Source organism: Streptomyces sp. ID05-26A (assembly GCF_033794685.1).
GTDB lineage: Bacteria > Actinomycetota > Actinomycetes > Mycobacteriales > Pseudonocardiaceae > Lentzea.
The window spans coordinates 1,379,823-1,437,493 of record NZ_JARAYZ010000002.1 but is presented as its reverse complement, the minus strand read 5'-3'; the positions used below and the strand labels follow the sequence as shown (position 1 = coordinate 1,437,493).

Here is a 57,671-nt window from a genome sequence, read left to right as displayed (position 1 = left end):
CGAAGCGCAGACCGAACAGGTCTACGCCAACTTCGAGAAGGTGCTGGCCCACTACGGTGTGACCCGCAACCAGGTCGTTTCGGAGACCCAGTTCGTGGTGAACCTGCCCGCGCACAACAACGCGATGGCAGCCGCCAACCTCGCCTACTTCGGCGACCACCGGCCCACCAGTTCCACCGTCGGCGTCGAGTCGCTGTTCTTCCCCGGTCAGCTGATCGAGATCAGCTTCGTCATCGACACCCGGCTGCCCGCCTGAACCCCGGCGACGCGCCGGATCACCCTTCTCGACCAGAAAGCAGCTCTGTGCTCGTGAGTGTTTTGTTCACTCCTCTCACCCTCCGATCGCTCGAAATCCCCAACCGTGCCTGGATGTCCCCGATGTGCATGTACTCCGCCGCTTCCGAGGGCCCGGAGATCGGTGCGCCGACGGACTTCCACCTCACGCACCTGGCCGCCAGGGCAGCGGGCGGTGCGGGCCTGGTGATGGCCGAAGCCACCGCGGTCAGCCCGGAAGGCCGCATCAGCCCCTGGGATCTGGGGTTGTGGAACGACCGGCAGCAGGAGGCCTTCACCCGCATCTCCACCGCGATCCGCTCGCAAGGCGGGGTACCGGCCATCCAGCTCGCCCACGCAGGTCGCAAGGCCTCGCTCGACAAGCCCTGGCTCGGTGACCGGAACGTGCTCGAGGCGCAGGGCGGATGGCATCCCGTAGGCCCCAGCCCGGTCGCCTACGAGGGTCTGGTCGTCCCGCACGAGCTGACCACGGAGGAGATCCACCGACTCGTGGGCGACTTCGCCGAGTCGGCCCGTCGCGCCCTTGCCGCGGGATTCCAGGTGGCGGAGGTGCACGGTGCGCACGGCTACCTGATCAACTCCTTCCTCTCGCCCGCCGCGAACCACCGCACCGACGCCTACGGCGGCACCTTCGAGAACCGGCTGCGCTTCCCGTTGGAGGTGGTCGACGCCGTCCGGGCGGTGTGGCCAGAAGACCTCCCGGTGTTCTTCCGCACCTCCGCCACCGACTGGCTGAGCGAGAACACGTCGGACGGGCGCGCGGGCTGGACCGGAGAGGACACCGTCCGGCTCGCCAAGGAGCTCCAGGCCCACGGCGTGGACCTGCTCGACGTCTCGACCGGTGGCATGGTCCGCGATGCCAGGATCCCCGCCGGCCCCGGCTACCAGGTGCCCTTCGCGGCGCAGGTTCGCAACGCCACCGGCATGGCCACCGGCGCGGTCGGACTGATCACCAGGCCGCAACAGGCCGAGGAGATCGTCGCCACCGGTCAGGCCGACGCGGTACTCCTCGGTCGCGAACTGCTCCGCGACCCGTATTGGTCCCGGCACGCCGCGCTCACACTCGGCGCTGAGCCTCGCTGGCCGGACCAGTACGGCTACGTCCTGCGCGAGCGCGCCAGGGCATGAGGTGCCCGCTCACCCGGCGCCGCGCCTCATCCGCGCATCGGACTGCTGGTCGCGCCGCACGAGCGGCGATCACGAATGATCAGACTGTCTCGGCGACACCGGCTGACACCGGCCGCGACCCGTTCTCGGAACTGCCGAGGCCGAGTGTCAGCTCGCTCTGCAGAACGAGGATCGCCCCGCCGATCGCCGCAGCGTCCGACCCGTTGACCGACGGCACCACTCGCACCGGGTGCGCGCGCCGGGCGAACAACCGGCGGTCCACCTCCTCCTGGATCACCGTCTGGTAGATCGAACCCGCCACCGCGAAGCTCGGCCCGGCCAGGACGATCGCGTCCACGTCGAACAGGGTCGCCACGGTGACCGCGGCATGGCCGAGGTAGCGCGCCGACCGCTCGACGAGTGCACGGGCCTCGGGATCGCCGGTGTTGGCCGCTGCCGCGATCCGCGCGAACTCGGTGAGGAAGTCGTCCCCGGCTGGATCGAGCGCCAGCCGCTGGGCGAGTTCCGGTGTGGCCAGCGCCTGCCGGACCAGGGCCGACGGCCCGGCGTAGTTCTCCAGGCAGCCGACGTTGCCGCACGGGCATTCGTCGCCGTGAACGTCGATCGAGATGTGGCCGATCTCCGCGCTGTTGGACGAGCTGCCCCGGTACACCTCACCGGCGACGACCACCCCGCCGCCGATCCCGGTGGCCATGTAGATGCAGGCATAGGTGCTGGACGGGTCCACCGCACCCATCCAGTACTCGCCGATGGCGGCCGCCGCGGCGTCGTTGTCGAGCAGCACGGGCAGGCCGAGGCTCTCCGAGAGACGCTGCGTGACGGGGTAGTCCCGCCACTCCTCGGTGGGCTGGGGCGTCAGCAGCACACCCGCCCGCCGGTCCTGCGGGCCGTAACTGACCAGGCCGACCCCGAGCACCTTGGCGCGGTCGACAGCCGCCGTCGTCAGCAGGGCGTCCACCTGCGACGCCACCAGCGGCAACGCTTGGTCGGGCGGCATCGACGCCACGCCCTGGAAGACAGTCCTGGCCACCGGCCGCCCGGCCAGGTCGACGACCACGATGACGCACGTGTTGCGTTCCAGCAGGACTCCGACGCTGTAGCGAGCCAGTGGGTTGAGCTGGACCAGCGTGCGCGGCTTGCCTCCCGTCGGCGCACCACGGCCGACCTCGATGACCAGGCTGTCGTCCAGGAGCTCTCTCACGACCTCGGAGATCGTCGCCCCGGTGAGACCGGTCGCCGCCGCGAGCTCCACCCGGCTGATCGTGCGCGCAGCCCGGATCACGTCCAGGACCAGGCCTCGCGTCTTCGGCCGGCTTGCCCAGATCGGGCTTCTCGCCACGAAATCCTCCTCGATCTCACTCTTTGCCAGGCTACTTTATTTACTGGACTCGCCGACCGCAGATCTCGGGGTCGGCGATTGTCGTCACCCGTTGCGGAGGAGTACTGCGGAGACCGAAGCGAGCGGGGCGTCCGGTATGCGAACCGGCGTGGCTGTCGGCCAGGGGACGTAAACCCGCGCCGGTGCACTGTCCAGAGCAAGAATGACGCCACGTGCCGCATGCTCCGTGCTGACCTGGAACGGTTTGGGCAGGCCGTCGCCACGCTGACCTCGTCCATCGGCACTGCCGGCGATTCGTACTTCCTTTGCCGGCGCAGCCAACTCGGGGCACATCGTGCCGTGTGGACCAAACGGTTGCCACCGGAGCCCAGTCGGCGCGACCTCCGCGCCGATCCCTGATGAGGCGCCGACGATCAGGACCGTCCTGTCCGTGACGTTCGACTGAACCCGACGACAGCGTGTGAGCGTTAACATGTGCGGATTCCAGAGTGTCGATTCGACGGTTGTCGATTTCGCTAGTCGTTGCTGCCTAGTGATTTCCGTCGATGGGCTGTTGGTGTTAGCGATAACAGGATCTCTTGTCAGGTGAGGTCAGGTGTCGCTATCGTGCTGACAACGCCGGTGGTGCCGGTCCGGAACGTCACCGCTGACGCGCCAAGGTCGTCCCTGCTCGCAAGTGGGCGGATCATGGGGTCCGTGCACGCGACCGCCTGGTGTCCAGGCGCCGTGTAGATCGGTACATCGATCCCGTACATCCGCGTGTTCGCCAACGCCTTCCTGCACCCCGGTTTTCGCTGGCCGATGCGGCCACCGTGTCTGCCGCGCCAAGTCCGCGCCGCCACAACCACTCGCCAGAAATCGAGGACATCGTGGTCCCATCGATGAAACGCGTCCTGACAGCACTGCTTGTCCTGTCCATCGCAGTCGTGACGGCACCGTCCGCATCGGCCTATCCCGCTCCCGGCCGGGTGACCGGCGACATCGGCGTGCACGACCCGAGCACCGTCAAGCGCACCGACGGCAGCTACCTGGTCGCCCACACCGGCAACGGCATCTCGCTGAAGACCTCGGCCGACCGTGTCGCGTTCCGCAACGCCGGTGCGGCCTTCCCCAACGGCACGCCGTGGGCGAACACCTACACCAACAACTCCCGTCACCTGTGGGCGCCGGACCTGTCCTACGCCAACGGCCAGTACTACATGTACTACTCGGCCTCCACCTTCGGCGTGAACCGATCAGCGATCTTCCTGGCCACCAGTCCCAGCGGCGCCTCCGGGACGTGGACCCACCGCGGCCTGGTGATCGAGTCGCGCACCTCGGACAACTTCAACGCCATCGATCCCGACCTGGCCGTGGACGACCAGGGCCGCTGGTGGCTCAGCTTCGGCTCGTTCTGGTCCGGTATCAAGATGATCGCGCTCAACTCGTCCACCGGCTTGCGCTCCGACAGCGCCGTGCGCTCCATCGCCGGCCGCAACGGCGGGGCGATCGAGGCGCCGAACATCGTCAAGCGCGGCGGCTACTACTACCTGTTCGTCTCGTTCGACCGGTGCTGTCAGGGTGCCGCGAGCACCTACCGCGTGATGGTCGGCCGTTCCACCAGCGTCACCGGGCCCTACGTGGACCGCAGAGGTGTAGCGCTGACCTCGGGCGGCGGTACCGAGATTCTGGCCAGTCAGGGCTCGATCCACGGTCCTGGGCACCAGGACGTGCTGGCCGACAACGACTGCGACGTCCTGATCTACCACTACTACGCCGACAACGGCGCGTCGCTGCTCGGCCTCAACCTGCTCAGGCTCGACTCGGCGGGCTGGCCCTACCTCTTCTGACCACACGAACCCCACCCGTGCAGCGTCGCAGGGAGAACACCTTGACAACCACCACCAGCGGTCCGCGTCGACGATGGCGGACCTCTCTCGTCCTGGTCAGCACCACCGCGTTGCTCGGCGGCGCCACCGCCGTCCTGCCGCCCGCCGTGTCCGCGGCCACTGTGGACACCACCGCGACCTACGTCCTGGTCAACCGCAACAGCGGCAAAGCACTCGACGTCTACGAACGGGCCACCGGCGACGGCGCCCGGATCTCCCAGTTCACCCGCAACGACGGCGCGTGGCAGCAGTGGCAGTTCGTCGACTCCGGCGGCGGCTACTACCGGCTGAAATCCCGCCACAGCGGGAAAGTCCTCGACTTCTCCTCCACCACCGACCGCACCGGACTGGTGCAGAACACCGACGCCGGCCGCACCGGCCAGCAGTTCCGCCTCGCCGACTCCGAAGGCGGCCACGTACGCCTGCTCAACCGTGCCAGCGGCAAGGCCGTCGACGTACTCGACTTCTCCAACTCCGACGGCGCACAGCTCATCCAATGGCCCGACACGGGCGCGGCCAACCAGCAGTGGCAGATGGTCAAACTGGGGTCGAGCGCGGGCACGTTCACCAACCCGATCAAACGCAACGGCCCCGACCCGTGGCTGCAGTTCCACAACGGGTACTACTACCTGGCCACGACGACGTGGAACTCAACGATCACCATGCGCCGGTCCCGCACACTGGCCGGCCTGTCGAGTGCCCCGGACACCGTGGTGTTCAACCTCGCTGGCCGCCCCAACGGTTGCTGCAACATGTGGGCGCCGGAGTTCCACCTGCTGAACGGCCGTTGGTACCTGTACTACGTGGCAGGGCAGAACGTGCCGGACTACAACCCCACCCAGCGCCTGCACGTGCTGGAGTCCGCGGGCACCGACCCGATGGGCCCCTACTCGTTCAAGGCAGACCTGGGCAGCACCTGGGAGCTCGACGCGAGCATCCTGCAGCACAACGGCAAGCTGTACCTGATGGGCAGCGCGATCGACGGAACCCAGAGCCTGACGATCACCCCGCTGTCCAATCCGTACACGATCAGCGGCGCACGTCGCACGATCTCCCAGCCCACGCTCGCGTGGGAGCGGCAGACCGGCGCGGTCAACGAAGGCGCGGAACCGTTGTACCGCAACGGCCGCACCATGATCGTGTACTCCGCCAGCGCCTGCTGGGGCCCTGACTACAAGCTCGGCCTGCTCACCCTCACCGGCACCGACCCGCTCAACAAGTCGCACTGGACCAAGTCGCCCAACCCGGTGTTCCAGCGCAACGACGGCAACGGCGTGTTCGCCCCAGGCCACAACGGCTTCTTCAAGTCACCGGACGGCACCGAGGACTGGATCGTCTACCACGCCAACGACTCGGCCTCCGGCGGTTGCGACATGAACCGCTCCACCCGAGCCCAGAAGTTCACCTGGAACGCCGACGGGACACCGAACTTCGGCACCCCGGTGCGCCTTGGCACGCAGCTGGCCGCCCCCTCCGGCGAACCCGCCGCCTGACAGGCCAATCCTTCGGTGGCCGGTGGCGACCTGTCGCCACCGGCCACCACCCTCACCGCTCCGAACAGGAGAAGATCAGTGCTGAAACGACGCGCTTTCCTCGCCGGTGGAGTGGCCGCGGCGGCCTTGGCGGCCACGAACCGGTTCACCGCACTCGCCGCGCCCGGCGACGCAGCCTACGTGATGGGCTACTTCACCGAATCGCCCAACAAGGTCGCCGACCGCTACGCCCTGCACCTGGCCGTCAGCACGGACGGTCTGAACTGGATGCCGCTCAACCAGGGCAATCCCGTGGCCACACCGACCGCCGGCACCCGTGGCCTGCGTGACCCGTTCATCATGCGCAAGCAGTCCGGTGGGTTCGTCGTCCTGGCCACCGACCTGACCGGCACCGACTTCACCCGGCAGAACCAGTACATCCACGCCTGGGACTCGGCCGACCTGCGCTCGTTCACCGGCTACCGTCGCCTGAAAATGCACTCGATGCCCACCCACACCTGGGCGCCCGAAGCGTTCTGGGACGCCGCGCGCGGTCAGTACGGCATCCTCTACTCGGCCAACAGCGGCGGTCGCGACGCCTTCTACGTCAACTACACCAACGACTTCGTCACGGTGTCGTCACCGCAGCTCTTCTTCGACCCCGGCTTCAACGTCCTCGACGCCACCATGCACGTCGGCAACGGCACCAACTACCTGTACTACAAGAGCTTCACCGACGGCCGTCTCTACGGCGCGCGCTCGTCCACGCTGAATCCCCGCAGCTTCGACCGCGGCACCTACACCGCGGGCGTGGTCAGCGGAGGCATCGAGGCCCCGATCGTGGTCAAGGCCCACGACCGCAACGAGTGGTGGCTGTGGGGCGACTCGTTCTCCCCGGTCAACGGCGAGCTCTACGCCTGGCGCTCCGGCAACGTCAACACCGACTCGTGGTCACCACTGACCAAAGCCCAGTACGCGCAGCCGCTCAACGCCAAGCACCCCACCATCTGCGGCATCACCACCACTGAGTACACCAATCTGGTCAGCCGGTGGGGAGCACCGACCTGGAGTCGGATCAAGTCCTACAACTTCCCCGACCGCCTGATCCGCCACGCCGGGAACGCCGGACGTATCGACCCCTACCCGTTCGACCCGTACCAGGACTCGATGTGGCAGCTCGTCCCCGGCCTGGCCTCCTCGGCAGGGGTGTCGTTCCGCTCGGTCAATCAACCCGACCGCTACCTGCGTCACGCGAACTACGTGCTCGCGTTGTCGGCGAACGACGGCAGTTCAACCTTTGCCGCCGACGCCACCTTCCACCGAGTCGCGGGCCTGGCCGACCCGGCGTGGACCTCGTTCCGCTCCCACAACTTCCCCGACCGCCACCTCCGGCACGCCAACGACGTGCTGCGCATCGACCCGATCTCGGCCGCGTCACCGGCGGTGGATCGCCAGGACGCCACCTTCCGGATCGGCTACTGACGCCGACGCGAGCTCGGCGCCGATACACAGAGGGCGCCGTCGAGCAGCTGGGCGAGACGCGGCTCGCCCAGCTCGCGCGCTCGTGGGCGTGGGGACAGGGGAGCGGACGGTGGTCTTCCTCCGCGTCGAGGCTAGGGGCGGCTGATGAGCCTCACGGCGTTCCAGGACACCGGTGACAACACGACGTTCAAGGTGTTGTCGATGATGTCGGTGGTCTGCGTGCGCGGTACGACCCGGTCCGGGTCGGTCTCGGTGTTGGTCGCGGACGTGTCGGGGTCGGACAGGGTCCACGCCTCGGCCACCTCCACGTGCCCGAAGGCCGCGAGGGCGATCCGCAGTTCCACGGGCTCGGACCGGTGGCGGTTCACGGCGAACACGACGGTGTCGCCGGTGTCGGGGTCGTGGGTGGCGACGGCGTCCACCACAGCGACGTCACCGAAGCGCGCGGTCCTGTAGGTCGGCGACGCGATCTCCACCCGCAGCACGTGGCCGCGAGCCAGTCGGGAGGTCAGTGAGAACGGGTGAAAGGTCGTCTGTCGCCACGCGGGCCCGCCGGGTTCGCTGCGGATGGGGGCGATGACGTTGACCAGCTGCGCCTGGCACGCGGCCGACACCCGGTCGCTGTGGCGTAGCAGGGAGATGAGCAGGTTGCCGACCACGATGGCGTCGACGACGTCGTACTGGTCCTCGATGACCCGCGGCGCGATCTCCCACTCCACGGGCGGGTCGGCCGCGAAGCGCTTCTGGTACCACACGTTCCACTCGTCGAACGACAGGCCGATCCGCTTGCCGCTCTTCAGCCGCGCGCCGACGGCGTCCGCTGTGGCCACCACGCTGTCGATGAAGTAGTCCATGTCCACGGCCGAGGCGAGGAAACTGTCGACGTCCCCGTCCAGCACCTCGTAGTAGGCGTGGCAGGAGATGTGGTCGACCTGGTCGTAGGTCAACTCCAGGACGGTTGCCTCCCACTCGCCGAAGGTCGGCATTCCCGAGTTCGAGCTGCCGCACGCGACGAGCTCGAGATCGGGTTCGGCCTGCCGCAGCGCTCTCGCCGTCTCCGCGGCCAGCCTCCCGTACTCGTGCGCGGTCTTGTGTCCGGTCTGCCACGGCCCGTCGAGTTCGTTGCCCAGGCACCATATCCGCACGCCGTGGGGCGCCTTCGACCCGTTGGCGCGGCGTAGCTCTGACAGGTGCGTGCCGCCCTCGTGGTTCAGGTACTCGTGGACGTCGAGCGCCTCGGCGACGCCCCGCGTGCCGAGGTTCACCGCGTACATGACCTCGACGTCGGCCTTGCGGGCCCACCGGACGAACTCGTCGATGCCTACTTCGTTGGTCTCGATGCTGTGCCACGCGAGGTCGCGGCGGACCGGGCGATCTGCGACAGGGCCGATCCCGTCCTCCCACCGGTAGCCGGACACGAAGTTGCCCCCCGGATAGCGAACCAGTTCGACTCCGAGCTCGCGGGTCAGGTCGAGCACGTCTCCACGGAAGCCGTCCTCGTCGGCGGTCGGGTGTCCCGGTTCGTAGATACCGGTGTAGACGCAACGGCCCATGTGCTCGACGAACGACCCGAAAAGCCTGCGTCGAACCGGCGCGATCACGTAGTCGGGATTGAGGATGGCGGAGGCGGTGAGCACGGTTCTCCTGCGGTGGTCGCGGATCGGACGGACGGGACTACTTCAGGGCGCCGGTGCCGACACCGCTCTGCCAGAAGCGCTGGAGCAGTACGAAGGCGATGACCAGCGGGACGATGGCCAGCAGCGAACCCGTGACGACGAGGTTGAACAGCACCCTGGTGCCGGCTTCCTGCTGCGCGGTGTTGAACCACGTGGTCAACCCGACTGTCAGCGGGTAGAGCGTGGAGTCGCTGAGCATCACCAGCGGCAAGAAGTAGTTGTTCCAGGTCGACACGAGCGTGAAGAGGAAGACGGTGACGATCGCCGGGCGCATCATCGGCACCACGATCTGCCAGAAGATCCGCAGCTCGCTCGCCCGGTCCATGCGCGCGGCGTCGATCAGCTCGACGGGCACGCTCTCGGCCACGTAGACCCGGATGAGGTAGGCGCCGAACGGGCTCAGCAGTGACGGCAGGATGATGGCCCAGACGGTGTTGACGATCCCGAGGTTGGACAGGATGAGGTAGGTCGGAAGGACCAGCGCCGTGGCGGGCACCATGATCATGCCCAGCAGCGCGGTCTCGAAGAATCGCTTGCCCCAGAAGGAGAAGCGCGCGAGTCCGTATCCCGCGGCCGCGGCGAGCGCGGTCGCCCCGGCAGCGCTGGCACCGGAGTACAACGCGGTGTTGAACAGCCATTGGCCGTAGACGCCGCCGTCCTCGCGGAACAGCTGGGCCACGTTGTCGAACAGGCTGAACTCGTCGCCGAACCACAGCGCCGGGCTGCTGAGCAGGTCGGGCTGGCTCTTGGTGGCGGCGATGACGACCCAGACCAGCGGGACGAGGAAGTACAGCATGCCCGCCGCCATCACGGCGTGCGGCAGGTGCGGGCTCGGTTCCCCGAACCGGCGGGACTTCCTCGCGGTGCGGCGTGCGGTGAGCGTGGTCATGAGGTCGCCCCTCGACGTCGGTTGACGAACACGAACGCGTACGCCACGACGAACACGACGAAGCCGAGGGTGAAGGAGATCGTGGCGGAGTAGTTGAAGTTCGAGTAGGCGAACGCCTGGTTGTAGGCGTAGAGGTTCGGCGTGTATCCGGCGGAGATCTGCGGTGCGAATCGGGCCATGATCTGTGGCTCGGTGAAGAACTGCATGGTGCCGATGACGGTGAAGATCGCGGCCAGGGAGATGGCCTGCCTGATGGCGGGAACCTTGACGCGCAAGGCGATCTGCACGGGCGAGGCCCCGTCGATCACCGCTGCTTCGTACATCTCGCGGGGCACGCCCTGTAGCGCCGAGTACATGATGATCATGTTGTAGCCGGTCCAGGCCCAGGTCACGATGTTGCCCAGCGACAACAACAGCAGGGAGCCGCTGAAGAAGTCGATGGGCTCCTGGCCGACCAGTGTGGACAGACCGGAGAAGGGTCCGAACGTCTTGCTGTAAAGGAATCCCCACATGAGCGCGCCGATGACGGCGGGCACGGCGTAGGGCATGAAGGCGACGAGCCGGTAGAGCATCGCGAACCGGGTGGTGATCGCGTCGAGCGCCAGTGCTCCGGCGAGCGCGATGCCCAGCATGATCGGGATCTGCACGACGCCGAACAGGACCACTCGCACGAGTCCGTCGAGCAGCAGGGGATCGCTGAAGGCACGCACGTAGCTGTCGAGGCCGCTGAAGCGCTCGCCCAGCACGAGGCTCTTGGTGAAGAAGCTCAGGTAGAGGGCGTAGCTGAGCGGAACCACGAGGAAGGCGACGACGACGAGGAAGAACGGCAGGACGAACAGTGCTCCGGCGAGCGGGTGTGCCGTCACGCGCCGCGACGAACGCCTCGGCGGGCGCTCGATCGACCGGCGCTTCGTCGCCGGTCCGTCCGCCTGGGGTGCCGTGATCGGTAGAGCCCGAGTCACGAGGAACCTCCTGGAATGGTGATCGAGGGGCTACTGGGTGACGGTGAAGCCCTGCTGCTCGGCGTACTTGACGACGTTCTTCTGGGTCTCGTCGAGCACCGTGCTCCACGGCCTGCGGCCGGCCATCGCCTCGGCGCTGCGATCGTTGAGCTCGCTGAAGACGAAGTCCTGGAACGGCGTGTACTGGAACTCGCCGAGCTTCTCCGAGACCGGCACGAAGATCTCGTTCACCTTCTGCCCGTTGAAGAAGTCGTAGCTCTTACCCGTGAACGCCGGGTCACTCGCGACGCCCTTGACGAGCGGGTAGAGGAACGCCTTGTTCAGCCCGATGTCCCACGCGGGCTTCGAGGCGCCGAACAGTTCCCTCGCCACGATGGTCGCGGCCTTCTTGTTCTTGGCCTGCTTCGTCACCGTGAAGGTCGAACCGCCCCAGTCGCCCTGGTCGTCGGCGCCCTTGGTCCACTGCGGCATCGGCGCGACCGCCCACTTGCCCGCGGTGTTCTTCAGCGACCCGGCGACGTAGCCAGGGGTCCAGCCGGCCGCGGCCCACGTCCAGTACTTGCCGGAGTCCAGCGCCGCGGTGGCATCGGCGGTGAAGAACGGGTCCTTGGCCATGAGGCCCTTGTCGACCAGGCCGCCGTAGAGGTCGAACACCTTCCTGCACTCCGGGCTGGTCAGGTTGATCTTCACCTTGTCCTTGGCCACGGCCTGGGAGTAGCCGTAGGGCCTGCACCCCGCCTGCCACATGAGCCCGTTGATCCAACCGCCGTCGCTGCCGAAGCTGGCGATGAAACCGTTGGGGTCGACTGCTTTGATCTTGACCGCCACGTCGGCGTACTCGGCCCAGGTGGTGGGGACCGGGATCTGGTGCTGGTCGAAGAGGTCCTTGCGGTACATCAACGCCATGGGACCGCCGTCCACCGGGATGGCGTAAACCTTGTCGCCATCGGTGGCCTGGCTCCAGGCCCACTCGGCATAGAGCTTCTCGTCGTCGTTGGCCCCGTACTGGCCCATGTCCACCAGCGCGTCCAGGATGACGAACGTCGGGATCTCCTGAAACTCGACCATCGCCACGTCGGGCGCGCCGGTGCCCGCCGTGAACGCGGTCTTGAGCTTGGCGTACTGGTCCGGGCCCGTACCGACGTTGGTCCAGTCGATCTGGACATCCTTGTGCGACGCGTTGAACGCGTCGACGACCCCTTTGAACTCGGGGTACCACGCCCAGACCGACACGCGCGTCGGCTGACCGTTCGCACCCGGTTCCTCTTCGTCTCCGGCCGGGCCACTACAGGCCGCGACAGCCAGCAGACCACCGATGACGAGCGCCGACGCGATCCTCCGCGGAGCTTTTCGCAACGTGCCGTAACCGAGCATGAACAGCGCCTTTCTCGTGCAGCACGCCGCAAGACACGCGGGAGCCGCCATTCACCGAGGCGGTGAGCGGATGAGGACCATTTCGTGTTTCGCGCACCACGTCAGACACGCGAACGACATCGAGAGCTGCTGCGCAACGGACGGCCGAGCGGTCGAGATCCGACTGCCGCCGCCACCGCAGCACCAGGTTTGCTGCGCTGCAAAGGACTATGGACCGCATTTTGCCGCGCTGCAAGACCTCATCTGATCGAAACTCAAACGAGATGTGGAGCTGGATTGGTTCAGTCGAACGGGCCGAGTTGTTTCGACACCGCACACCCGTGCACACTCTTTGCAGCGCTGCAGCACGCATGTGGCCTACGCGCGCTGATCAGGACGAAGGAGGGTCATGCGCGATGCCACCCTGCGCGACGTCGCAGAGCTCGCGGGCGTCTCCGCCCGCACGGTGTCGAACGTGGTCAACGGCTACGCGCGGGTCACCGAACGCACGCGCGTCAAGGTCGAGCGCGCCATCGCCGAACTCGACTACCGCCCCAACGTGCTGGCCCGCAATCTCGCCAACGGCCGGTCCGGGCAGATCGTGGTCGTCGTGCCCTACCTCGACACGCCCTACTTCGCGGAACTGCTCCAGGGCATCATCCCGAGGGCACGAGAACGCGGCTACACCGTCCTGGTCGACCAGACCGACGGCGATCCCGCGCACGAACGCGACCTGATCCGCCGAGGAGCGCGCGGGTTCGCCTTCGACGGCATGATCCTCAGCCCGCTCGGGCTGGCGCAAGCCGACCTCTCCGACCACGACCCGACCCTGCCACTGGTCATCCTGGGCGAACGGACCTCCAACGGCGTCTTCGACCACGTGGGCATCGATGACGTGGTCGCGTCACGGGAAGCCACCCGCCACTTGATCGACCTGGGCAGACGCCGGATCGCCGCCATCGGCGACCAGCCCTATCCCACCGGCGAGGCGGCCCAGTTGCGGACCCTCGGCTTCCGCCAGGCCCATCAGGAAGCGGGTCTGCCGGTCGACGAATCCCTCATCGTCCGAACCCCGCGGTTCAACCGGGCCGACGGTGCCGACGCCATGCACCGGCTCCTGGATCGCGACGACCCACCGGACGCCGTGTTCTGCTACAGCGACCTCGTGGCTCTCGGGGCGCTGCACACCGCACTCGAACGCGGAGTGCGCGTGCCGGAGGACATCGCGATCATCGGATACGACGACATCGAGGAAGGCCGCTACTCCAACCCGACCATCAGCACCATCTCTCCGGACAAGACGACCATCGCCTCGACCGCGGTCTCGAGGCTGCTGCAACGAATCGACAGCGCCGGGGCCCTGCCTGGGATCGAGGTGCGCGCCGGCCACCGCCTCATCGCGAGGCAGAGCACCACTGGTCGACGATCCGGTTCCTGACCGAACGCCGATGCCGGACGCGGGCGAGTCGCGTTCTGCCGGCACCGTTCGCCTGGTTCATGCATCGGGTGCCCGACCATGCCCATCGTGGTTGTGGAGGGGCCGGCGGGGGACTGCGCGGCCAGACATCGGCAGCGAACACGCTTTGCCGCGGCGATTGGCGCACCATCACATACCCGTTGTCGAATGGAACCGCTTACCTATTCGACGACTCTGTCGAATTCGAGCGCGATTGCCGTACATTCCCAGTAGAGATTGCGGGAGATCTTGATTCGATCACTGATGTGCGGTTCCATCTGAACTTGCCGCCGCATTGTTCAGGAGCACGTTCACAGATTCTCGATCTGTGAGGACCTGACAACGTTGTCATCCTGGTGTCGATGGAGGTCTCGTGGCCATAAGAAAAAGCCTCATGATCGTGCTCGCGCTGGTCGCGTCGATGTTGTTCGCCGCGGCTCCGAACGCTTCCGCTGCCGCTGACACCACTGCCGCGGCGCCCACGCGAATCATGACGCTGGGCGACTCGATCACCGGCTCGCCGGGGTGCTGGCGAGCGTTGCTCTGGCGGCACCTGCGCGACACCGGCTACACCAACGTGGACTTCGTCGGCACGTTGCGGGCACCTGGCTGCGGGTTCGCCTACGACGGTGAGAACGAGGGCCACGGCGGCTACCTGGCCACGAACATCGCGCGTGACAACCAGCTTCCCGGGTGGTTGAACGCCACCCGGCCGAACGTCGTGCTGATGCACCTGGGCACCAACGACGTGTGGAGCAACATCCCGGCGCAGACGATCCTCAACGCCTACAGCAAGTTGCTCGGCCAGATGCGGGCCAGCAACCCGGCGATGAAGCTCGTCGTCGCGAAGATCATCCCGATGACCCCGGCCAACTGCTCGGCCTGCGCGCAGAGGGTCGTGGCGCTGAACAACGCGATTCCCGGCTGGGCGCGGGCGAACAGCACCGCGGCCTCTCCGATCACCGTGGTCGACCAGTGGGCCGGGTTCAACACCGCCACGGACACCACCGACGGCGTGCACCCCAACGGCACCAGCGGCATCCAGAAGATGGAGAGGCGCTGGTACCCCGCCGTTGTCTCAGCGCTGCGCAGCGTGCGGTCCGAAGACGTCTCGGCGGCTGCCGTCGGTCTGCGGGTGAACGGCACGCGGGTCGTCGAGGCGAACGGTTCCAACTTCGTCATGCGCGGCGTGAACCACCCATACGCCTGGTACCAGAGCCAGTCGAGTGCCTGGGCGAACATCAAGTCCTTCGGTGCCAACACCATCCGGGTCGTGATGCAGAGCGGACAGCGCGCGGCCGCGACGCCGGCGTCCGAGGTCTCGCGGATCATCGGACTGTGCAAGCAGAACAAGCTGATCTGCGTGCTCGAGGTGCACGACACCACCGGGTACGGCGACGAGGGTGGCGCCGCGACCCTGGACCAGGCGGCGAACTACTGGGTCGGCATCGCGAACGTCCTGAAAGGCCAGGAAAACTACGTCATCATCAACCTCGGCAACGAGCCGTTCGGCAACAACGCCTCGGTGAGCTCCCGGTGGGCCAGCTCGACGACGGGCGCGATCAGGAAGCTGCGCGGCGCCGGGTTGCAGCACCTGCTGATGGCCGACGCGCCGATGTGGGGTCAGGACTGGCAGAACATCATGCGCACCAACGCCCGATCGGTGTTCGACTCCGACCCGCAGCGCAACACGGTGTTCTCCATCCACATGTACGGCGTCTACAACACCGCGGCGAAGATCAACGCGTACTTCGACGCGTTCCGCTCGGCAGGACTGCCATTGGTGGTGGGCGAGTTCGGACACAACCACAGCGATGGTGACCCGGACGAGAACACGATCATGGCGCAGGCCCAGTCCCGCGGTCTCGGGTACATCGGGTGGTCGTGGAGTGGCAACGGTGGCGGCGTCGAGTACCTCGACCTGGTCTACTCGTTCAACCCGTCGCGGCTGACGCCATGGGGACAGCGGTTCCTGAACGGCGCGAACGGAGTCCGGCAGACCTCGAGGCAGGCCACGATCTACGGCTGAGCTCTGGCTCGCCCACAGGACTGCGGTTCGGTTTCCGGGAGCGTTCCTGGAAACCGGACTTCCTGACCGGCGCGGGTCCTGCTACCTCTTCGCCGACGCGCGTTGCGCAGGAGCGCACCTTCGGCGTGTGCACGACGTCGAGCCGTGCGAGTGAATTCGTTCGCTCCTGTTCGACGATTCTGAACACCGAATTCGTCGAAGCGCATCGATTTCCTTTTCGGTGTCTTGACGACCACAAGGCGCCGTGCCAGTTTTCGGAACATGGCGCGGGCACTCACCAAGTCGGGCAACACCATGACAGGAGCGATCGCATGATCCGCACAACGTTGATCGTCCTAGTCGCGGCTCTGCTGGGTGCGCCGGCGGTTCAAGCCGCGCCAGGTGCGCTCGACCAGGCGCACACCGCGGGCCGGGTCACGGCGCAGGGCCAGTTCTCCTGGCCCGGCGTCTACTTCGAGGGCAGGTTCCGGGGAACCGGAGTCGGGATCTCGCTCAACGACGCGAACAGCTACTACGACGTGCAGATCGACGGCAGAACCGTTGCGACGCTCACGAAACCGGGCCGTACCACGTACTGGGTGCGCAATCTGAGCAACGCCGAGCACCGCGTGCGGCTCGTCAAGCGGTCCGAAAGTCCTTGGGCCGCAGCGGAGTTCGGCGGGTTCGTCGCCGTGTCCGGCGGCGCCGTGCTGACCAGGCCCGACCGGCGGGCCCGGCAGATCGAGTTCATCGGCGACTCGCTGACCGCGGGCTACGGCAACCTGTCCACCACACGCGACTGCTCCGCGAACGGTGGCGTCGACCGCAACACCAACTCCGACCTCAGCTTCGGCGCGCTGACCTCCCGCGCGGTGAACGCCGACTACCAGATCAACGCCTTCTCCGGTCGTGGCATGGTGCGCAACTACAACGGCGGTGAGCCCGGCACCAGTTACCGCACCTACTACGACCGGGCGCTGCTGAACGTCAACGGCGACGTGTGGCAGAACCCCGGGACGTGGCGGCCGCAGCTGGTCGTGGTCGGCCTGGGCACCAATGACTTCTCCACCGCGCTCAAGCCCGGTGAGCAGTGGCCGGACCAGCAGAGTCTCGTCTCCGCGTACAAGTCCGCCTACCACGGGTTCCTCGACAAGCTGCGCGCCCGTCACGGTTCCGGCGCGACGATCCTGGTGAGCCTCGGCGAGGCCTCGGGCGCGTTCGCCGATGCCGTCCGGCAGGTCGCGCAGGAGCGGAACAACCGGGGAGACAGCCGAGTGCGCTACTGGAACTACGCCGATTCGGCACTGGACCGGCTCGGGTGCGACTGGCACTTCTCGCAGCGCGACCACAGGCTGATCTCCGGGGCGCTGAACAACTACATCTCCACGCTGGGGCTTGCCTGGTGACCGCCTCCGGCTGTGGCGGTGCCGAGGGAAGGTGAGTCAGCGAGCCGACCGCCGCGTGCTGACGGGCAGGATCACCGCGGAAGGGTGCGCGGGGCCGTGCAGGACCTGCTGCTCCGCCACTCTGAGCGTGACCGCCGTGGCCCGCGGTTCACCGGTGCCGGGATTGCGGTTGTACTGCGGGAAGGCTGTATGTGCCGAGAAGCACGTCCTTGCTGGTCAGTGAGCACCGATCTGTTTCCGGTCCTCATCCGGCATGATCGCAGCTCGTGCTGGTCCGCTTCGCACAACTCGCCGTCTCCCACGCTTGCGCATGACCGACCCTGAAAAGGACGTCGAGATTCTCGCGCTACGTCATCAAGTAGCGGTCTTGCGCAGACAGCTCGGCGATCAGCGCCCCGACTGCGGCCGGAGGACAGGGCGTAGCTCGCGCTCTTCTCGTGCCTCTGGCCCGAGTGAGGTTGCATCGGTTCCGGCTGCTGATCAGCCCGGACACAGTGCTGAGGTCGCATCGCGACCTGAGGCGCCGCCGTGCCCGATCAAGCGTGAACCGAGCGCTCGGACGTCCGCGCACACTTGCTTCGATTCACCGTCTCGTCCTGTGTCTGGCAACTGAGAACCCCGCGTGGGGTATCGACGCATTCACGTTGTGGGAGATCCTCAAGACCGCCGGCGTCGATCCGGCCCGGCGCCGGGCGACCGTTATCGGCTCTTCGCAGATGACGGTGTAGCTGCGGGTCTGGCTTGCGGGTCTTGGAAGACCTCTTGCCGGGCCGTGCTGATGCCAGGCTGATCGAGGTGGATCAACACATCGACACTCCCTCCTTCTCCGGCTCGTGGTCGGTGGTGACGGCGAATAGCTGTTCGCGATCATGATCTTGTGATGTCTGTTGATTCTCTTTGTGGGGACGGTGTTTTCCGGTCTGGCAGCGTTGGTCATCGAGGACGTGTCGGAGGACGGCCGCATCGTGGTGGTCACGGCTCGCACTCGGGATGTGGCCGTGCCGTGTCCTGTCTGAGGAGCCGCGCCAGAGCGGACTGTCTCGACGAACTTGAACGACGCGGTCCTCAGGGATTCAGCCACTGGCTGGACACCAGCGCCTGGGCCGGCGGCGACCCCAGTCGCTGTCTCACGACCACCGGCGGGGGCTCCCCCGGCGGTGAAAGAACTGTCCACAAGGGACCCAGCCTGCCGGGCTGGGTCCCTCCGCCGCTGGCTGCAGGTGCGTCCCGACAACAACCACATGCCGCAAATAGCGAACACCCAGTACTTCGGTGTCCTGTTCAGTGAGTTCTCGGGCGTGGTGCGACCAGCCGACCACGAGCAGGGGATGGACGCGGTGACGCGCTCGCGCCGAACAAGCCTCGACATGAGTTGCACCGCTTCCGTCCCACTGCGGCTGCCTGGACATGGTGGTCGTCGAAGGAATCGCGGTGGCCGTTCAAGGTGCAGGACTCACCTCAGCCAAGCCGACGAAGTGGTGCAGCGCCGACCGGTGGTCGACCACGAAGGCCTCAGGTCACTTGCCCAACCCTCAACCTTCTTGGAATTCTCGGATTTTGAGGTCGCGTTCGAAGCCGTTGTCGGCTTGCCACCGCTGAAGCACCTTGCCGTACATGAGTCCTCCGCCGGGATGGCCGGACCGGACGAACGTGACGAGGTCGTTCGGCGGGCAGTCGAGGTCGACCGCGGCGATTCTGCTCGTCAGTTCCTCCGCCCAGCGGGCCTCCGCCTCAGGCGTGGGTTCGATGCTGGCGATGCGATGCTCGGCGCAACGCTGGATCATCGTGGCGACGTGCTGGGCCTGCTGGTCGAGTTGGTAGGTGAAGACGAACGACAGCGCCGCTTGGGTGATGGTGCCGACCGTGAAGAAGTTCGGGAAGCCCGCGACATGGACACCGTGCAAAGATCGGACGCCGCCGGCCCACTTGTCCGCCAGCACCTGCCCGTCGCGCCCGACGATCGGGAACTTCCCCGCGGGGGCACGACCACCGTCGATGTCGAAGCCCGTGCCGAAGACGATGCAGTCGACCTCGAATTCCTTGCCCCCGCAGATGATTCCCCGACGCGTCACCTGCTCGATCCCGCGGCCCCTGGTGTCGACCACAGTGACATTCGTCCGGTTCAGTGCCTGCAGGTAGGTGTCGCTGACCTGAGGCCTGCTGCACCCGAAGTTGTAGTAGGGCATGACCAGCTCAGCCGTGACGGGGTCGTCGACCAGAGCCGTCATCTCGGCCCGGATCTTCTCCATCAGGGCGTAGTTGGTGATCAGCATCCGTGTGGCGGGATCGGCGCCCTCGACGTGGGCCGCGACCTGGGGAGGTGGGTTCAGTGCCCAGTCCGCCACCAGCCTGCTCAAGCTCAGAACAGCGTCGTCGACGAGGCGCTCGGGCTTGTGCCCCGGCGGGTTCTCCACCGATGCCATGATGTTCTCGATGCGCTCCCGCTGCCATCCAGGAGGCTGGGCCAGGTACCAGCCGGGATCGGTGGGCCGGTTGCCACGTGGGCGCACGATGCTCGGCGTGCGCTGGAAAATCGTCACCTCCCGCGCGTACCGCGCCAGGTAAGGGACGAACTGGATCGCGGAGGCCGAGGTGCCGACCACCGCGACACGTTTGCCCTCGAGTTCGGTCATTTCGCCGTCCGGGCCGTCACCACCGGTGAAGGTGAAGTCCCATCGGCTGGAGTGGAAGGCAGCACCTTCGAAGCTGTCGAGGCCCTCCACGTCGGGGATGGTGGGGCGGTCGAGGTTGCCGGCGCTGACACACAGAAAGCGGGCGCGCATCTCGTCGCCGCGATCGGTCTTGACCACCCACCGGCCGGCGTCGGCCTCCCACCGGGCTTCGGTCACGCGCGTCTGGAGGCACGCGTCGCCCCTGAGACCGAAGTGATCGGCGAGCCGCTCGGCGTAATCACGGATCTCTGCCGCGCCAGGGTGTTTCTCGCTCGGCATGACCCCCACCTCCTCGATGAACGGAAGGTAGACGTATGCCTCGGTGTCGCAGGCGGCCCCGGGGTAGCGGTTCCAGTACCACACGCCGCCGAAGCCGGACCCGGCCTCGATGACGCGCACTCGCGGCACGCCCGCCTTGCGCAGGTGTGCCGCGGTGACGAGCCCGCCGAACCCGCCTCCCACGATGATCGCGTCGACTTCGTCGAGGAGCGGTTCGCGCTCGGTCCGCACAGTGACGAACGGGTCGCCGTCGGCCACCGGCCTGCTCGCACGAGAAAGCTGATCATCCACTGTTCGGGTGACACGACTCTTGTTGTGCCGCAGGTACTTTGCGCGGACAGCCTCCGGGTCGAACCGGGAAAGGCCGTCGGATTGCCCAGCAGTGCTCATGCATCTTCTCCTTGAGTCGGAACACTTGCTTGCAGCCGGTGCGTTCCGGTCCGTCAATCCGCCTGCGCTGCCTGCGACTCCGCCAGGACGTCCCGGAACGTCCGAGGAGGACTGCCGAGCAGCTCTTCGAGGGCCGGATCCACTGCCGAGAACTCACCCGCGCGGGAAGCGGCGAACATGCCGACTCCCATGTCGACCTGGGCTTCCGGTAGTCCGTGCGCGATGCCCCTGCGCCTGAAGTCCTCGTCACTGATCACCGTGCGCGACATCGCCCGCCCGGTGATCTCGGACGCGATCATGGCCAGGTCGTGGAAGGTGAGCGCCTCGGAGGAGGTCAGCGGCGGCGTGATGCCATCGAGCCGGCCTTCCTCGGTGAGGGCGATGACCACCGCACGGGCGAGGTCGGGGTGCGCGGTCCAGGACACCGGCCCGTCCTCGGGGAGTGGGAGTGATCCGCTTCCCAGCCCCCGGCTGAGGAACTGGACCGCGCTCTCGGCGTAGAACCCGTTGCGCAGCGAGGTGAACGGCACCCCTGAGGCTTGAAGCACGGCCTCGGTAGCGGCGTGGTCGACCATGGGAGCGAACGCCGAATGAGGACTGGCCGCCATGTGACTCGTGTAGAGGATGCGGCGTGCGCCGACGGCGACCGCCGCGTCGATCGCGTTGCGGTGCTGTTCTACAGCGCCGGCACCGGCGGAGTTGCTGGAGATGACCAGCACCTGGGAGGCGCCTTCGAAGGCTTCACGAAGACTCGACGGGTCGGCGAAGTCGCCATGGCGCACCCTCACCCCCAAGTCGGCGAACGCCTGGGCCTTCGCTGGATCGCGGACGCTGACGCCGATGTGGCTCGCGGCCACGCTCGTCAGCAAGCCCTCGACAACCAGCTTTCCGAGTCGACCCGTGGCTCCGGTCACGATGATCATCTGGACTGCTCCTTGCTGGCGTTTCCAATGATTCACCAAGACCGTATCATTGATAATATCGCTGGAAACAGACTGTGTTACCATCGATACATGACGCCGCACAGCAGGAACGACCTCAGCGTCGGTGAGCCCGATCCCGCTGCGGGAAGCAAGGACCAGGCCAAGCGGGAGATCATCCGAGCGGCTGTCGACCTCCTCGCGTCCGGCGGCCGCGACGCGGTGACCACTCGCTCGGTAGCGCTCGCCGCCGGGGTGCAGCCACCGACCATCTACCGGTTCTTCGGCGACAAGAACGGACTGCTGAAAGCGGTCGCGGAGGCCGGCTTCGCCGCGTACCTGCACGCTCACCAGCAAGTGGAACTGGACTGCCAGGACCCCGTCGACGCCCTGCGAGCCGGATGGGACCTCGCGGTGAGGTTCGGACTGGACAACCCCGCGCTGTATACGCTGACCTACAGCGGGTCTGTCGAAGTCGACTCGGTCGCGTTCCAGGCGAGCATGGAAGTGCTGCTCCAGCGGATCCGACGCATCGCGGCCCACGGTCTGCTTCGCGTCGATGAGAACCTCGCGGTCCAGGCCATCCACGCCACCGCCCGCGGCGCCGTTCTCACAGCCCTCTCCCTACCCGAGGATCAACGGGACCCAGCACTGCTGGTCACCCTGCGCGAGGCCATGATCACGGCAGTAACCACCCAAGCGTCACCAACGGTTCATGAACCCGGCCCTGTCGGAGCCGCACGTGCCCTGCGCGCTTCGCTCGACGAACAAACCGCACTGACCACCGCCGAACTGCATTTGCTCCGAGAATGGCTCGGCCGCCTCATCGCCGAGGGTTGATGCTCGTCGCCAACGCGACTCGAACGACGAGTTGGTGGCCGCACACAACGCCCGGCGGCCGTTCAATGCGATCTCGAACGCGTTCAGCGCAGGTTTCCACCGCATGGTCCAGGGGTGCGGCCGCCACCGGTCGGATCCAGGCTCATCATGGCCATGTCGGCGCGCTCGAGCGCGGCCTGCGCGTCGGGGAGGAGCCTGCGGGCCTCACGGGCGCGGCGGAAGCGGACGTGGCCCGGCTCTCGCTGTTCGTGCGGCGCCACGTCAACATGCTCTGCCGGTGCTCCGTCCCACTGCCGGAGCTGCACAAGGCCTGAGGTGGTGCATGCGGGTGTACCTCCTGGTGTTGTACCTGCGTTCAGTCCCGTTGCGGGGCGGATGTTGGAGCCGTCTGCGTGCGGTTGCCGGGGGCCGGCTGGTGGCCTCGCGGCCGCGCCCAGGCCAGGTTCACGGGATGCGGATCGTGCATCACATCTACCGATTCGGTAGGACATCTACCGAATCGGTAGATGTGATGATATCGTTCCGGCCATGCCCAAGCCGACCAAGGCACAGATCGATGCCGAGATCCTCGATCGCTCCGCCGCGCTGTTCGCCCGCCACGGGTTCGCGAACACCTCCCTGCAGCAGATCGCTGACGCCGTCGGGTACACGAAGGCTGGTCTCCTGCACCACTTCCCGAACAAGGACGCGCTCTACCGGGCTGTCGTGCAGTCCTGTCGCGACCAGGTGGCCGCACTCACCGGTGCGGTGGAAGAGGTCCCTCTGGGGAGCGAGCGGGATCTGGCGGTCGTGGAGGGCCTCGTTGACCTGGCCTTCGCTTTCCCTGGTGTGTCGGCGTTCGCCAGCACCCTGGTCGACAGCGGTGATGTCGACCAGGAACTCGCCGAAATCGGGCTGTCGCTGGTCATCTCGCTGGGCATCGATCCGGCGAACGTGGACGACGAGCGCATGGTGCGTGTCATCAGCGCGATGGCGGGTCTCACCGCGGCCGCGACGCAAGCGGTGCGAATCGATCACACCCGGCAATGGCGGTCGCACATCGTTGCGGCCGCGCTCGATACTCTGGCTCCGGCAGCGTCGGGTTCGGATGGCCGACTGTGACGAGCGAATTCCCGGCACCCGGAAACACCCGCGCCAACTCTGCCAACTCCGGCCGGAAGCAGACCGGGCTCTCCCGCCTCAACCCGTTCCGCAACCTGCCCAGCCTCCTCAGCGAGTACAAGAAGGCCTACCTGTGGCTGAACGCCGGCTTCTACGGGGCCATGGCCGTGGGCATGCTCGCGGCGGCGATTCATCCGCCCTTGCACGAATCAACGATCGCTGACGCTCGTGAACAGCTGTCTCAACCAGGTCTCGGTGCCTCCATCAGTCAGGCCTACGACACCGAGAACGTCCTGCTCGCCATTGCGATCACCTTCGCGGTCAATCTCGGCGCCAGCGTGCTGCTGACCACTCTGCCGTCCTTCGTCGTGCCCTTCCTCGGCATCGCGCTGGTCGGCTACCGCGCGGTCTACTGGGGATTCCTTTACACGCCGGCCGAGCACGACATGTCCGTCCTGCCGCACTACCTGACGCTGCTGATCGAGGGCCAGGCGAACGTTCTCGTCATCCTCGCTGTCTACGTGCACGGCCGGAGGTGGCTGTGGCCCCATTCGTCCGGTCTCACTTCCCGGTGGGCGGGCTACAAGAGCGGCGTTCGCGCAACGGTGACCTTGACCGTGGCCGCCGCAGCGGTGTTCTTCGTCGGTGCGGTCTATGAAGCGCTGGAAGTCATCTACCTCATCCCGAAGTAACCGCAATCGCCGACGACGGGCACGCCTGTGCGGTGGTCGCCCTTCTGGTTGGCGACAACCAGGCCCGCTTGTTCCCGCCACTGCCGTCGTCCTGCGATGCGCAGGCAGGCGAAGTCACTGCGGTCGGCTCAGCCCTGCGGTGCCGTTGTGAAGGAGAACAAATGCGCAAAACATTGCTCATGTCCCTTGTGGTCTCGGTCATGGGAGCAGGCGTGCTCCCGGTGGCAGCGACTCCGGTGCCACCACGCACCCTGAGTTGGAGCCCGTGCCCGGAAGACGTCGGCGCACCGGGGCTGGAGTGCTCGACACTCCAGGTGCCGTTGAACTACTACGACCCGAACGGCCGGAAGATCGAAATCGCGGTCTCCCGGCTCGCGAGCAAGAACCCCGCCCAACGCCGCGGCGTGCTGCTGACCAACCCTGGCGGCCCGGGAGCCTCACCCGCTCTGGACTTTCCTTTCGGCCTCAAGGAGGCGGGACTGCCTCAGAGCGTGCTGGACGCCTACGATGTGATCGGTTTCGACCCGCGTGGCGTCGGCCGCAGCACGCCGGTGACGTGTGGACTCACGCCCGAACAGACCAAGTACGGTCCTCATCCGTCTTACGCGGACAACGGGGCCGACGTCGCGAAGCAAGCCAGCGTCGCGGAGGCGATCGCCAGGCAGTGCGCCGGATCCGCGCAGGCGTGGATGCTGCCGCACACCACCACCGCCAACACCGCGCGCGACATGGATCGGATCCGCCAGGCGCTGGGCGAGGAAAAGATCTCTTATCTCGGCTATTCCTACGGAACCCACCTCGGTGCTGTGTTCACGACGCTGTTCCCGCACCACAGCGACCGGATCGTCCTTGACAGCAACCTTGTTCCGACCGGCTTCGACGCCACGGCCGTGCGCCTGATGGCCAAGGGCCTCGAGGATCGGTTCCCGGACTTCGCGGACTTCGTGGCGGCTCACCCCGAATACGGCCTGGGCGCCACGTCGGCCGAGGTGCGGGCGAAGTACTTCGCCCTCGCGGCGCGGCTGGACAAGGCACCGTTTCAGGGAGTCGACGGCTCGTTGTTCCGGTGGGTCACCTTGGCCTTCCTCTACAACGATGCTCAACTACCCGCGTTGGCCGAGGTCTGGAAGGCCATTGACACGAACCAACCGCCACCTCCGGTGAACGACCCCACCATGAGCCTGGACAACGCCATCTCCAGTCACCTCGCTGTGGCCTGTGCCGATACTCGCTGGCCGCGATCGATCCACACCTACCAGCGCAACGTCGAGGTTGACCGGATTCGCCACCCGTTGATCGGCGCGGCCTCAGCGAGCATCAGGCCGTGTGCGTACTGGCAGACTGACCCGGTGGAACCGCCGGTGCGCGTCAGGGACCGCGGCCCGTCGAACGTGCTTTTGGTGCAGTACACCCGCGATCCCGGCACGCCGCTGGTCGGCGCGCGGCAGATGCGGCAGGCGCTCGGTGACCGGGCTCGGATGGTGACGGTCGACGGAGGTGGACACGGCGTCTACCTTTTCGGTACCAACAAGTGCGCGAACAGCGCGGCGACGGCATTCCTGGCCACCGGAAAACGCCCGGCGCACGACCTTGCCTGCGCTGCGGAACCGAACTGACCGGTTCGCACACACCTCTGAACGGCCTGGCGGCACGCTTCCAGTGCTCGGCAATGGATGCGCTCCGGTCCGGCAGGAGTTCCGCTGTGCCATGACCAACTGGAAGATCTCGCAATGCCGCAGGTGTCGGCCATGAGAGTCGTAGGCGATCAGGGGCCGGGTGATGGGCTGGCCGGTTCAGAGCGTTTGGTGGTCTCGCGGGAGCGGCCGCATTCGACCGGGGTGGAGTCGACCACCCAGGTCGCGTCGGTCCACAGGACGGTCGCCGGGGTCGACATTCGGGTGGGAGGCGTTGTCCTGCGCTGCCGATTCACGACCGGGTCCAGAACCGGAACCTCAGGTGTGCGCACGAGTTCGGACATCCGTGCAGTCCACTTCGGACAGCGGCCGTCACGACGCCCTCTCGATCGCCCTGCCGAATATCGGCCGGACTCGGCGCCGAGTCCGGCCGGGGTCAGTTTTGGCGAGTGGGCCGAACGGTGATGTCGCCGATCTCGACGTCGTCGGGTTGCTCGATGGCGAAGGCCACGGCACGCGCCACGGCGCCGGGCTCGATGCCGAGCGTCTGCATTCGGCTCTGCGCCTGTTGCCGGACCTCGGGGTCGTCGAGGTAGTCGACGAGCTCGGTGCTCACGAAGCCTGGCGAGATCGAGGTTGTGCGCAGGACTCCATCGGTGGACTCCTGCCGCAGTGCCTCCAGCAGGGTGCGGACCGCGTTCTTGGAGGCGGCGTAGACCGCCTGGGTCGGGACGATTTTCAGGCCGGAGGTCGACACGATGGTCACGAAATGTCCGCGCCCCTGGTCGCGAAACACCGGCAGCGCGGCCGCGATCCCATGCAGCACGCCGCGCACATTGACGTCGATCATCGCGTCCCAGTCGTCGACGTCGAGCTCGGCCACCGAAGCGATCCTGGCGATCCCGGCGTTGCCCACGAGGACGTCGAGGCGATCGAACCGATCGACCGCCGCGGCGACCAACCGCTCGAGGTCCGCGCGCCGGGTGACATCCGTGGGCACCACCTCCGCACGGCCGCCCGAGGCGCGGATCCGTTCGGCCAGCGCGGTGAGCCGGTCGGTGCGCCGGGCGCCGAGCACCACCGCCGCACCCCGTGCGGCGAGTTCCAGCGCGGTCGCCTCGCCAATGCCGCTGCTCGCTCCGGTTATGGCGATGACTTTGCCGCTCACTCCACTCATCGACCTGCTCCTGACCTAAGCTGACAACTGTCCGGTTACGCTCCCACGCTAACCGGACAGTTGTCCACTTGCTTGTTGCGGTCAGAAAAGAGGTGAGGGTGTGCCCTCTCGTGCACACCGCTCGGACGGGGTCGCTAACCGCGAGCGCGTCGTCGCTGCGGCGCGCGCGGCGCTGAGCGACTCCCCCGAAGTGGCCATGGAACTCAAACTGCACCTGATCGCCAAGGCCGCGGGCGTCGGGCAGGGCACGCTCTACCGACACTTCCCAACCCGCGAGCACCTGTTGGCTGAGGTGTACCGACACGAGATGGGCGAGCTGGTCGACGCCGTTCCGGCACTGCTCGCCGAACACTCACCGCTGGACGCACTGACTCTGTGGCTGGACCGGCTGGTCGAGTACGCACGGGTCAAACGCGGGGTCATGGCCGCGATCGAGGCATCGGCCTGGCAGGACCTCTACACCGACCACCACGGCCGACTCGACGAGGCCCTCACGACACTGCTCGACCGGGGCACCGCCGCGGGCGAGATGCGCGACGACATCGACGCCACCGACGTCATCCTGCTGCTCGGCGCGTTATCGCGGGTCCCCGAGAAGGAATGGGATACTCGAGCCCGGAAACTGGTCGCCGTCATCCTCGACGGTCTACGCCGCCGAGAGCCGCACATGTCAAGCACGATGCCCGCAAAAAGCTCCGGTCATGCGAACCAGTGAACCCTTCACTGGCCAGTTCATATGAACGGTCGCTTCTGCGAGTCGCTCCGGTAGTGCACGTCCTCACCGGAGCGCACCCGCGCGGTGGCACAGCGTCGCTTCGCTCACCCCTGTCCGCCGACCGGCGTGAAGGCTTCGAGTCGATCGCGATGACCCATCCGTTGCTTGGTGGCGACTTCGGTCCGCCGGTGATGCCGGTGTCGACCAGCCTGGAGGAAGGTGGTCGCCTTCATTCCCAGACTGGTCGAGACCGGTTCGGACTACATCAGGTTTGTCGTGTCACCGATCCAGCTTGATCGCGATGGTGTCGCTGTGCGGGCTTGCGGAGGTCGGAGCGGGCTGCGGGGTCTGCTCGGAGTGCGGCGTTGCGCGGGCATTCGTGCTGCGGACCTGTCGTGGCAGGAAGGCGGCGTCAGCGAGCCAGCCCAGCCCGGACAGGCCGAGAGTGCACAGGTAGATCCACCCCAGGCCGGTCCGACCCAGGTAGAAATGGTGGCCGCCGAACAAGCCGAGGAAGAACCACCAGAGGTAGGCGATGCCGATCGACTTCGGCGCGGTCTGTCCTGAGTCCTCGCGCGGTGTTGACACCACAGCGGGCCGGGTGGGCGCGGATGGCTTGGGCTCCGTCACCGGGTGGTGCCGAGCCTTCGTCCTGGCAGCCGGCCGGGCGCCGGCGGGGGAGAGTGCGGACTTTCGTGCCGGGGCGCCCTCGATGGACAACCTCGGCAAGATCCGGTCCAGCCAACCGGGCAACCACCAGTTCGCCGGGCCGAGCATGTGCATCAGTGCTGGAACCAGAACGGTGCGCAGGACGAACGCGTCGATGGCGACGGCGGCGGCCAATCCCAGGCCGTACTCGGCGATGACTCGTTGGCCGCCGAAGATGAAGGCGGTGAACACGCAAATCATGATCAAGGCCGCGGCGTTGATCAGTCTGCCGGTTTCGGTCTGGCCGATCCGGATCGCACGGTGGTTGTCGCGGGTGTGTTCCCACTCCTCGTGGATGCGGCTGACCAGGAAGACCTGGTAGTCCATGGAGAGGCCGAAGAGGATGGCCAGCATGATCAGTGGTAGTTCGGCCTCGACTGGTCCGGCTTTGCCCAGGCCCAGAAGTTCCGAGCCCCATCCCCACTGGAACACGGCCACGACGACCCCGAACGACGCGGCCGCGGCGAGCAGGTTCATGACCGCGGCGGTCAGCGGTACCAGGATGCTCCGGAACGCGACCATGAGCAGCAGGAAACCGAGTCCGACGATCACCACGAGGAACAGTGGCAGCTTGCCGCTCACGATGTCGGCCAGATCCGCCGAGGCCGCCGTTTGACCGCCGACGTGGACGGTCAGCCCGGTCCCGCGCACTGCGGCCGGGATGACGTCGTCCCTCAGATGGGCGACCAGGATGCTGGTTGCCTCGTCCTGTGGTGCGCTGTCAGGAACGACACTGATCACGGACAGTTCACTTGTCGTGCCGGTCGGTCCGACGGCCACCGAGGCCACGCCTGGTGTCTGCTGTACGGCATTCACGAGGATGTTCATGGCGCGGCCGTCATCAGGGGAACTCCGCTGCGCCACGAGTGCCAACGGGCTGTTGGTGCCCGGCCCGAAACCCTCGGCGAGCAGATCGTAGGCGGCTCTGGTGGTGCTGGACTTGGCGTCGTTGCCGGCATCGGAAGCACCGAGACGCAGAGACAGTGTGGGCAGAGACAGGACAGCCATGATCACGACCGCGCCGATGGTGAAAAGCGTCCTGCGGCGTTCGACCCGCTCGGCCCAGCGGCCTCGCCGCACTCCCGATTGGTCACTTCTCTGGTGTGGGGAAGCGAGCTGACGTCGTTCGCGCCGGTTGAGCACTCTGAGCCCGAAGACGCCGAGCAGTGCGGGTACCAGGGTCACCGCCGCCGCCACGGTGAACAGGACGGCTGTCGCGCCGCTGATGCCCATGCCGGTCAAGGGCCCGATGCCCAGCACGAGCAGGCCGAGCAGCGCGGCGACCACGGTGAGGCCGGCGAAGACGACTGCCCTGCCCGAGGTGTTCAAGGCGCGTACTGCCGCTTGCTCCGGCTGCAGGCCTGCTAGCAGGCCTGCCCGGTGACGGCTGACGATGAACAGGGCGTAGTCGATGCCGACGCCGAGCCCGATGAGTGCTGCCACGGTGGGGGCGATGCTGCCCAAGGTGATCAGGTGCGAGGTGAGCCCGATGGTGATCAGCCCCGCGCTGAGCGCGACGATCGCGACGAGCAGGGGCACGATCGTGCTCAGCAGTGAGCCGAAGGCGATGAACAGGATGATGCCGGCGGCGGCGATGCCGATGAGCTCGGCGGTCTCGTCCGTGCCTTGATTCAGGTTTCGGATGGCCTGACCGCCGAGTTCGACTTGCAGGTTCGCGTCGCCCGCAGCTCGAGCGGTATCGATGACACGGGTGACGTCGGCGGCCGGTACGCGGTCGGCCGCCGCGTTGAATGTCACCGTCGCGTAGGCGGTCTTGCCGTCCTTGCTGATCTGCGGTGCGTCGGCGACGCCGTACATGCTCGTCACCGAAGCGACCGAAGGTAGCTTCGCGACCTCCTCCAGCATCGAGGCAATCCTCTGCTGCACGGCCGCGTCCCGGACCGAGCCGTTGCGCATGTGCACGACAATCTGGTCGCTGTCCCCGGCCTGCTGGGGGAGGGAGGACTGGAGCAGCTCGTGTGCCTTGGCGGATTCGACTCCAGGCAGGCTGAAAGCATCGGAGTAGCGGGACCCGTGACTCATGTACGGGACGGCGAGCGCGATCAGCAACGCGATCCAGATCCCGATGACGGCGAGGCGATGGCGGAAGCACCATCTGGCCAGCGTGGACATGCTGAACAACCTTTTCTCTTGGGCGAGCGGGAATGACCTGGGCGACGAGCGGGTTCCGGCGTCAGCCGGCCAGGAGGAAGTGGTGCGGAGGATCGGGCCTGCCGTGCTTTGCGCACGCTGTGTCGTTCGCCAAGAGGCGTCGTTTCCTGTCCGCCTTCGTCGCGAGGCCGAACACGAGATCCTGGAGGGGAGGCCTGGCGCTGTCGCCGACCTGTGGCGGCGTCGCCAGGGTGGCGCGTTGTGTCTTCAGGGCCGACCAGCGCGCACGATCTCGATGGCTTGCATGGGGGCCGGTCGGCAGGCGATGCGTTCGGAGTCGTGGGTTGACGCGGATGTGTCTTTCGACGTGGCCGCTGCGGGAATGACCGACTCATCCCCGGCTGTCATGAGAAGCGTCGATCTGCCTTGCGGCGGTCGCGTTTGGACGGCGTGCTTTATGCCCGCAGGTGGTCTCAGGAAAGAAGATTCCCGTGTCGAGTCGTCCGGCTGCGACACAGGAATGCAAAGGAACGGAAGGGTTACCCGTCCATGCCTCGCTGCTGTTCCAGTGTCTCGGGGCTGGGAACACAGAGCACGGGAGCTGGCCCCCGGGAAATGTGGTGGAGGAAACTCCACTGTGCACGATGCCGCCGACCAGCCATGATCAAGCACCTGTCCACGGCGAGACCATGCGGACGGTGGACGGCCCCAGTACCGATCGATCACGACGGAGCGTGATGATCGACTCCCGCGCGACTCCTCACCCCGACAACGCCTCGCGCTCGGAGACACATCCAGAGCGCGGTGAAGCTGTTCCGCGTCGGGGGCGCGCACTGCACGACGGGATGACGTTGCGGCTGAGGCAGTTGGGCTGGGCGCTGATGCTGGTGCTGGGCTCGGCTGCGGGAGCCACGCTGGCTACGGTCTGGATCACCTCGATCCCGGTCGTCGCGCTGGGGGCCGGGATCCCTTTGACTCTGCTCGCGACGCTTCTGATCCGTTGGTTCGCTGACATGCATCGCCGGTGGGCCGCCGACCGGCTGGGCGAGCCGGTCACCCGCTCCTACCTACCGGATGATCAGCAGGCCGTTCAGCGGATGCTGTCCGATGCCCAGAAGGTGACCACCGACGCCCTGGCCGAACTGCGCGACCTGGTGCGCGGCATCCATCCGCCGGTCTTGGCGGACCGCGGCCTGGACGGTGCGCTGAGAGCGCTGGCCCTGGTCAACCCCATCGAGACCACGGTGGTGACCCACCTGCCCGGGCGACTGCCCGCACCGGTGGAGTCCGCGGCTTACTTCGCCGTCCATCTCCACGGGAACGTTATGAGGCCCGGCTGGCACGCGTCGCCGCCGTTCCAGAGGAATGATCGACCATGTCCGGGCCACGGCCGACGAGTCGTCGGTTGATCAACGAGTATGAACGTGCAGCAGCGTGATGCGCAGGTCAGGCTGCTCGGCCAGGTATTGGCACCCCACACGCTCAAGATGTCGCGCGGCGATCCTTAACCGGGGCGTTCAGAGGCCGGTTGCAGTGGGCGACGCAGGAGCTTGACGCCAGTTGGGAGCACACGTCGGTAGCGATTGGGGAGCAGAACTGTGCGTTGAACGTGCCCCAACGGTCCTCAACGTAGCTAAACGGACCCGGGCTGACCTGCAAGAGTTCAATTTCCGCAGGTCAGCTCGGTGAGATGTCCTATTTGAACCACGGGGCGTCGACCAGGACGCGCAGTCGAGCACGGGGAAGCACGAAGATCAACCTATCGAGTTGATCTCCGTGCTCGCCCGTTCACCCGTTCGGCCGCTACACCTGGTCGGCGACCTTGATCTTGCCCTCGATGATCTGCGCCTTGTAGCCCTCGAGGATGCCCTGCAGCTTCGCGTCGATCTTGCCGCCGGACGTCGCGTAGCCCATGCCGTTCGACTTCAGGTCGAAGACCTTCGGCAGCGACCCGAGATCGTTGCTCGCGGCGGCGTGGAAGAAGTCGTAGACGGCGACGTCCACGCGCTTGAGGCTCGACGCCACGATCACGTCGCGGTTGGCCGCGAGCACGGGCTGGTTGTACTGGTCGGCGTCGCAGCCGATCGCCAGCACGCCCGCCTCCTTCACCGCGGCGAACACGCCGATGCCGGACGCTCCCGCGGCCGGGTAGACGACGTCGGCGCCCTTGTCGATCAGGCCCTTCGCGGCCTCCTGGCCCTTGGGCGGGTCCTGGAAACCGGTGAAGTCCCCGGCCGGGGTGATGTACTTCTTGTCGATCGTGACCTTCGGCGCCGCGGTCTTCGCGCCCTGGTTGTAGCCCGCCTCGAACTTCTGGATCAGCGGGATGTCCACGCCGCCGACGAAGCCGACGTGGCACTTCTTGCTCTGGTAGGCCGCGACGACGCCCGCGAGGAACGCGCCCTCCTGCTCGGCGAACACCAGCGGCGTCACGTTGGCCACGCCCTCCACGGCGGAGTCGACCAGGCCGAACTTGACGTTCGGGAACTCCGGCGCGACGACCCGCAGCGACTCGGTGTAGGCGAAACCGACGCCGACGATCGGGTTGAAGCCCTCGGACGCGAGCTGGCGCAGCCGGGTCTGCTTCGCGGCCTCGTCCTCGTTGGGCGCGGCGGAGAGCTCGCGGGTGTTCTCCTTCTTGACGCCCATGTCCTTGATCGCCTGGTCGAACCCGGCGGCGGCGAGGTCGTTGAACGACGCGTCACCGCGGCCGCCTATGTCGTAGGCCAGGCCGATCTTCAACGCGCTGCCGTCGACCTTGTCGCCACTGACGGCGCTGGTGCTCGACGCGACGGTCGCGGTCGGCGGCTCCGAGAACTCACAGCCGCCGGCCGACCCGGTGGGAGCGGTACCGCCACCGGAGTCCTTCGCGCAGGCGCTCACCACCAGGAGGCTGGTCAGCGCGATCGCGGCCACGGCGGTGCCACGCATACGACGACGCACGGTTCGTCTCCTCAAAACTCGGCTTAGGAGGCGGACGGTACCTCGCACCTCGATCGAACCGGTTGAGAGTTCACCTACTGGGAACGAGATCTTTTCGGAAGACGAGGAAGTCGCACGGGCAGGCGAGGTGCGGCACCAGGAACGGGTAGGCGCTCTCCAGGCTGTCCTTGCGCACCAGCTGATAACCGATGCGCGTGTACCAGCCCCGGAGGAACTCCTTCACCGGATGCGCCCAGCCCTGCGGCACCAGCAACTCCAGCTGCATCTCCGCGGCGCCGCGCTCCCGGCCCCAGTTCTCGGCGAACGACACGAGGTCCGTCCCGATGCCGGTACCGCGTTCCTCGGGTGCGGCGACCAGCATGCCGAACTCACCCGCGCCGTCGTCGAGCTGATGGACGCGCACGGACCCCACGACGCGATCCCCCGACCGGGCCACAGCGATCTGCCCGGCGGCGATGAGGCCCGCCACCTCGGCCTCGGTGGTCCGGCCCTTGCCGTCGAGCCAGATCCCCTCCTCCGCGGCGGCGTACACGCGGTTGATCAGGTCGGCGATCTCCCCGGCGAGCCCGGTGTCGGAGATCAGGACCGGTGTCACCACGGCGCCGGCTGGGTGGTCTCGGCCAGCCTGTCCGCGTGCTGGAGCACACCGAGTTCGCGCAGCATCCGATCGCGCTGCACCGGGTCGTGCGCGACGTGCGAGGCGTGCAGTGCCTTGCGCAGACGGGCCTTGCGGCGGGGCGTCCAGCGGCTGGCGACCGACAGCTTCGCGGCGCGCAGCGCGGCCTTGTCGCGGGTGCGCGCCAGGGCGTCCCGGCCGTCGTCGCCGAGACCCAGCAACGAGAGCAGGCGTTCCCGCATCTCCCGGCCCACGCGCGCCCAGGTCGTCGTGTGCTGACGGGACGCGCGGATCTCGATGCCGAGCGCGAGGTGCAGCATGACCAGGCCCAGGACCGGTCCGAGCAGGACGCGGGCGGTACCGGCGACCGGGCCGGACAGGCTGAAGGCCGCGAAGGCCGCGAACGCGGTCAGCGCCCACGCGACGAGCCGGGCGGGACCGGGGCGGCCGTTCTGGCGCACACCACCGCGCATCGCCCAGCCGCAGGCCACGAGCGCCGCCTCCATCACGGAGAACAGGACGACTCGCTCGACGACGTCGGTGATGCCCAGGCGCTGCTCGAAGAACCGCCACGAGGTGTCGACGCTGACGCCGATGCTCATCAGGGCGACGAAGTAGAAGCCCTTGGCACCGGCGGGCTTGGACGGCTCCGCCGCAGGAGCTTCGGGAGCCTCGGGGGAGGGGGCCTCCGCCTTGTCGAGCTCCGCGATCAGTTCCGGCGTGAGCAGCGCGTGGCCGCCCGTGTCGGTCATGCCGTTGCGGGCGCGCCACTCGTTGACGATCACCCTGGCGTGGGAGCTGGTGGGTACGACCTGGCCCTGTTTGTGCAGCCAGCGTCGGACGTCCTCGACCGTGCCACCGCGCGGCATGTGCTCCAGCGCGTAGTGGATCTGGGCCTTCTTGGTCGTCAAACGGCCTAACTCGGCGCTGTGATCGGCCAGGGTGCCGATCTCGTCCGTGGTCACTCGTGCTCTCCGTCCTCATGTTGGGGGGCTAACAGGGGCACGCGGACGCGCCGGACCCTACCCGGCTACCGGGCGTGAACATCATCAGGTTTACGACGTTGACACTGTCACGGTTGCAGTGTCACTATTGCGGGGTGTGGACGCTCGACGAGTTGCTGGACCGCGTCTCCGCCGCGTTGTCGGCGGAGTACCCGGGCGCGCCCAACGGCCGCGTCCGGGACGTACCCGACCGGCGGGCCGTCCGCTGGTACGCGACGACGGGGCTGGTCGACAGACCTTCGGCGATGCGCGGCCGCACGGCGTTGTACGAGCGGCGCCACCTGCTCCAGCTGGTGGCGGTGAAGAGACTTCAGTCGCAGGGGAGGACGCTGGCCGACATCCAAGCCGAACTCGCGGGCGCCACCGACACGACGCTGGCGGCCCTCGCCCGCGTCCCGGAAGACCTGCTCGCGTCCGCTGACGCGGCACCGCCGGAGGCCGTTCGCCCGAGGTTCTGGGCCGAACCCGCCGCCGCACCGGCCCCGCCGCCCGCGCCCGCGGAGGCGTTCGCCCTCAACGGCGTCGCGCTCGGGGGAGGTGCCGTCGTCCTCGTGCCGGGGACGCCGACCGCCGCCGACCGCGCGGACATCGCTGCCGCCGCCCGGCCACTGCTCGACCTGCTCGCCGCCCGTGGCCTGCTCAACGAAAGGGAACAGTCATGACCTTGTCCGTCGCCCCGATGAAGGCCGGGGAAGCCGACCGCATCGGCCGGACGACCGAGGACGCGGGTGTCGGCGCGCTGCGCACCGAGCGTGGCAACCTGCCACTGGAGCACCTCGACGTGCGCGCTGCCGTCACCGGCCTGGTCGGCCGGGTGGTGGTGAAGGCCGGGTTCGTGAACACCCACGACACCGCGCTCGAAGCGACCTACGTGTTCCCGCTGCCGGACCGCGCCGCCGTCACCGGCATGAAGATGACGGCCGGCGACCGCACCGTGGCGGCCGACCTGCAGGAACGCGCCCAGGCCCGGCAGACGTACGACGACGCGATCGCGGCGGGCAAGCGAGCGTCCATCGTGGAGGAAGAACGACCTGACGTGTTCACCATGCGCGTGGGCAACATCCCCGCGGGTGAACGGGTGACGATCGAGCTGACGCTGGTGGGGCCGCTGGTGTTCGAGGACGGCGCGGCCACGTTCCGGTTCCCGCTGGTCGTGGCGCCCCGGTACGTGCCGGGCACGCCGCTGGAAGGGCCGTCGGTCGGCGACGGGCACGCCCAGGACACCGACCTGGTGCCGGACGCCTCGCGGATCACGCCGCCGGTGCTGCTGCCGGGCTTCCCGAACCCCGTGGAGCTGGGCATCGCCGTCGAGATCGATCCCGCCGGGCTGGAGCTCGGCGAGGTGCGGTCGAGCCTGCACACCGTGACCACCGAGGGCAGCACGGTCTCGATCGCGCCGGGGGAGAAGGTCGACCGCGACTTCGTGCTCCGCCTGGCGTACCAGGGGAACAGCTCGGCGGTCGTGTGCGTGCCCGACCTCGACGACAGCGGGGAGGGCACCTACCAGCTGACGGTCCTGCCGCCCGAGTCCGAGGCGCCGGTCCGCCCGCGTGACGTCGTGCTGCTGCTCGACCGCTCCGGCAGCATGTCGGGCTGGAAGATGGTCGCGGCCCGGCGTGCGGCGGCCCGCATCGTCGACACGCTGACCGCGGACGACACGTTCTCCGTGATCACCTTCGACGACCGGGTGGAACGGCCGGCCGAGCTCGGTTCGGGACTGGTCACGGCCACCGATCGCCACCGCTTCCGCGCCGTCGAGCACCTGGCGGCCGTGCGGGCGCGCGGCGGCACCGAGATGTACGAGCCGCTGCGGCAGGGCCTGAGCGCGCTGGCGGACGCCGGTTCGGGCCGCGACCCGGTGCTCGTGCTGGTCACGGACGGTCAGGTCGGCAACGAGGACCAGATGCTGCGCGACATCGCGCCGCTGATCAACCGGACGCGGATCCACGCCGTCGGCATCGACACGGCCGTCAACGCGGGCTTCCTCGGCAGGCTGGCCGCCGCCGGCGCGGGCCGCTGCGAACTGGTGGAGAGCGAGGACCGGCTGGACGAGGCGATGACGCACATCCAGCGGCGGATCGGCGCGCCGGTCGTCACCGACGTCGTCGTGTCGCCCGGTTCCGACCTGCCCCGGTTGCCCACGGCGATCTATCCGGGTGTGCCGCTGGTGGCGTTGGGCCGGTATCGCGGTGCGGTGCCGGAGTCCTACGTCGTGCGCGGCCGGACCCGGGACGGGGCGGACTGGCAGGAGACGGTGGCCGTGCACCAGCACACCTCGTCCGCCGTCCGTTCGCAGTGGGCCCGTGCCGCGCTGCGTGATCTGGAGGACCGGTACTCGGCGGGTGACCGGACGCTGGAGCCGTCGATCGTGCAGACCTCCTTGCGGTTCGGGGTGCTGTGCCGCTTCACCGCGTTCGTGGCGGTGGACGAGCGGGTGGTGTCCGACGGGACGGTGCACCGGGTGGTGCAGCCGGTCGAACAGCCCGCGGGCTGGGAACCTCAGGCACCCGGCGGGCTCGTCGCTGGAGGGGCGCGCGCGTTCGGCGGAGGAGCGCCCGCGTTCGCCGCCGCTCCCGCGCCGTTCGCCGCCGGGCCGGCCTCCTTCGACGCGATGATGCCGCCTCCGTCCGCGCCGCAGGCGATGCGCTCCCGTTCGGGCGCCCGCCCCGCGCCCAAACAGGCACCGATCGCCCCACCCGGATCGATGCCGGTGCCTCCCACCACCGACCCGGCTGACCTGCGCGAGGTCGTGACGCGGGAGATCGGGCGCCTGGAGCAGGACACGGCACTGCCGGCGTGGGAACGCCGCGACCTGCTCGCTGACCTGGCCAGCCGGCTCGGCATCCTCGTCGGCGGCCGCACCGGACCTGACTACGAGCCGCTGCGCGCTCTGTTCGCGGAGATCACGGCCGGTGGGGACGTCGACCGGTTGTGGGCGCGGACGCTGGAGGTGCTGCGGGAGTTCGTGGCGGGCAAGGCCGCCGAACCGGAGCGCCGCCGGAGGTTCTGGCGCTGAACGGACGATTGCCCGTGTGAGGGTTCTGCCGCAACGCTTTCCGTGTGAGTGCGTTCGGGGAGTGGACGACAGCCGAGGGCCTGCCCGCGTTCGAGTACCGGGCAGGCCCCCGGCCCTGGGACCCGATCATCGACCCGCCGTCGTCGCGCCACTGGGCGCACGTCGGCAACCGCCGGATCACCCTGGTGGCCGACAGCGACGGGCTGACCGGCCTGTGGGACGAGCACCTCGGTTGCCGGTGGATCACCGAACGGACCGGCGTCACCCGGTTCGGCGCGGTGGCCACGGACTCCGCCCCCGTGAAGCTGTTCGGCCCGAACTTCTTCCGCGTCGAGGCCGGCGGCGTCGAGCGCACGGTCCTCTGCCCGGAGGGGGAGGTGCCGTGGGTGCTGATCAGGGTCGAGGTGGTCAACCGCGGTGAGGACGTGCTGCGCGGGGAGTTGACCGAGGAGTGGGAGGTCCGGCCGCGCGAGGTGAACCTGGAGTTCGGCCCGTCGCGCGGGGAGGCGCCTCCGGACGCACCTGTGGTGGCGCTGGAGCACTTCGGTGGTGAACGAGCGGAGACGATCGCAGGGCTGCTGAAGGTGGGGATCGGGCTGGAGATTCCGCCAGGGCGACGCACGGTCGCGTGGTTCCGGTTCGGCCTGCCCGACGGCCCCGCCGACCCGGCGGCGGTCTACGCGGAAAGCCTGTCGGGCTTGAGAAGACGCCTCCCGAGCCCGGTCTCCTCGCGCGCACCGGAGGTGGCCGCGGAGATCCCGTGGCACACCGCTCTGCTCACCGGCGCGGCCTGCGCGGACGGTGTTCTCGGCGGCCACACCCTGAACCAGGGCTCCGCCTACTCCTTCCGCCACGGTTTCAACGGCGCCGCAAGGGATCCGCTGCAGCACGCGCTGCCGTTGGTGCACCTCGAACCGGACCTCTCGCTGTCGGTGCTGCGCAACACCTGTGCCTGGGGCAGCCCGGACGGCGACCTGCCGTACGCGCTCGACGGCCGCAAACAGCCGTGGACACAGCTCTTCCGCCCGTCCGACCAGAACCTGTGGGCGCTGTGGCTCGCCGCCGAGTACGCGGCCGTGACCGGAGACCTCGACGCGTTCGCCTCGCTCGTGCCCTACCATCCCAGCCACCAGGCCGATCCCGTTCCGCTCGCCGAGAACCTGCGGCGCCAGTTCAGGTTCTTCGTGGACGAGGTGGGTGTCGGAGAGCACGGTCACGTACGCATTTTGAACGCCGACTGGAACGACCTCGCGATCAGAGAGTCCGGAGTGGACCGTGAGTTGATGATCGAGCGGGGTGAGTCGGTCCTGAACTCCGCCATGGCCGCCTGGGTCCTCCCGTTCTACGCGGACCTCGCCGATCGCCTGGGCGACACCGCGACGGCGTCCGAGGCACGCTCCCGCGCCACCGACCTCCGCGCACTCGTGGCGGGGGAGTGGAACGGCCGCTGGTTCCGGCGCGCACACGGTCCCGGCGGCCACGTGGTCGGCGACCACGACCTGTGGCTGGAGGTGCAGCCGTGGGCGATCCTGTGCGGCGCCGCCACCCCGGACCAGGCCCGCGCGTTGCTGCGGACCATCGACGAGACCTGCCGAGCCGGCTCACCACTGGGTGCTCGCCACCGCTGGCCCGTCGCCGAGGGCACACAAGGCCAGGTGTGGTTCTCGGTCAACATGACCCTGATCTGGGCAGCCTCCTCGTACGACAAAGACCTCGCGTGGGACGAGTGGCGCCGCATGACCCTGCACGCGCACACGGCCGCCTATCCGGACGTGTGGCCGGGCACGCTCTCAGGCCCCGACTGCTACCTCGCCCCGGACAGCGACCGCCCCGGTGAAACGTGGGCGTTGCCGGACTTCGGCACCGCGATGCAGGCGTACCCCGTCGCCAACCTGCACAGCCATTCGCAGCCTCTGCTCGCCTACCTGCGGCTGCTCGGAGTACCTCGATTCGGTGAACCAGCGTGACGAACCACCGACTGGCGTGGTCCTGACCGGTACCCCGCACCAGTCGCTTGAGGAGTGCCCGTTGTCCAGTTGCAGCCACCGAGTCGTCCAGTTGCGCACGCCGATGTCCGAGGACGAGCGGCTGTCGCTCGTGGAGCAGACCGCGCTGTGCCACCCGGCCGTGCACAGCGTCGAGGTGTCGGCGGGCGACGGGATCTCCGCCGAGGTCGTGGTGTGGCGTGGGAGTTCGCCGCAGCGGACCGCCCACGACATCGCCGCGGCCCTGGACGCCGTGCTTGGAGAGAAGGCCGTGAACGTGTCGGTGGTGGCTGTCGCGTATGTGCGGCGTTCGACGGTACTGATGGCGATGTGCGACGCCTGACACCTCCATGTGGTTATCGTGCGGTGCGCCTTGGGGAAGGCGTGCACCGGTGACCACACCGCGGGGGGAATGCCATGAGATTCCGCTGGCGTCGCTGGACGCTGCGCCGGGTGACGTTGCCCGGGCGTGCACCAGGCCGGTGGGTCGTCGTGGCGTGCGGTCTGGGAGTGCTGGTGGTGGCGCTCGTCGGAGCCGCCGGGCCGTTCGAGCGGACCCGGGAGTTCCGCGAGGTCGCGGCGTGTGAGCAGGGCACCGGCGGGTGTTTCGACGCCGAGCGGTCCTCCATCGTCGCCCGGCGCACCTACACCACCACCTCTTCCCATACCGACGCCAACGGTTCCACGACCACGACCACGACGGTGCACCGCGAGATCACGTGGCAACGGGCCGACGGGTCGCGGCGCGCCCGTGACGTGCCGTTGGCCTTCTACACCGCCACGCAGGAAGGCCAGGAGGCCGTGTTGCAGCTCTGGCGCGGCGAGGTCGTGGGCGTGAAGGTGACGGGCGCGGCGGCGTGGTTCCTGCCGGAGAGCGGTTCCTCGCTGCGCTGGTGGTCCTACCTGGCCCACCTCGGGGTGGGCGTGCTGCTGTGGGGACTGCTGTTCGGGTGGTGGGACGGGCTCTTCATGCTCGCGTTCCGCTTGTTCTCCTGGATGTTCCTGAGCATCGTGCCGGTGGGTTACCTGACCCACGGGCTGGCGTACGGCTTCGTCACCGGTTCCGGCCTGGTGTCCGAGATCGCCACCGGCGCCGTCATGGCGCTGGTGGCGGGGTGGATGTTGATCGCCACGCTGAACGACTGATGAGCGGCTCTACCTCTGCGGCAGCAGGATCGCGGACGGCCGTTCGGCGTCGTGGAAGATCTCCACCTTGGTGGGCAACGGTTCCGTCGCGGTGTGCGGCGCAGAGCCGTCGCCCAGGTTCCGGGCGAACCGCGGGAACGCCCCGGCCGACACCTGCACCCGGATCCGGTGCCCGCGCCGGAACACGTGCGCGGTCGGCGACAGGTCGACGGTCACCTTCGTGACGCCGTCCGGCCGCACCTTCACCAGGTCGTCGCAGACGTTCAGGGACTTGCCGCGTCCGTCCACATCGCACAGACGGACGAACAGGTCGCAGGACGGGCGGTCCGCGCGCAGCCACACCTCGGCCGTGACCTCGCCGATCACCTCAACGTCGGTGTCCAGCACGTCCGACGTGAAGACCAGGACGTCGTCGCGTGCCTCCAGCTTGCGGTTGTCCACGGGTCCGGCGCCGCGGCTCTCCAACTTCGGCCCGCCCAGCGACGGCGTCGGGTCGGTGGGGTCGTAGGTGAACGACGACGTCGACGCCTGCGGGCTGGGCGTAGGACGGAGTTCGTCACCGGGCGCGAGATGCCAGCGCTGGTGCGGGTAACCGGTGGGTGGCCACTGCTCGAAGTCACGCCACTCGTCCACACCCATCACGAAAAGCCGCACCGGCGGTTTGCCCGGTGGTGTGGTGCCGCGCGCATGGGCGGCGGCCCAGCCGACGGTGTCGCCGAGCACCGCGGCCATCCCGCCGACGTGGCCGTGCCACCACGGCCCGACCGTCAGGTGCGCGTCGCGGCCGGCCGCCGCGAGCACCTGGTGGTCGCGGAGCTGGTCGGCGAGGAAGATGTCGAACCAGCCCGCGATCGAGCTGACCGGCACGGTCACGTCGCCGACGGACGGGGAGTGGTCCTCGTTCGCCCAGAACGGGTCGTCCTGGTCGTGGTGCAGGCATTCCTGGTAGAACGGCCACTGCCGGCCGAGCGCTGCGGTGTCGGCGTCGACCAGCGGCAACGTGCTCATGGCCGCTTGGACGCGCTTGCGTCCGATGCCGAGCAACGCGCGCCAGATCCCGCCGGGCCGTTCCTGCGTAGCCGTGCTCACCGACCAGCCGAGCAGCGTCTCCATCTCGAAGCGGCCCGGCCGCAGGAACGCCAGTGCCAGCCGCGACGACGTCACGTGCGGCACCATCGCCTTGACCCGCACGGGAGCCTCCGCCGCGATGGCCCACTGGGTGTAGCCGAGGTAGCTGCTGCCGGTCAGCAGCACGTCGCCGCCCCACGGCTGCCCGGCGAGCCAGTGCAGGACCGAGAGGCCGTCCTCGCGTTCGTGCCGCATCGCGCGGAAGTCGCCGTCCGAGCCGAACGTGCCCCGGCAGCTGACCGTCAGCACGTGCAGGCCCCGCTCGGCGAGTGCCCGCCCGTACAACCAGTCCAGCGGTCCCCGGCGTCCGTACGGCGTGCGGATCACGGCCGTGGGCCCGGTACCGCCGGCCGGCGCCCAGTGGTTCGCCAGCAGCGTCTGCCCGTCGTGGGTGGGGATCCGCAGGTCCCGTTCCACGGTCACGTCACGCGAGATGGCGGGAGGAAGCTTCAGCAGCCGTTGCCCGAGCAGGCCGGCCGCCCTGCCGACGAGGTCGAACCGAGGTCGTGTGCCCACGGTGATCTTTCCTATCAGGACGGAGGCACCGTGTCGATCAGCCGCTCCGCAGCTGGTCGCGGCGGCGGGTGAGGTGCGCGATCTCGGCGGTGTTGCCCGCCAGCTCGATGGCCCTGTCGTAGGCCGCGCGCGACTCCTGGCTGCGGCCCAGCCGACGCAGCAGGTCGGCTCGGGTGGCGTGGTGGGCGTGGTACCCGTCGAGTCTGTCGCCGAGCCGGTCGACGGTCGCCAGAGCCACTTCCGGGCCGTCGAGCTCGGCGACCGCCACGGCCCGGTTCAGCGCGACGATCGGGGACGGGTCGAGGCGGACGAGCTGGTCGTAGAGCGCCAGAACCTGCGACCAGTCCGTGTCGCGCATGTCGCGGGCGGACGTGTGCACGGCGTTGATCGCGGCCAGCACCTGGTAGCGGCCCGGAGCCACCCCGGAGGCGAGGCGTTCGCGCACCAGCCCGTGCCCCTCGGCGATCAACGCCTGGTCCCAGGCGCCGCGGTCCTGCTCGTCGAGGGCGACGAGTTCGCCGCCGGACACCCGTGCCGCCCGCCGCGCCTCGGTGAGGAGCATGAGCGCCAGCAACCCGGCCACCTCGCCGTCGCCGGGCAGCAGGACGCGGATCAGCCGCGTGAGCCGGATCGCCTCGGCGGTCAGGTCGTGCCGCAGGGGACCGGCGCCGGGCCCGGTGGCCAGGTAACCCTCGTTGAACACGAGGAACAGCGTGGTGAGCACACCGGAGACGCGGGCGGGGAGGTCCTCGGCCGACGGCACGCGGTAGGGGATGCCCGCCGACTTGATCTTGGCCTTCGCGCGGGTGATCCGCTGCCCCACGGCACTCTCGGCCACGAGCAGGGCGTTGGCGATCTCGGGCACGGTCAGTCCGCCGACCATCCGCAGCGTCAGCGCCACGCGCGACTCCATCGCGAGTGCCGGGTGGCAACAGGTGAAGATCAGCCGGAGCCGGTCGTCGTCGATGACGCCCACGGGCTCGTGCGGGGTGTCGTCGTGCACCTTCCGAGCCTCCTCGTGCTTGCCGTCGCGCTTGCTCTCGCGCCGGATCCGGTCGATGGCCCTGCGGTTGGCGGTGGTGGTGAGCCAGGCACCGGGGTTGGCCGGCACCCCGTCGGCGGGCCAGCGTTCGACGGCGGTCGCGAACGCCTCGGCGGCCGCCTCCTCCGCGACGTCGAGATCGCCGAAGCGCTTGGTCAGGGAGGCGACCACCCGCGCCCACTCCTCGCGGTGGGCCCGGACGACCGCTTGCTCGGCGTCGCTCATCGGAACGGCCGCACCTCGATCTTGCGGTCGCACACCTTCGACGCCTCGGCGGCGAGCTTCAGCGCCACGTCCAGGTCGGGGGCCTCCCACACCCAGACGCCGGCGAGGTACTCCTTCGACTCCACGAACGGCCCGTCGCTGAACACGGCCTGCTCGCCCCGGTTGTCGACCACGGTGGCCGCGTCAGTGTCCGCGAGTCCGCCCGCGAAGACCCAGTAGCCACCGGCGATCAGTCGTTCGTTGAACTCGCTGATGGCGGGCAGCCTGTCCGTGCTGCCGGGGTTGTCCTTGTCGTCCACGACGGAAACCAGGTAGCGCATCGGAAGATCCTCTCCTGCGTGGCGGGTCAGTTCGGCCAGTACCGGGGGCGTCCGGCGGTCCGGTAGACCTGGATCGCCACGCCGTTCGTGTCGGCGCGCGACTCGAGCAGGTCGAGTGCGAGGTCCGGGCCGTTCTCCGGGAACAGCCGCGTTCCCTGGCCGACGACCACCGGGACCACGATCAGCGTCAGCTCGTCGACCAGGTCGTTCGCCAGCAGCCACCGGATCAGGGTGCCACTGCCGTGCACCTGGAGCTCACCGCCGGGCTTGGCCTTGAGATCCGCGACGGCGCCCACGAGGTCGCCGGACAACACGGTGGTACCAGTCCAGCGCGGATCGGCGAGCGTCGTCGAGGCCACGTACCTGGGCCGGGCGTTCAACGCTCGCAGCACGGGCTCCGAGCCGGGGACGTCGGCCTCCGTGAACGTTCCCCACGAGCCGGCGAACAGGTCGTAGGTCCGCCGTCCGAACAGGAACGCGTCAGCGCGCTGGTAGGTCTCGTTGATGAACGCCCTGGTACCGGCGTCCCCCTTGCCACGCGCCCAGCCACCGCGCTCGAACCCGTTGCGGCGGTCCTCCTCGGACGCGCCTCCGTTGCCCTGCACCACCCCGTCGAGGGTGATCTGGGTGACGGTCGTCAGCTTCATGGTCGAGAGTCCTTCGCTTCGGTGCCGCCTCTCTTTCGGGCGGCCTCACCCCTGCTACGAACACCACGACCCCGATCCGACATCGCCCCCAGAACTTTTTTCGAGGAACTTTCCGGCGAAATCCGCCCGGCGGACCCAGACCGTCAAAAATTGTCGGTGCTCGCCGCTAACGTCCCTTCTGCACCGCCGGACCGGCGGATCGACTCGCTCGGGGGCAAGGAGAGGAATCGTTGTCAGACTGGGAAAGCGCGAGCACGGCGCGGGTGTTGCCACCCGCTCGCCCGCGCAAGCTCGCCAAGGTGCCGTTCGTGGAACTGGCGGACGGGCGGCTGCAGGGTGTGGTGTCCAGTGGGTCGGACATCGAGAGGGTGTACGTCTCGTCGGTTGCCGCGGGCAGCTACGAGTTCGCCTGCAGCACCAACAACAACCGGCCGTGCGGCGGCGCGCGGGGGTCGTTCTGCAACCACATCTTCGCCCTGATCACCGAGGCGGTGCTGCAGTACGGGGCGGAGCGGGTGGCGCGGTACCTGCGAGTCGAGGGCGCTGACGTGGACGCGCAGGTCATCCACTCGGTCATGACGGGGACGCGGCCGTCGCAGGCGGACAGTGCCGCCGCGGCACAGGTGTTCAGCCGCTTCCTGCGTCATCTGGCCTATGTGGAGCTTCCTCCGACGACGGCACCGGTGCCGGAGCTGCAGTGGTTCCCGCCGACCGGGGCGGTGGTGTGATGCGCGCCGATCTGCTGGCCGATCCCGTCGACGGGATCGACGAGGTGCTGGCGGCCGTCGCCGGTGCCGACCAGGCGTTGACCGCGGGGCTGCTGCGGCCGCAACCCGCCCAGGCCGCCGGGCTGGTGGCGCTGGCCGACGCGATGGCGGCGTCCCCGCTCGGGCCCAGGGTGGCGGAGGCCGCGGAGAAGGCGGCGGCCGGTGCCGCGGGGGAGGAGCACTTCCTTTCCCTTGCGGCGGCCCGGATCGCGTTGTTCGGTTCGGTGCACGACGCGCTGGTGGAGCGGATCGAGCAGGCGACCGGACGTGCCCACGCGGGCCCGAGCGACCCGGTGCCGGGAGGTGGCCAGACCGAGAACCTGTTGCTGGCCGCGCGGTCCTGGCTGGCCGACCTCGCCAGAGCCGGGTGGCAGGGCATCGACCACGATCTGGTCTCCGGCGCCGCGCCGGTGGTCTCCGCGCTGCTGCCGGAGCCTCGCCTGCGCAGGCTGGCCGCGTTGCTCGACGGGTTCGCGGCCGAGCTGGCGGCCTCGTGTCCCGGCTCCGCGCTGGAGCGGATTCCGGTGCGGCGCTGGGGAGATCTGTGGTCACGCGCTCTGCTGCTGACGCTGCCGGGCGTGATGGACGCGCCCACGAGCACGGTGACCGGCCGGTTGCTGCCGCTGGGCGTCGACCTGCACGAGCACGCGACCGCCGCGCAGGCCCAGGTGCACGCCGTGTTCGAACCGGCCGGCGGCGGCGCGCCCCGGTTGGTGCGCGCCAGCGTGTCCGCGCCGAAGCCGGACACGATCATCGGGGCCGGCATCTGGCAGTTGCTGCGCCCGCACCTGTCGTTGCTGGCGGCCGTCAGCGAGGGCAGGTCCATGGACCTCACCGACATGCCGATCACCGCCGAGGGCGACCTGCTGTGGCGCGCCGAGCACGCGAAGCCCGGCGCCCCCGCTGATCCGTTCGTCACCGCGCGGGTAGCCCTGCCTGCCGCGACCGCGTCGCCGACGGCACCGCTCGACCGGCATCCCGCCCGCATCGCCGTGCCCGTGTTCCTGGAGGGCTACACCGCCGAGCAGACCGACGAGGCGCTGACGTTCTCGTTCGCCGGGCAGCCCGTCGCCGTGGACACCGACCGGGTCCCGGCCGCGGGGCCGCTCACCCCGGAGGCGGTGGCGGCGTCGACCGCGTGCATCGGCCTGCTGCGGTGGGACGCGGGCACGTTCCGCGTCCAGCCGCTCGCCGTCGAGACCACCGCGCGCAAGAAGACCGTGGCGGTGCACGCCGGCGCGTGGGCCGGTGGCGCGGCGGACAAGGCCGGGGTGAAGGCGGAGAAGGCCGCGACCGACGCGGCGACCGTGCTCCGCGAGCGCGCCGGAAGGTTGTTGCGCAAATGACCGACGCACAGGAGAACCGCCGGCAGGTCCTCTACTGGCGGTTGCTGTCTCGGCTGTTCGACCACGAGGAGCAGTCCACTCTGGAGTCCGCGAGCCTGGCCGTGCTGCAGGACATCGGCCTGCCGCCCGCGCTGCTCGACCAGCAGGCGGGTGTCGACTCGATCGTGCAGCGCCACCCGGAGCTCGCCGCCGAGTTCGACGGCGTGATGGTCCCCGAGGCGGGGGACGAGCGCGATCGGGAGGCCGAGGTGCGGCGGGCCGCGCTGGTGTCGAAGGTGCTGCTCAACGTCTTCAGCACCGGCTCCGGCCCCGTCACGGCCGGGCAGCTGTCCCGGTGGCAGGCCGACGCGGGCTGGCTGGAACGCGCGCTGGGCTGTCAGCCGGGCCAGCTGCGCGGCGGCGGCCCGCAGGCGGGCCGGACCGGCACCGGGACTGGGTCCGGCACTCCGGACCTGAGCACCCTGATCCCGCAGATCGGTCCCGAACTCGGTGCCATGGAAGCGGATCTGGTCAAGCGCATGCGCCTGCGCGAGGTGCTCGCGGACCCGGCGCTCGCCGCCCAGCTCACGCCGAGCATGTCGCTGATCGAGCAGTTGCTGCGCGACAAGGACAACCTGTCCGGGGTGGCGCTCGCCAACGCCAAGTCGCTGATCCGCCGGTACGTGGACGAGGTGGCCGAGGTGCTGCGGACCGAGGTCGAGAAGGCCTCGGCGGGCACGCTCGACCGGTCGGTGCCGCCCAAGCGGGTCTTCCGCAACCTCGACCTCGACCGCACGATCTGGAAGAACCTGACGAACTGGAGCCCGGAGGAGGAGCGGCTCTACGTCGACCGCCTCTACTACCGGCAGACCGCGCGGAAGACCACGCCGCAGCGGCTGATCGCGGTGGTCGACCAGTCCGGTTCCATGGTCGACTCGATGGTCAACTGCGCGATCCTGGCGTCCATCTTCGCCGGGCTGCCCAAGGTCGACGTGCACCTGATCGCCTACGACACGCAGGCGCTGGACCTCACTCCGTGGGTGGGCGACCCGTTCGAGACGTTGTTGCGCACCAAGCTCGGCGGCGGCAACGACGGCATGGTCGCGATGGCGCTGGCCCAGGCGAAGATCGCCGAGCCGGCGAACACGGTGGTCGTGTGGATCTCCGACTTCTACGAGACCCGCGTCGAGCAGCTCTTCGACTGCATGGCGGCGATCCACCGCTCCGGGGCCAAGTTCATCCCGGTCGGCTCGGTCACGAGCTCGGGCCGCGGCAGCGTGAACCCGTGGTTCCGCGAGCGGTTCAAGGACCTGGGCACACCGGTGGTCTCCGGCCACGTCCGCAAGCTCGTCCACGAGCTCAAGACCTTCCTCACCTCCTGACCTCCTTCTTCCGCTCGAAAGGCACCACGAGACCATGTCCGACCTGTTGCGCGCCCCCGCCGAGCTCAAGTACGCCGAGGAACTCGACTGGCTGGAGTCGGTCGACGACAACCCCAAGCCGTTCTCCTGGCGGTTGTCGCCGAAGATGATCCGCCTGTTCGTCCTGGGCGCCGAGCGGTCCGACGGCCTGGAGCGGGAGATCGCGCAGAAGTGGTTCGGCGACCGCGGCATCGTCGAGCGGGCCATCGTCACGCTCGCGTCCGACCGCGGCCTGCTGCTCATCGGCGACCCCGGTACCGGCAAGAGCTGGCTCGCCGAGTTGCTGGCCGCCGCGATCTCCCGCAACTCCACCCAGGTGGTGCAGGGCACCGCCGGCACCACCGAGGACCACATCAAGTACTCGTGGAACGTGTCGATGGTGATCGCGAAGGGCCAGTCCCGCCAGTCGATGATCCCGTCGCCGATCATGAACGCGATGGAGTCCGGCACCATCGGCCGGTTCGAGGAGCTGACCCGCTCGACCAGCGACGTCCAGGACGCGCTGATCTCCATCCTGTCCGAGAAGTACATCTCCGTGCCGGAGCTCGACACCGACAACATCGTGTTCGCCAAGCCCGGTTTCTCGGTGATCGCCACCGCGAACAGCCGTGACCGGGGCGTCAACGACCTGTCGTCGGCGCTGAAGCGGCGCTTCAACTTCGTGCGCATCCCGGTGGTGACGAACAAGAAGAGCGAGGCCGAGATCGTCCGGTTCCGCACCGAGGAACTGCTGCGCCGCCACCAGATCGAGCTGGACGTGCCGCCGACCCTGCTGGACGTGCTGCTGCGCAGCTTCGCCGACCTGCGCGCCGCCTCGGCCGCCGCGGGCAGCGACGACGAGAAGCTGGAGTCCGCGCTCTCCACCGCCGAACAGATCGGCGTGCTGGAGGACGCCATCCTGCACAGCAACTTCTTCGGCAACCAGGCGCTGACCGCGCGCACGCTCGGTTCGTCGCTGGTGGGGTCGCTGTCGCGGCGGGCGCCCGAGGACCTGGCGATCATGAACAAGTACCTGCACGGCGTGGTCGAGCCGCGCGGCAAGGACGAGGGCGGGGAATGGCCGGAGTTCCTCGCCGGCGGCCGTGACACGATCGCCACCCTCTCGTGAGCTTCGAGTCGCTGCGCACGCAGCTCAACGAGGCGGCGGCGACGTTCGCCGACGGACCCGGTGCCCTGGAAGGCATCCTGCTCGGCATGGTCGACGACGTCGACCGGGCGGTCTCCGAGCCGCTCGAGATCTTCCCGGTCTGCCACCACTCGCCGTCGTCCGCGGTGGCGATGGCCCGCCGGCTGCGGGACAAGCAGCCGAAGGTGATCTACCTGGAGCTGTGCGAGGACATGGCACCGCTGCTCACCGAGCTGCGCAACTGCCGTCTTCCCGTGGCGGTGCAGGCGTTCTCGAGCGAGGTCGACGGGTTCCCGGCCGAGTGGGCGCCGCTGTCGGTGGTCGCGCCGATCACCGAGGCGTCCGCGGAGTACCAGGCGATCGCCTACGCGCTGGACACCCCGGGGGTCGAACTGGTCCTGGTGGACCGCTCGTCGGACCACGTGTTCCAGTGGCAGCCGCCGGAGACGAAGCAGGCCGACGAGGACGCGCTGCACGGCGACGCGGTCGGTGTGGAGATCGGCGACCTGCGGCCGCGCTTCGCCGAACTGGAGGAGCACCTGCTGCACCACGGCAAGGTGCGGCACTGGTCGGAGTGGTGGCACCAGTACGTCGAGCTCCCGCTCGGCGACAGCGACCACGACACGTACCGCCAGGTCATGTTCCTGATCGGCAGCCTGTTCCGGCGGCTGGCCCCCGGTGATCCGCACCGGGTGCGGGTCGACGAGGACCGCGAGCGGTACATGTGGACCCGGATGCGCGAGCACCTGGCCGTCACCGGGGCGGACCCGGCGGACTGCCTGTACGTCTGCGGCGCCTTCCACGCGGCCAGCCGGGTGGCGGAGTTCGGCGTCGACGGCGGCGACGGCTTCGTGATCAGCCCGCGCAGCGCGACGAAGTGGCAGCACGGCCTCATCCCGTCGAGCCACGCGGCGATCGAGGCGCAGTTCGGCCTGGCGGCGGGCTCGGTGTCCATCGCGGCGACCGAGTGGACGAAGAACCTGCGGCGGACCAAGGTGAAGCCGTTCCAGCTGGCGGGCCAGGCGGGTGGGAAGAAGGCCCGCAAACCCGCCGCGCTGCCCGCTCCCGCCGACGAGGTGGCCACGGCCGACCAGCTCTCCGGTTTCCTGCAACGCCCGCCGGTGCTCGACCGGCTGGACGAGGCCGAGTTGCTGGACTGGTCCGTGGAGATCGTGCGGGCGGCCCGCCGCAACGGCTACCTGGCCTCCACCGCCGACGCGATCGCGGTCTTCGAGACCTCGATCCTGCTGGCGGGCATGCGCGACCGGGCGAGGCCGACCCCGTACGACTTCCAGGACGCCGCGGTCACGTGCATCGAGAAGGACGTGGTCCCCGGCCGCCGGGACGTCCGGCGCCTGGTCGAGATCATGATGGGCGGCGACCGCATCGGGCAGGTCGGTTACGACGCGCTGCCGCCACTGGCCCGCGACGTGCACGACCGCCTCGTCCCGTTGGACCTCAAACTCCAGCAACGAGGTGTGCAGCGTGCGTTGCTCGACATCACCTCGCGGCCGGAGCTCGAACCCTGCTCGAACCTGCTGTGGATGCTGCGCTACCTGATGCCGCCCGGCGCGGCCCGTCCGATCATGGGCGAGCGGAAGCTCGGTGAACGCCCGATCCAGGAGTCCTGGGACCTGGCGCTCGGCACGCACCAGCGGTCCCTGATCGAACTGGGCTACGAGGGCGTCAGCGTCGAACAGGTGGTGGAACAACGCCTGCGCCGCAGCGCCTACGCCCCGCAGGCCACCACCGCGAGCGTCCTCGAAGCCGTCGAGGACGCCATCCGCTACCTGCACAGCCCACGCCTGGCGGGCGAACTCGGCACCCGAGCGCTGGCGGTGCTGGCCGGCGAACGCACGGTGGACGGCGCCCCGGAGGTCCTGCGCCGCTCCCGCCGCCTGCTCGCCTACTACCGCACGAACGAGCCCGTGCTGCCGCAGTGGATCGAGTCCTTCGTCCGCACCGGCTACGCGCACTACTGCACCCTGCTGCCGACGGCGTTCACCGACGACGAGGCGGGCGTGGACCAGGTGGCCGCCATGCTCGGCTTCCTGTTCAGCATGGAGTCCCTGGCCCTGTCCCTGGGCTGCGACCGCACCCAGCTGGAACTGGCGGTGACCCAGTCCCACCCGGAGGAACCGTCGAAGGTGGCGCTGCTGTGGGCCGCCCAGGTCCACCTGGGCACCCTGTCCCGCTCCGAGCTGCGCACGAGATGCGACGATCTGCTGGGCAACCCGCTGTCCCTGCCCAGCTACCCGCGCTACCTCAGCGGCTTCGTGCACGCCCTCGACCCGGTGCCGAGCCTGGTGGACTTCGTGGTGGAGACGATGTCCAACGCCTTCGCCCACCTACCGGACGCACTGCTGCTGCCATGGCTGCCCACCCTGATCAGCACCCTGCGCTCACGCGGCGCACAGTTCGTCCCGCTGCTCGTCCGCGAAGCGGGCAGGGTGTTCCCCGGCAGGCTCCCGGCACTGGACGAGTGGGTCCCACCGTGGCTAGCCCAGCCCGCACCCGTCGTGGTGCGCGCGAGCACCGGCAAGGGCCTGGCACTGCTGAGCTCCCACCCCGCGACCTGTGACGCGGTGGCGGACCTGCTGGGCTGTGAGGGTTCGTGGCAGGCCGCACCAGGCGGGGTGGCGCTGCTGGACCGCCACCCGGACACCGCGGTGGCACTGGAGGCGCTGCTGGCCACCTGAGCCGTTCGATCGCCGCGTGCGCGGGCGCGGACTCGGTGGGAGCGTTGACGTAGAACGCGATCTCGCCGGCCGCCCACCCCCCGCTCATCCCACTCGCGCCGCCGCGGCGACGAGCGGGGTGGGCGGGCTTTCTCGTTGTGCCGCGGCGACGAGCGGGGTGAGCAGGCTTCTCGTTGTGCCGCAGGAGACCCGAACACTGGGTGCTCCGCAGGGGGTCTGCTGGGCGTCGATGTTGTCCTGGACAAGAACCGGTCGTTCCGTTGACCGGACCGCTCCGAGGTCAAGACCATGAGAGCGTTCCCATGGATGCGGGGAGTGTGGTCGGCGTGCTGAACCTCGTGGTGGCCTTCCTGATGCTGGTGGCGCCGATCTCCCTGCCGCACAGCGCTCCGCCGCCCGAGGGCCCTCCACACGTGGGCCCGCCTGGCAGTGCGCAGCCCGCCGGCAGTGCGCCGCTCAGCAGCCCGCTGCTCGCTAGTCCGCCGCTCGCTAGTCCGCTGCTCGTCAGTTCGGCTAGCGCCGCACCACCCGGCAGCCCTCCGTCCGCCGACCCGGCTAGCGCCGCACCACCCGGCAGCCCTCCGCCCGCCGACCCGGCCAGCGCCGCACCGCCCGGCAGCCCTCCGTCCACCAGTTCGGCTGGCACCGCGCCGCCGGTCAGCCCTCCGCCCGCCAGCCAGGCCATCACCGCACCACCCAGCGGCCCTCCATCAACCAACCTGCTCCCGTCCAGCAACCCGTCGGCCGCCGCAGCGGCAGCAGTGTGCGTGTTGTCCTGCGACACCCTCGACCCGTCGAAGGCCGCGCAGGAAACCTTCCCAATCCCGGACAAACACCTCAACGGCCGACGCCTGTCCCTGCACGTGTCGGACAACGACGGCATGGCGTGGGCAAGCATCGACAACGGCGTAACCGGCGACTCGGTCTGGCTGGACCGTTCCTGGGACGGGGGCGCGAGCTGGGAAGGCCTGCTGGGCAGGGCGAGCATCCCGGGAACGTGGACGGGCACGAGGACGCTGATGTACAACGTCACCGACCCCGGCCACCACCGGCGCGGCATCATTCGCACGTGTGGGGACGCCGCCGCGGTGACCTGCACCGAGTGGATCTATCCGACGGTGTGCGACGTGCTGTGCGACCGGACGAACGCCGGGCAGGCGAACGGTGATCTGCAGCCGGTGCCGCCGACGACGTTGTTCGGCCGGGTGATCAGGTTGCACACGGACGCGAACGCGATGGCGTGGGCGAGCATCGAGGCGGGTGGGGCGGGCGACGAGGTGTGGCTCGACCGGTCCTGGGACGGCGGTGTCAGCTGGCCGGGCGGGTCGTCGCTCGGCCGGACCGCGACTCCGACCGGCGCGGGTTCGACGCGCACCACCATGTTCGCCACCAGGGATCCGCGTGGCCGGCACTTCGGCGGGGCGGTGCGGGCGTGCGGCAGGGAGGCGGCGCACCAGGAAGGCAGTTGCACGGCGTGGGCGCGGCCGGTGCCTACCAGGACGCGTGCCGCCGCCGACGCGCTCCTGTACTCCTACGACCCCGCCTCCGCCTGGTGGCCGGCGAGTTGGTGGAACTCGGCGACGACGCTCTCCGCCGTGATGGACTCCGGGATCCGCGACTACGACTGGGTTGTCGCGCGCACTTTCGACGTGAACCGGGGTGCCTTCGCGGCGGGTCAGCGTGGCACGGATCCGATCGAGGGCGATTTCATCACCCGTTCGATCGACGACAGCGCGTGGTGGGGGCTCACCTGGATCGCCGCCTACGACCACACCGGCGACCAGCGCTACCTCGCCATGGCCACCACGATCGCGGCGTACGTGCACCAGTACTGGGACACCCGCACGTGCGGTGGCGGTGTTTGGTGGGACCGGGAACGCACCTACAAGAACGCCGTCACGAACGGCCAGTACCTGCGGCTGACCGCGGCCGTCCACCGGCGCACACCCGGTGATTCCGTGTGGTTGCAGCGCGCCCGCGCAGCGGCGGACTGGTACCTCGGCAGCGGGCTGATCAGTTCACAGGGTCTCGTCAACGACGGGCTGACGGGCGACTGCCGCAACAACGGCCAGACGGTGTGGACCTACAACCAGGGGCTGGGAGTCGGTGGGTTCGTCGAGGTGTGGCGGGCGACCGGCGACACCAGATATCTCGACACCGCACGGCGTCTGGCGGACTCGGCCATCGCGAGCCCGGTGCTCACGCGCGGCGGTGTGCTCACCGAGTCGTGTGATGTCGGCTCGAACTCCTGCGACGACAACCAGAAGCAGTTCAAGGGCATCTTCCTGCGCTACCTGAACGACCTGGCGAGGGCCACGAACTCCGCCGCCTACCAGCAGTACGCGCGCCGGCAGGCGGACTCGGTGTGGGCCTCGGACCGCGACGCGCTGAACCGGATCGGCCAGCGCTGGGCCGGTGGCAGCCCGAACCAGCTGGACTGGCGCACCCAGGCGAGCGGCCTCAACGCGGTCCTCGGGAGCTAGGGTCTGTCCTTGGGTGGCGCCGTCGAGTTGCGGGTCACCAGGCGCACGTCCAGCACGAGGTGGCCGGCGGGCCGGTCGCCGCCGTCGACGAGGGTGAGCAGGCGGTCGACGGCGTGGGTGGCCTTGCCGACGATGTCCTGTGCGATGGTCGTCAGCTTGGGCGTGATGTAGGCGCTGATGTCGAGGTCGTCGAAGCCGACCACGGACACCCTGTCCGGGACGCCGACCCCGGCCTCCCGCAGGCCCTCGATGAGGCCGATCGCCAGGATGTCCGCGGTGGCGAACACCGCGGTCGCGTCGGGGTGGGTGTCGAGCAGGCGCCTGCCCAGCTCGACGCCGTTCTCGTGCGTGGTGTTGAGAGTCTCGACAGGACAGTCCGCAAAGGACACGCCGGACTCTTCGAACGCCTGGCGGAAGCCCAGGAACCGTTCGTGCACGACACCGACGTCGGTGAACGACGGGCCGGCGAAGACGATTCCGCGGTGCCCCAAGGACAACAGGTGCGAAGCGGCCAGGCGGGCGCCGGTGAAGTCGTCGGAACGCACGCCCGTGGTCAGCGGGTTGTCCGAGTAGCTGTCGATCGCGAGCACCGGGGTGGCGCCGGTGACCTGGCGGCGCAGGTCCGCGATCTCCTCGTCCAGGAAGCCCAGCAGCACCGCGCCGTCGAGGCTCCACGAGCGCAGCGCCTCGCCGATCTCGGACGTGTCGGAGACGCCGCGCAGCAGCAGGTGGTAGCCGCGTTTGCGGAGCCTGCGCTCTATCTGGCCGATGATCGCGATGTTGTGCGGGCTGATCGCGAGGCTGTCCTCGCTGGCCGCGGGCACGAGCAGGCCGATCAGGCGGGACTGGTTGGCGGCGAGGCTGCGGGCCGACGCGCTGGGCACGTAGCCGCGTTCGTCGATGATCCGGCGCACCCGTTCGATGGTCTCGGTCGAGACCCGCGCGCTCTTGCCGTTGATCACGTTCGACACGGTCATCACGCTGACGCCCGCCGCCTCCGCGATGTCCTTCAATGTGACCCGCAAGAGCGCCCCTCCGATTTCCGCCGTTGACACCCACCGTGCCGCAGGCTAGCTTTCCACACCACGCAGATATAGCGCTATACCTACTCTGATCAGCGATGATCGGCACGCTGCTGCGCGCCTGGACTCGAATGAGGGGAATCGCACCGTGACGACGGACAAGCCGTACGCGCCCTGGTGGCGCAGCGCGGTGATCTATCAGATCTACCCGCGCAGCTTCGCCGACGCGAACGGCGACGGGGTCGGCGACCTCGCCGGCGTGCGGTCGCGCCTCGGCCACCTGCGCGACCTGGGTGTCGACGCCATCTGGTTCACGCCCTGGTACCTCTCGCCGATGGCCGACGGCGGTTACGACGTCGCCGACTACCGCGCCATCGACCCGGCGTTCGGCACGATGGCCGACGCCGAAGCCCTCATCGCCGACGCCGCCGCGCTGGGCATCCGCACGATCGTCGACGTGGTGCCCAACCACGTCTCCAGCGACCACGTCTGGTTCCAGGCCGCGCTCGAAGCAGGCCCCGGATCGCCTGAGCGCGAACGGTTCTGGTTCCGCGAGGGCAGGGGGGAACTGCCCCCGACGAACTGGCGGTCGAGTTTCGCGGGCGGCACCTGGACCCGCGTCACCGAGGCCGACGGCCGGCCCGGCCAGTGGTACCTGCACCTGTTCGCGCCCGAGCAGCCCGACCTCAACTGGAACCACCCCGACGTGCGGCGTGAGCACGAGGACGTGCTGCGGTTCTGGTTCGACCGCGGGGTGGCGGGCATCCGCGTCGACTCGGCCTCCATGCCGGTCAAGGACCCCGCGCTGCCCGAGGTGCCGGAGACCTACGCCGCCGGCGAGCACCCGTTCATCGACCGCGACGAGCTGCACGACATCTACCGCGGCTGGCGTGCCGTCGCGGACTCCTACGCCGAACCGCGGGTGCTGGTCGGCGAGGTGTGGCTGGACGACCAGAAGCGGTTCGCCCGCTACCTGCGTGCCGACGAGATGCACTCGGCGTTCAACTTCGACTTCATGGGACGCCCTTGGGACGCCAAGGAACTGCGCGAGTCCATCGTGTCCACTTTGGACGCGCACGCCCCGGTAGGAGCGCCCGCGACCTGGGTGCTGTCCAACCACGACGTGACCCGCCCGGTGACGCGGTACGGCCGCGCCGAGACGTCGTTCGCCTTCCTGGCCAAGCGTTTCGGTGAACCCACCGACCTCCGGCTGGGCGAACGGCGAGCACGCGCGGCCGCCCTGCTGACGGCGGCACTGCCCGGCACGCTCTACCTCTACCAGGGTGACGAGCTCGGCCTGCCCGAGGTCGAGGACCTGCCACTGGAGGTGCTGCAGGACCCGATGCACTTCCGCTCGGACGGCGTCGACCCCGGTCGCGACGGCTGCCGCGTCCCGTTGCCGTGGACCACAACGGGTGCCTCGCACGGCTTCGGGCCCGAGGACGGCGAGCCGACCTGGTTGCCGCAACCCGAAGGGTGGGGGAGCCGGTCGGTCGAGGCGCAGCACGACGACCCGGCGTCGATGCTCGAGCTGTACCGGTCCGTGCTCGCACGGCGCCGCACCGAACCGGGCCTGCGCGGCGAGTCCTTCGACTGGGTGGACCTGGGCCCGGACGCGATCGCCTTCCGCCGCGACGACGTGGTGTGCGTGGTCAACTTCGGCCCCG

The 57,671-nt window shown here is 68.7% G+C and carries 43 protein-coding genes and 1 pseudogene (2 of these 44 cut by a window edge); 26 read left to right on the top strand and 18 right to left on the bottom strand.

The window, feature by feature from the left end; translation table 11 throughout:
* Together PV646_RS22275 and PV646_RS22270 are read left to right on the top strand one after the other, a co-directional pair.
* On the top strand, positions 1-256 hold the 3' portion of the coding sequence (locus tag PV646_RS22275; RefSeq protein ID WP_500344097.1) for a RidA family protein. It extends 143 nt beyond the left edge of the window; only the last 256 of its 399 coding nucleotides appear in the window; the start codon falls outside the window, past its left edge; its stop codon occupies positions 254-256.
* Positions 257-309: 53 nt separating this feature from the next.
* Positions 310-1,422 carry an NADH:flavin oxidoreductase/NADH oxidase gene (locus PV646_RS22270; RefSeq protein ID WP_500344096.1) on the top strand — a complete coding sequence of 371 codons (1,113 nt, stop codon included), beginning with the start codon at positions 310-312 and terminating at the stop codon, positions 1,420-1,422.
* A gap of 79 nt (positions 1,423-1,501) precedes the next feature.
* Here PV646_RS22270 and PV646_RS22265 read toward each other — a convergent pair whose 3' ends face one another.
* Entirely contained in the window at positions 1,502-2,761 is a 1,260-nt protein-coding gene (locus PV646_RS22265) for an ROK family protein (RefSeq protein WP_500344095.1), read from the bottom strand.
* A gap of 881 nt (positions 2,762-3,642) precedes the next feature.
* Between PV646_RS22265 and PV646_RS22260 the strand changes: the two genes are divergently transcribed.
* From PV646_RS22260 to PV646_RS22250, 3 genes are all read left to right on the top strand, one after another.
* Positions 3,643-4,590 carry an arabinan endo-1,5-alpha-L-arabinosidase gene (locus PV646_RS22260; protein WP_500344094.1) on the top strand — a complete coding sequence of 316 codons (948 nt, stop codon included), beginning with the start codon at positions 3,643-3,645 and terminating at the stop codon, positions 4,588-4,590.
* 41 nt (positions 4,591-4,631) lie between these two features.
* Positions 4,632-6,122: a family 43 glycosylhydrolase gene (locus PV646_RS22255; protein WP_500344093.1), complete on the top strand. Its 1,491-nt coding sequence runs from the start codon at positions 4,632-4,634 to the stop codon at positions 6,120-6,122.
* A 78-nt stretch (positions 6,123-6,200) separates the two neighbouring features.
* The gene (locus PV646_RS22250; protein WP_500344092.1) at positions 6,201-7,583 is read left to right on the top strand and encodes a glycoside hydrolase family 43 protein; all 1,383 of its coding nucleotides are present in this window, start codon (positions 6,201-6,203) and stop codon (positions 7,581-7,583) included.
* Positions 7,584-7,714: 131 nt separating this feature from the next.
* Here the strand turns inward: PV646_RS22250 and arfA are convergent, their stop codons facing one another.
* The 4 genes from arfA to PV646_RS22230 are packed head-to-tail and all read right to left on the bottom strand — an operon-like array spanning position 7,715 to position 12,484.
* Positions 7,715-9,220, bottom strand: coding sequence for an arabinosylfuranosidase ArfA (arfA, locus tag PV646_RS22245; RefSeq protein ID WP_500344091.1), 1,506 nt, complete (start codon positions 9,218-9,220; stop codon positions 7,715-7,717).
* Positions 9,221-9,257: 37 nt separating this feature from the next.
* Positions 9,258-10,148 (bottom strand): carbohydrate ABC transporter permease, encoded by an 891-nt coding sequence (locus PV646_RS22240; protein WP_500344090.1) that lies wholly within the window; start codon positions 10,146-10,148, stop codon positions 9,258-9,260.
* The gene (locus PV646_RS22235) at positions 10,145-11,110 is read right to left on the bottom strand and encodes a carbohydrate ABC transporter permease (RefSeq protein WP_500344089.1); all 966 of its coding nucleotides are present in this window, start codon (positions 11,108-11,110) and stop codon (positions 10,145-10,147) included. The genes PV646_RS22240 and PV646_RS22235 overlap by 4 nt, the downstream gene beginning before the upstream one ends.
* A gap of 30 nt (positions 11,111-11,140) precedes the next feature.
* Positions 11,141-12,484 carry an ABC transporter substrate-binding protein gene (locus PV646_RS22230; protein WP_500344088.1) on the bottom strand — a complete coding sequence of 448 codons (1,344 nt, stop codon included), beginning with the start codon at positions 12,482-12,484 and terminating at the stop codon, positions 11,141-11,143.
* A gap of 388 nt (positions 12,485-12,872) precedes the next feature.
* Between PV646_RS22230 and PV646_RS22225 the strand changes: the two genes are divergently transcribed.
* From PV646_RS22225 to PV646_RS22215, 3 genes are all read left to right on the top strand, one after another.
* A complete protein-coding gene (locus PV646_RS22225; RefSeq protein ID WP_500344087.1) occupies positions 12,873-13,901 on the top strand; it encodes a LacI family DNA-binding transcriptional regulator in 1,029 nt (342 codons plus the stop codon).
* A 391-nt stretch (positions 13,902-14,292) separates the two neighbouring features.
* Positions 14,293-15,948: a cellulase family glycosylhydrolase gene (locus tag PV646_RS22220; RefSeq protein WP_500344086.1), complete on the top strand. Its 1,656-nt coding sequence runs from the start codon at positions 14,293-14,295 to the stop codon at positions 15,946-15,948.
* A 311-nt stretch (positions 15,949-16,259) separates the two neighbouring features.
* Positions 16,260-17,333 (top strand): SGNH/GDSL hydrolase family protein, encoded by a 1,074-nt coding sequence (locus tag PV646_RS22215; protein WP_500344085.1) that lies wholly within the window; start codon positions 16,260-16,262, stop codon positions 17,331-17,333.
* 1,532 nt (positions 17,334-18,865) lie between these two features.
* Here PV646_RS22215 and PV646_RS22210 read toward each other — a convergent pair.
* The gene (locus PV646_RS22210; protein WP_500344084.1) at positions 18,866-20,674 is read right to left on the bottom strand and encodes a flavin-containing monooxygenase; all 1,809 of its coding nucleotides are present in this window, start codon (positions 20,672-20,674) and stop codon (positions 18,866-18,868) included.
* 53 nt (positions 20,675-20,727) lie between these two features.
* Positions 20,728-21,597, bottom strand: coding sequence for an SDR family oxidoreductase (locus PV646_RS22205; RefSeq protein WP_500344083.1), 870 nt, complete (start codon positions 21,595-21,597; stop codon positions 20,728-20,730).
* 90 nt (positions 21,598-21,687) lie between these two features.
* Between PV646_RS22205 and PV646_RS22200 the strand changes: the two genes are divergently transcribed.
* The 4 genes from PV646_RS22200 to PV646_RS22185 all read left to right on the top strand — a co-directional run bounded on the left by PV646_RS22200 (position 21,688) and on the right by PV646_RS22185 (position 25,843).
* Positions 21,688-22,434: a TetR/AcrR family transcriptional regulator gene (locus PV646_RS22200; protein WP_500344082.1), complete on the top strand. Its 747-nt coding sequence runs from the start codon at positions 21,688-21,690 to the stop codon at positions 22,432-22,434.
* A 528-nt stretch (positions 22,435-22,962) separates the two neighbouring features.
* On the top strand, positions 22,963-23,535 hold the full coding sequence (locus tag PV646_RS22195) for a TetR/AcrR family transcriptional regulator (RefSeq protein WP_500344081.1): 573 nt from the start codon (positions 22,963-22,965) through the stop codon (positions 23,533-23,535).
* Positions 23,460-24,227, top strand: coding sequence for a hypothetical protein (locus PV646_RS22190; RefSeq protein ID WP_500344080.1), 768 nt, complete (start codon positions 23,460-23,462; stop codon positions 24,225-24,227). Before PV646_RS22195 ends, PV646_RS22190 begins: the two co-directional genes overlap by 76 nt.
* 161 nt (positions 24,228-24,388) lie before the next feature.
* Positions 24,389-25,843, top strand: a complete 1,455-nt coding sequence (locus PV646_RS22185; protein ID WP_500345060.1) for an alpha/beta hydrolase — start codon at positions 24,389-24,391, stop codon at positions 25,841-25,843.
* A 170-nt stretch (positions 25,844-26,013) separates the two neighbouring features.
* Here PV646_RS22185 and PV646_RS22180 read toward each other — a convergent pair.
* Positions 26,014-26,106, bottom strand: a pseudogene (locus PV646_RS22180) (IS982 family transposase); the annotation flags it as partial.
* Between the two features lie 191 nt (positions 26,107-26,297).
* Positions 26,298-27,038 carry an SDR family oxidoreductase gene (locus tag PV646_RS22175; protein ID WP_500344079.1) on the bottom strand — a complete coding sequence of 247 codons (741 nt, stop codon included), beginning with the start codon at positions 27,036-27,038 and terminating at the stop codon, positions 26,298-26,300.
* Between the two features lie 100 nt (positions 27,039-27,138).
* On the opposite strand from PV646_RS22175, the gene PV646_RS22170 reads away from it, so the two are divergent.
* A complete protein-coding gene (locus tag PV646_RS22170; RefSeq protein ID WP_500344078.1) occupies positions 27,139-27,753 on the top strand; it encodes a TetR/AcrR family transcriptional regulator in 615 nt (204 codons plus the stop codon).
* A gap of 279 nt (positions 27,754-28,032) precedes the next feature.
* Here the strand turns inward: PV646_RS22170 and PV646_RS22165 are convergent, their stop codons facing one another.
* Positions 28,033-30,594, bottom strand: coding sequence for an MMPL family transporter (locus PV646_RS22165; protein ID WP_500344077.1), 2,562 nt, complete (start codon positions 30,592-30,594; stop codon positions 28,033-28,035).
* An 824-nt stretch (positions 30,595-31,418) separates the two neighbouring features.
* Between PV646_RS22165 and PV646_RS22160 the strand changes: the two genes are divergently transcribed.
* Positions 31,419-31,982 (top strand): sensor domain-containing protein, encoded by a 564-nt coding sequence (locus PV646_RS22160; RefSeq protein WP_500344076.1) that lies wholly within the window; start codon positions 31,419-31,421, stop codon positions 31,980-31,982.
* A 394-nt stretch (positions 31,983-32,376) separates the two neighbouring features.
* On the opposite strand, the gene PV646_RS22155 is transcribed toward PV646_RS22160, so the two are convergent.
* The 3 genes from PV646_RS22155 to PV646_RS22145 all read right to left on the bottom strand — a co-directional run bounded on the left by PV646_RS22155 (position 32,377) and on the right by PV646_RS22145 (position 35,097).
* Positions 32,377-33,516, bottom strand: coding sequence for a BMP family lipoprotein (locus PV646_RS22155; protein WP_500344075.1), 1,140 nt, complete (start codon positions 33,514-33,516; stop codon positions 32,377-32,379).
* Positions 33,517-33,586: 70 nt separating this feature from the next.
* Entirely contained in the window at positions 33,587-34,114 is a 528-nt protein-coding gene (locus tag PV646_RS22150; RefSeq protein ID WP_500344074.1) for a GNAT family N-acetyltransferase, read from the bottom strand.
* On the bottom strand, positions 34,108-35,097 hold the full coding sequence (locus tag PV646_RS22145) for a hypothetical protein (RefSeq protein ID WP_500344073.1): 990 nt from the start codon (positions 35,095-35,097) through the stop codon (positions 34,108-34,110). The genes PV646_RS22150 and PV646_RS22145 overlap by 7 nt, the downstream gene beginning before the upstream one ends.
* Positions 35,098-35,231: 134 nt before the next feature.
* On the opposite strand from PV646_RS22145, the gene PV646_RS22140 reads away from it, so the two are divergent.
* The 5 genes from PV646_RS22140 to PV646_RS22120 all read left to right on the top strand — a co-directional run bounded on the left by PV646_RS22140 (position 35,232) and on the right by PV646_RS22120 (position 41,283).
* Positions 35,232-35,798: a MerR family transcriptional regulator gene (locus PV646_RS22140; protein WP_500344072.1), complete on the top strand. Its 567-nt coding sequence runs from the start codon at positions 35,232-35,234 to the stop codon at positions 35,796-35,798.
* On the top strand, positions 35,795-38,152 hold the full coding sequence (locus PV646_RS22135; protein ID WP_500344071.1) for a VIT domain-containing protein: 2,358 nt from the start codon (positions 35,795-35,797) through the stop codon (positions 38,150-38,152). The genes PV646_RS22140 and PV646_RS22135 overlap by 4 nt, the downstream gene beginning before the upstream one ends.
* Before the next feature lie 44 nt (positions 38,153-38,196).
* Positions 38,197-40,119 (top strand): GH36-type glycosyl hydrolase domain-containing protein, encoded by a 1,923-nt coding sequence (locus PV646_RS22130; protein ID WP_500344070.1) that lies wholly within the window; start codon positions 38,197-38,199, stop codon positions 40,117-40,119.
* 61 nt (positions 40,120-40,180) lie between these two features.
* A complete protein-coding gene (locus PV646_RS22125; protein WP_500344069.1) occupies positions 40,181-40,480 on the top strand; it encodes a hypothetical protein in 300 nt (99 codons plus the stop codon).
* Between the two features lie 74 nt (positions 40,481-40,554).
* Positions 40,555-41,283, top strand: a complete 729-nt coding sequence (locus tag PV646_RS22120; RefSeq protein ID WP_500344068.1) for a hypothetical protein — start codon at positions 40,555-40,557, stop codon at positions 41,281-41,283.
* Between the two features lie 9 nt (positions 41,284-41,292).
* Here PV646_RS22120 and PV646_RS22115 read toward each other — a convergent pair whose 3' ends face one another.
* Genes PV646_RS22115 through PV646_RS22100 form a run of 4 tightly spaced genes read right to left on the bottom strand, consistent with a single transcriptional unit; the run spans position 41,293 to position 45,161 of the window.
* Positions 41,293-42,927: a CocE/NonD family hydrolase gene (locus PV646_RS22115; protein ID WP_500344067.1), complete on the bottom strand. Its 1,635-nt coding sequence runs from the start codon at positions 42,925-42,927 to the stop codon at positions 41,293-41,295.
* 37 nt (positions 42,928-42,964) lie between these two features.
* Positions 42,965-44,194 (bottom strand): RNA polymerase sigma factor, encoded by a 1,230-nt coding sequence (locus tag PV646_RS22110; protein ID WP_500344066.1) that lies wholly within the window; start codon positions 44,192-44,194, stop codon positions 42,965-42,967.
* Entirely contained in the window at positions 44,191-44,514 is a 324-nt protein-coding gene (locus PV646_RS22105; RefSeq protein WP_500344065.1) for a YciI family protein, read from the bottom strand. Before PV646_RS22105 ends, PV646_RS22110 begins: the two co-directional genes overlap by 4 nt.
* A 26-nt stretch (positions 44,515-44,540) precedes the next feature.
* Positions 44,541-45,161: a dihydrofolate reductase family protein gene (locus tag PV646_RS22100; protein ID WP_500344064.1), complete on the bottom strand. Its 621-nt coding sequence runs from the start codon at positions 45,159-45,161 to the stop codon at positions 44,541-44,543.
* 230 nt (positions 45,162-45,391) lie between these two features.
* On the opposite strand from PV646_RS22100, the gene PV646_RS22095 reads away from it, so the two are divergent.
* The 6 genes from PV646_RS22095 (at position 45,392) to PV646_RS22070 (ending at position 54,982) form a co-directional block, all read left to right on the top strand.
* Complete coding sequence (locus PV646_RS22095; protein ID WP_500344063.1) at positions 45,392-45,889, top strand: hypothetical protein; 498 nt, start codon at positions 45,392-45,394, stop codon at positions 45,887-45,889.
* Complete coding sequence (locus PV646_RS22090; RefSeq protein WP_500344062.1) at positions 45,859-47,274, top strand: hypothetical protein; 1,416 nt, start codon at positions 45,859-45,861, stop codon at positions 47,272-47,274. The genes PV646_RS22095 and PV646_RS22090 overlap by 31 nt, the downstream gene beginning before the upstream one ends.
* Complete coding sequence (locus tag PV646_RS22085; RefSeq protein ID WP_500344061.1) at positions 47,271-48,635, top strand: VWA domain-containing protein; 1,365 nt, start codon at positions 47,271-47,273, stop codon at positions 48,633-48,635. The genes PV646_RS22090 and PV646_RS22085 overlap by 4 nt, the downstream gene beginning before the upstream one ends.
* A 34-nt stretch (positions 48,636-48,669) precedes the next feature.
* Positions 48,670-49,782: an AAA family ATPase gene (locus PV646_RS22080; protein WP_500344060.1), complete on the top strand. Its 1,113-nt coding sequence runs from the start codon at positions 48,670-48,672 to the stop codon at positions 49,780-49,782.
* Positions 49,779-52,499, top strand: coding sequence for a DUF5682 family protein (locus tag PV646_RS22075; protein ID WP_500344059.1), 2,721 nt, complete (start codon positions 49,779-49,781; stop codon positions 52,497-52,499). The genes PV646_RS22080 and PV646_RS22075 overlap by 4 nt, the downstream gene beginning before the upstream one ends.
* Positions 52,500-52,801: 302 nt before the next feature.
* Positions 52,802-54,982 (top strand): glycoside hydrolase family 76 protein, encoded by a 2,181-nt coding sequence (locus PV646_RS22070; RefSeq protein WP_500344058.1) that lies wholly within the window; start codon positions 52,802-52,804, stop codon positions 54,980-54,982.
* On the opposite strand, the gene PV646_RS22065 is transcribed toward PV646_RS22070, so the two are convergent.
* A complete protein-coding gene (locus PV646_RS22065; protein WP_500344057.1) occupies positions 54,979-56,007 on the bottom strand; it encodes a LacI family DNA-binding transcriptional regulator in 1,029 nt (342 codons plus the stop codon). The genes PV646_RS22070 and PV646_RS22065 overlap by 4 nt on opposite strands.
* Before the next feature lie 145 nt (positions 56,008-56,152).
* Here PV646_RS22065 and PV646_RS22060 point away from each other — a divergent pair, with 145 nt between their 5' ends.
* On the top strand, positions 56,153-57,671 hold the 5' portion of the coding sequence (locus PV646_RS22060; protein ID WP_500344056.1) for a glycoside hydrolase family 13 protein. Its footprint extends 101 nt past the window's final position; the window shows 1,519 of its 1,620 coding nt (coding positions 1-1,519); it begins with the start codon at positions 56,153-56,155; its stop codon lies beyond the right edge, outside the window.

What these genes read in the sequence shown, in the direction of transcription:
- PV646_RS22260 (WP_500344094.1), top strand. Translation starts at nt 3,643, where the DNA reads ATGAAACGCGTCCTGACAGCACTGCTTGTCCTGTCCATCGCAGTCGTG.
- PV646_RS22240 (WP_500344090.1), bottom strand. Translation starts at nt 10,148, where the DNA reads ATGACCACGCTCACCGCACGCCGCACCGCGAGGAAGTCCCGCCGGTTC.
- PV646_RS22230 (WP_500344088.1), bottom strand. Translation starts at nt 12,484, where the DNA reads ATGCTCGGTTACGGCACGTTGCGAAAAGCTCCGCGGAGGATCGCGTCG.
- PV646_RS22225 (WP_500344087.1), top strand. Translation starts at nt 12,873, where the DNA reads ATGCGCGATGCCACCCTGCGCGACGTCGCAGAGCTCGCGGGCGTCTCC.
- PV646_RS22215 (WP_500344085.1), top strand. Translation starts at nt 16,260, where the DNA reads ATGATCCGCACAACGTTGATCGTCCTAGTCGCGGCTCTGCTGGGTGCG.
- PV646_RS22210 (WP_500344084.1), bottom strand. Translation starts at nt 20,674, where the DNA reads ATGAGCACTGCTGGGCAATCCGACGGCCTTTCCCGGTTCGACCCGGAG.
- PV646_RS22205 (WP_500344083.1), bottom strand. Translation starts at nt 21,597, where the DNA reads ATGATCATCGTGACCGGAGCCACGGGTCGACTCGGAAAGCTGGTTGTC.
- PV646_RS22200 (WP_500344082.1), top strand. Translation starts at nt 21,688, where the DNA reads ATGACGCCGCACAGCAGGAACGACCTCAGCGTCGGTGAGCCCGATCCC.
- PV646_RS22195 (WP_500344081.1), top strand. Translation starts at nt 22,963, where the DNA reads ATGCCCAAGCCGACCAAGGCACAGATCGATGCCGAGATCCTCGATCGC.
- PV646_RS22190 (WP_500344080.1), top strand. Translation starts at nt 23,460, where the DNA reads ATGGCGGTCGCACATCGTTGCGGCCGCGCTCGATACTCTGGCTCCGGC.
- PV646_RS22185 (WP_500345060.1), top strand. Translation starts at nt 24,389, where the DNA reads ATGCGCAAAACATTGCTCATGTCCCTTGTGGTCTCGGTCATGGGAGCA.
- PV646_RS22175 (WP_500344079.1), bottom strand. Translation starts at nt 27,038, where the DNA reads ATGAGTGGAGTGAGCGGCAAAGTCATCGCCATAACCGGAGCGAGCAGC.
- PV646_RS22165 (WP_500344077.1), bottom strand. Translation starts at nt 30,594, where the DNA reads ATGTCCACGCTGGCCAGATGGTGCTTCCGCCATCGCCTCGCCGTCATC.
- PV646_RS22160 (WP_500344076.1), top strand. Translation starts at nt 31,419, where the DNA reads ATGACGTTGCGGCTGAGGCAGTTGGGCTGGGCGCTGATGCTGGTGCTG.
- PV646_RS22135 (WP_500344071.1), top strand. Translation starts at nt 35,795, where the DNA reads ATGACCTTGTCCGTCGCCCCGATGAAGGCCGGGGAAGCCGACCGCATC.
- PV646_RS22120 (WP_500344068.1), top strand. Translation starts at nt 40,555, where the DNA reads ATGAGATTCCGCTGGCGTCGCTGGACGCTGCGCCGGGTGACGTTGCCC.
- PV646_RS22110 (WP_500344066.1), bottom strand. Translation starts at nt 44,194, where the DNA reads ATGAGCGACGCCGAGCAAGCGGTCGTCCGGGCCCACCGCGAGGAGTGG.
- PV646_RS22105 (WP_500344065.1), bottom strand. Translation starts at nt 44,514, where the DNA reads ATGCGCTACCTGGTTTCCGTCGTGGACGACAAGGACAACCCCGGCAGC.
- PV646_RS22100 (WP_500344064.1), bottom strand. Translation starts at nt 45,161, where the DNA reads ATGAAGCTGACGACCGTCACCCAGATCACCCTCGACGGGGTGGTGCAG.
- PV646_RS22085 (WP_500344061.1), top strand. Translation starts at nt 47,271, where the DNA reads ATGACCGACGCACAGGAGAACCGCCGGCAGGTCCTCTACTGGCGGTTG.
- PV646_RS22080 (WP_500344060.1), top strand. Translation starts at nt 48,670, where the DNA reads ATGTCCGACCTGTTGCGCGCCCCCGCCGAGCTCAAGTACGCCGAGGAA.
- PV646_RS22070 (WP_500344058.1), top strand. Translation starts at nt 52,802, where the DNA reads ATGGATGCGGGGAGTGTGGTCGGCGTGCTGAACCTCGTGGTGGCCTTC.